Raw genomic sequence first — 57671 nt, 5'->3', positions numbered from 1 at the left:
CACGTCCCAGCCCTCCCCCGACCGGCCGGAACGCAGGTCGCGGAAGACGGTGACCAGGGCGTCCAGCACCGCGTCGTCCACCGTGTACGCCGCGCCGGCGCGCTGCACGGCGGCGGTGGCCTGCCGGCGGACCAGGTCGGTCTCGGTGTCCGCGTCCGAGATCGGGTGGACGGTCTCGAAGTTGAACCGGCGCTTGAGCGCGGAGGACATCTCCGACACGCCCCGGTCCCGCAGGTTGGCGGTGGCGATCACGGTGAACCCGGGCACCGCGCGGATCAGGCCGTCCTCGGTGCCGGCCAGCTCCGGCACGTTCATCCGCCGGTCGGACAGGATGGACACCAGCGCGTCCTGCACCTCGGGCAGGCAGCGGGTGACCTCCTCGATCCGGACCACCCGGCCGGTGCGCATCGCGGTCAGCACCGGCGAGTCGACCAGCGCCTGCGGGGTCGGGCCCTGGGCGAGCAGCAGCGCGTAGTTCCAGCCGTACCGGAAGGCGTCCTCGGTGGTGCCGGCGGTGCCCTGCACGGTCAATGCGCTGGTGCCGCAGACGGCGGCGGCCAGCAGCTCGGAGAGCATCGACTTGGCGGTGCCCGGCTCGCCGACCAGCAGCAGGCCCCGCTCGCCGGCCAGGGTGACCACGCACCGCTCGACCAGGCTCCGCTCACCGACGAACTTCGCCGGGATGGTCATGCTGGCCGGTAGCTCGGCGCCGTCCGGGCCGGTACGCCGGTCGGCGGGCAGCTTCAATGCCTCGCCGTCGCTGCCCTGGATGAAGGTGACCACGGCGCGCGGGGTCAGCGCCCAGCCCGGCGGCCGGGCCCCGGCGTCGTACGCGGCCAGGAAGGCCAGCTCGTCGGCGTACCGCTGTTCGGCGGAGAGAACCTGGGCGGCGCTCTCGGGTGCCGCGGTGGGGCGGACGTGTTCCGTCACGGTCACGAATGTTCCTCGATCTCTCTGGGTTCGGATGGGGTGTTCGGGACAGGGTCAGCGGCGGGTGGACGGGGTGCCGAAGCCCGGCCGGTCGCCGTCGCGGAGGCGTTGCCAGGCCCGCCGGTAGAGGTCGGCGGACGGTTCGAACGGCACGGTCACACCGAGCCCGGCGGTGCCGTCGGGGGCCAGGTCGAACAGGGCCACCTTCCAGCCCTCGATCGGCGCCTGTCCGCTGCCGCGCTCCAGCCAGCGGCCGGGCAGGAACAGCGATCGGCCGGCCCGGGACCGGCTGGCCTCGACGACCAGCTCGGTGCCGGCGAGTTGGGCGCGGGCCGCCTTCAGCCGGGCCGGCCGCCAGCAGGTCCACTTCGCCGTGTTGCGGTCGGTCGGGTCCGGCATGGCCAGCAGCATCAGGTACACCGCCGCCGCGTCGGCGCCCAGGCCGTGCTCGCCGGCCACCTCGGCGACCAGGTCGGGCACCGACCGGGTCGGGTCCTGCGGCCACCAGGCCCCGTCCGCCGCCGGCGCGCCGTCGGCCGGCTCCCCCGGATCGCCCAGCAGCGCCGCGAACCGCGGGTCGCGGACCAGGCGCAGCGCCACCTCCATCGAGTACGGCTTGGCCGCGTCCTCTCGCAGCGCCGGCAGGTACGGGTCGCTCCCGTCGGCGTCGAGCAGGTCCGGCCGCAGCGCGGGCGACGGTTGACTGTCGTGGGTGGACAGGACGATGGCGCCGTACCGTTCCCAGCCCGGGCCGGTCTCCGACGGGGTGCCCGCCACCTGCCGGAAGTCGGGCAGGGAGACGTACTGGTGGAGGTCGAGCAGCAGGTCGGGGTTGGTCAGCCGGTCTCGGATCGCGGCCAGCGCGGCCGGCAGCGCGGCCCGCGACGGGTCGCCGGCCGGCGTGTGGTGGGCGACCCAGGCCGCCACGGCGACCGTCGAGCGCAGCACCTCGCCGGTGAAGCCCACGGCCCGGCCGTCGACCTGCCGGGCCCGGTCGCCCTTGATCTCGAAGGCCAGGTCGGTGCCCAGCTCGGCCGAACGGGCCGGGTCGAACATCGCCGGCAACGCCTTCGCGGGTCCCCAGCCGGTGCGGACCGTGCGCACCGCCTCGGCGAGCAGCTGTTCGGGCACCGCCACCCGGCGGCCCACGGCGGCGTTCCAGGCCGCCGCGGCGGCGGCCACGTCCGGACCGTCGGTCCACAGCCGGGCCGGGTCGTCCGGCAGCAGCGCCGAGACGACGGCCCGCCGGACGTCCGGCCTGGCCTCGTTCAGCATTCCGAAGGCCAGCTTGACCTCACCGGCCTGCTTGACCCCGAGCGCCTTGCGCAGCTCGGCCGGCACGGTGTTCGCCGAGTCCGCGTACGGCAGGCCGGCCAGCACCAGCTTCGCGGCGGTGGGGGTGACGCCGGTCAGCTCGGCGAACCGCTCGGCCGCCTCCGGCCGCCAGGACAGCGGGCCGCGCGCGGCCCATTCGGTGAGGAAGGCGGCCAACCAGCCGGCCGGCCGTTCGTCACCGACCGGTGCCGAGGACTCCACCGTGTACGGCTCGGGCACGTCGAACAGGCCGGCCGGGTCGTGGTGCAGCGCGTCAAGGAAGTAGCCGGTGGCCGTGCCGCTGGAGGGGAGGACGGCGATGAACGCCCCGTCGGGCAGCGGCAGGATGCCCGGCCTGGGGTAGCGGCGCGTGCCGTCGGGGTTGTTGAGGTCGCCGTCCAGCAGGTGCAGCCTGAACCGACGCCACCGGGCCGGTTCGGCAGCCACGCCCAGGTCGAGCCGGTCCAGCTCGGTGAGCAGGGCGCGCAGCGTGTCCCGGTGTTCGTCCGGGGTGACCGCCGCGACGGCCCGGTAGGCGACGGCCGCGACACCGCCGAGCAGGCGCCACCAGTCCATGGCGTTCGGCAGCGACGGTCCGTCGAGGTGCAGCCGCACGGCGGGCTCGCTCCCGGCGACGGCGGACCGCTGGGTGGCGAACGCCTGGAACTGGGTGAAGGCGTGGGCCGAGGTGGCGGTGCCGTAGGCCGAGCCACGCAGACCGTCCAGCGCCATGCTGAGCTGCTCGTCGGTGGGTCCGCTCGCGGTGGCCGCCGGCGTCACCACCTTCGGGGCCGACAACGACTTCGTGAGCCGCTCGGTCAACGCGTCCAGGTCGGTACGCACCCGCGCGGCCAGCCGCAGCACCCCGGCCACCCCGGCCACCACCGCGTCGTGGCTGATCTCCGGCAGCGTCGAGCGGACCAGCTCGACCAGCGCGTCCTGGTCGGCGTCGCCTGTGGTCGACGGGCCGGGGGCGGAGGTGCCGGCCGGTGCGCCGGCCGTCGACGCCGGCACGGCGACGGGCAGGCCGGTGACGGCCTGCGTGGCCACGGTCAGCCCGGATCGGGTCGCCGCACGGGCAGCGGCCCGCGCGGCCTGTTCGGCCAGGGCGGCGCGGCGCTCGTCGAGGGCGACCTTGAACAACCCGGCCGCGGTGTCCCGGTCCATCCGGCGCAGGGCGGTGGAGCCGGCCGGGTCCCGGGGCAGCATGTTGCCGAGGAACTCCGTTGCCGGCAGCGGGACCGCAGCAGGGGTGTGTTCCCGGCTGGACGGTGGTCCGGCGGCGGCCGTCACCACCCCGTCCGGGTCGACCATGACGAAGCCCCTGAGCACGGCCCGTGGCCGGTCGTCGCCGGGCAGCACCAGCGCCGCGACCGGCTCCTGTCCGGGTGCCACCGTGACGGTGCGGCCGGCCAGGTCCTCGCCACGTACCGAGCCGTCGGGCAGGGTGACCACCCGCCAGCCGAGCAGACCGTCCACCGGGGCGGCGGCCGGCGTGGCCCGGTCGGACAGCGCCGGCCGCAGCCAGCTGACCGACTCCCGGAGCCGGCTTCCGGCGACCGGGAGGTCGGCCAGGAACCGGGGCAGGCTGCGCCGGCCGTGCGTGTTGCCGGCCGGGTCGTACTCGTGCCAGCCGTGGTTGCCATGGTCCTCGCTGTAGCGGTGGACCCAGTGGGAGGTGCCGTCGGTGATGACCGGCAAGGCCGGCGGGACAGCGGTGTCACCGGCGTGCAGCACGCCGCCGCCGGTGGTCCGCCCGCCGCCGGCCAGCGGCAGGGTGATCTCGTTCCCGCGCGGCTGGCTGCCCTGGCGATGGCCGTGGATGGGCTGCGGCTCGCCGGGCGACGAGTGCCAGTAGCCGCGCAGGTCGTAGCCGAGCGCCTTGGAACGCCAGTAGACCAGCAGCTGGCCGTCGACGTAGTGGTAGCCGGGCTGGCCCCACATGTCGCTGGCCGGGATACGCAGGTCGTGGCGGAGCACGATGCCCTCGGCGCCGAGCACGCGCACGGCGGTCGGCCCGCCGAGGATCAGGTACGGCCAGGCTTCCTGCCGGATCAGCTCGACCCGGTGGTCGCCGCCCGTCACCTCCTGCCAGGCCAGCTCCCAGTCCGGCCAGCCCAGCTCGTCGATGAGCCCGCCGCGCAGGCTCCGGGTGACGCGCTCGGCGAGGTCGACGCCGAGGATCTGCCCGAGGTCGACGCCCTGACCGGGGTCACCGGGCCGGCCGAGGTCGTCGAAGACCAGGCGCAGCGCCTCGACCGGAATCCTGCCCAGCCAGTCCACCGACTCCGCCAGGTACGGCAGTCCGGCGGCGAACCGGTCGCGGATGCGCGCCTCCAGCCACTCGGTCAGCATCGGCCGGACGCCCGGCGTCTCGGCCATCCGGCGCAGGGCCTGCGGCTGGTCGTCGAGCCGGTCGAGGCCCCGGCGCAGGGCCCTGGTGAACCGGTCGTCGCCGGCCACGGCGCGCAGCTCCCGCTCCCCCTCTGCCTTGACCCAGAACGCCAGGTCCAGGGTGTCGCGCTCCTTCGGCACGGCCACCGGCAGGTCGAGGGTGAGCAGCAGGTCGAGCAGGTCCAGGTCGCCGTCGGCGTCCAGGGTCTCGCCGCCGCCGGTCAGTTCAACGCGCAGCCGGTCGGCCATCCGCTCGACGATCGGGTACAGCTCCGGCAGGCGGCGGCGGTGGTGGCCGGAGTTGGCCCGGCTCAGGAAGCGACGCAGCCAGCCGACGGAGCCGTCCTGCGGGCGGGCCGGGTCCGGCACGCCCGGGTCGGACAGTCCGGCGAGCGCACCGGTGTCGGCCAACAGGGACAGCCACTGGACCAGATTGTCCCGGTCGGTGGGCATCAGGTCGAGGAGGCTGCCGCGGATCGCCGGGTCGCGGCCGGCCAGCGCCGCCACGGCCGGCAGGTGCGCCTTCCACCAGCCGGCCGGCGCCTCGGCGGCCACCGGCAGCCGGAGCAGCTCGGTCAGGTAGGCCGCCGCGCGGTCGGCGACGGCGGCCGCCCCTGCCTCGCCGGCGGCCTTGGTGGCGGCCCGGACCAGCCGGTTCACCGCGTTGGCCGACTGGGTGGACGGCACCACCCCGGCGGCCGCGGCCCGCAGCGCCAGCCGGCAGAACCGGTCCAGCGCCTCGCCGGCCGGCAACTGGGCGGACAGCTCCTTCGCGTAGCCGGCCAAGGCGGTCGCCGAGACCACCTTGGCCGCCGCGAACTCGACGTAGACCTCGTCCAGCCGGGTCAGATCGACCGGCAGGCCGTGCTGCGCCTCCGCCTTGCGCGCCTTGTTGAACAGCTGCGTCGCGTAGGTGTCCTGCCCGGCGGCCAGGAACACCCGCGCCGCCTGCTCGAAGAACGTCGGCAGGAAGTGCGGCAGGGTACGGGCGAACCGGTCGGCGACGCTCAGGTGCCCGTCCAGGGCGGCCTTCGGCCGCGATCGCACCTGCTTGGCCAGCTTCTGCAGCTCCGGCACCACCGCCAAGGCGTGCCGGCCGTCCGCCGGGTGGTGTACCAACACCCACTCGGGGAAGGCCAACGGGCGGCGCGGGCCCAGCCCGACGACGGCCGGCTCGGCAGCCGGCGCCAGACCGAGGAACCCGACGGCGATGTCCTCGCCCTCGCCCAGGGCAGCGTCGACGAGACGGACCACCGGCCGGTCGTCGAGGACCGGGTGCCGGTAGGTGCGGGCGGTGAGCGGCACCGCCCGCTCACCGGCCCCGGCGGTGTCGGTCGGCAGCACGGCACCGGCGGCCAACAGGCTCTCGGCCGAATCGTCGCCCGACCTGGTCGTCATCGCGGTCACGCCTTCTTCCCCGTTCCCGTCACGGCGCCGGAGAGGGCCGTCGCCATCCGCATTCCTTCCGACCAGGCCGCCGGCCCGACCTCGGTCAACCGCAGCGTCGGTCCATCCACGACCGACCAGGAGAGGGTGCCCAGGGTCGCCTCCGAGTCCCAGTAGTCCTCGTCGAACCACATGGCGGCCTCGACCGTCCGGCCGGCCTCCCAGATCCGGCACTTGACCTGCGAGCCGGAGACCCGGAAGCCGAGCGTGGCGGCCCGGGCGGCGAGCCGGTTGGGCACGGTTGCGCCGCGGAAGTCGGTGATCGTGGTGTCCCGGTCCTTCAGGGCGGCGGGCCGGCCCCAGGTGCCCCGGTGCAGTTGCTCGACCCGCTGGGTGACGTCCAGTTCGTCGGCGAACTGGCGCAGCTCGGCCAGGTCGGGCAGGCGCACCGGGTGGGGCAGCGTGGCGTTGGCCGGCGTGAGCCGGACGGTCTCCCCGTCGAGGTTCACCACGCGCAGGTCACCGGTGTCGGTGACGTCCCGCAGGAAACCCGGCTCGGCCGGGTCGTCTCCGAGCACCACGAGGTCGCGCAGCGCGTCCCGCCACGTCGGGTCCGGCCAGACCCGGGCCAGCAGCCCGGTCGGCACGGGCAGCGACGACACCACCCACGTCTCGACCCGGGACAGGCATTCGGCGGTGTGCCGGTCCAGCCACTGGGCGAGCTGGCGCAACCGGTCCACCTCGGGGTCGTCCCGCAACACCTTCGGCAGCGTCTTCAGTGGACGGCCGGTGGCCCGCGGGCCGGTGGATCGGGCCGCCACCTTTCCGTCCACGAGGGAGACCTCGTACGAGTCTCCCGCCGGTAGCCAGCCCATCAGGAACACCCTCCGCAATGGCGAATCAGCCAGATTTCGTGAGGAATCGGCCACGATCATCAACGCAGGGCACGCTAACAGCCGCGACCGACACGAGCGGAACCCATCGGTCGCGGCACCGGGGTCAGGGGCGTCTGAGGAAAGCGGCCGGACCTGCGGTTCCCGCAGGTCCGGCCGGTCCGCATGCGACGGGGGCGGTCAGGCGCGATCCGGCGGAGCGGCGAGATGGTGATCTAGGTCACATCGGACGACCGGTTCCGGGCATGCATCGGCGACCGGATGAGCGCGGCCACCGCGAGACGGCCGGTTCAGGCGCACCGGGGCGGTTGGTCGTCGCGTCCCGGGTCAGGCTCGTCGGCGAGCTCGCGCCGCCCGCTCGCCGGGGCGTCCGGCGGCTCGTCCGTCGCCACGTCCGGCGCGGCGCCGAGCAGGGCCGCCACTTCGTCGTCGGGCAGCAGGCTCAGCCCGCTGACCAGCGGGCCCAGATCGTCGCAATCGCGCCGGCAGGTGGGACAGGAGGCGAGGTGTCGCTCGAACTCCGCTTCCTCCGGGCCGTCCAGGGCGCCGAGCAGATAGAGGGTGGCGGACGGATGGCCGGCGTCGCCCGGTCCGGAACCTGTCATCGGTCAGCCCTCATGCGGCACGCTCCCACCTTCCGTGGCGTCACGCACGACACGCCGCGCGTCACGGCACGGCCAAGTCTGACATCCTCTGTTACCTCAAGGGAGAGGTTCCCTGAGTCGCCCCCGGGTTTCCGCCGCCCTGCCGGCGACCTAGCCGCCCTGGGCGTTGTGCTTCGCGACCAGGCTCGGGAGTTCGTCCAGCGAATCGATGCGGAACAGGCACCGATCAGACACGGCGGGGATGTCGAGGATGTGGCCCCACGGACCGCGCCGGATCAGGCAGGTCTTCATACCGGCCGCCATGGCCGGGCGTACATCATTGTCGGGCCGGTCGCCGACGTACAGGATCGAAGACGCATCGCCGTCGACCTCGCGGATGATCCGCTCGAAAAAGGCCGGTGACGGCTTCGCCACGCCCCAACCGTCCGACGTGCCGATCACGTCCACGGAAAGGTCGAGAGCGCGGAGGATCGCCTCGGCGTGAGCTGGCTGGTTGCCGGCCAGGCCCACGAACAGGCCCTGGTCCTTCAACGCGGTCAGGCACGGTCGCGCATCGGGGTAGAGATCCTCCTCGCCGAACGACTCCGGCTTGCCGGCAGCTGCTCGGAGCTCGAGCTCGGCCGCGAGATCGATCCCGGGCCGGAAGACCTCGAAGGTCTCCCGATAGTCCAGACCCCGGGCGATCACCGCACCGAAGACCGCCGACAACGTGTGCCGTGGAACGCCGAGCCAGTCCGCCCAGGTCTCGAACTCGCGGGACTCGTCGAGAATCGTCCCGCCGACATCGAAAAAGATCGCGTCGATCACTTGCGTCCCTGCTTCCCTGCGTACGTCGGAGTCGTCGAAGTACCGCTGGCCCGTCGGGAGCCGGAGGGCCGCGATCCCGCCTACCGGTGGATGGTAGGCGGGATCACCGGAACCTCGCTCACGATCAACACGGGGCACGTGACACCCCGGACGGTTCAGTCCTGGGTACCGGTGTGCCAGAGGGATCGTCCGTTGATGGAGATGGTCACGTTGCCGTCGGCCTGCAGGACGAGGATCGCCCCGTCGTGGCCCTCCGTGCTGGTGCTCCAGACCCAGCTTCCCGCTCCGTTGTAGAGCGCCAGGTTACCGTCGCCCTGAAAGACCAGCTTCGCGCCGCCCTTACCGGCGGTGCCGGCCCGCCACACCGTCCGCCCCTGGTCGATCAGGGCGACCTCACCGTCGGTACGCAACGTCAACCGGAGCCGATTGGTCGACCACGCCTGCCCCCGGGTGAGCACGGCGGTCCCGTGCACCACCCGGGTCTGCCAGTTGGGCTTCGGGGCCGGCGCCGGGCGGGCCCGCGTCGCGGCCGTACGTGGCTTGGCCGTACCCGTCCCGGCCGTGTCCGTCCCGGTGGCACGCTTCGGCGTGGTACGCGGCGGGGCGGCCGACTGCCGCGGCCCGCTCGGCGGGCGGCCGGCGGTGGGTCCGGCCACGGGAGCCGCCACGGCGGGGCGGCCACCCAGGCGTGGGTCGCGGGCGTAGTACTCGGCGTACCGCCGAACCAGGTCGACGTGGGTACGCAGTCCGGCCGACGCGGGCACGCCACCAGCCTGCTTCACCGCTCCTGGTCCCCAGACGAAGGCCGCGACCGCCAGCGGGTACGGGTCGGCGGCCAGCCCGGACAGCTCGCTCGTCAACGCGCACATGGTCCGGCCGACAGCGGGGATCGCGGCAGCCGGGTCCCACGGGGACGTGGTGGCGGGGTGGGGCGCGTACGAGGTCCACACCTGCGGGGTAAATCCGGCGATGCCCTGGGCGCCGCCGGTGCCCAACCGGTTGGCGTTGAAGGCCGAGGCGGCCATCAGCTGCGCGGCGATCCTGGCCGGCGGCATCGCGGCGCAGGCCCGCCCGGCGGACAGCACCAGCGGCAGGTAGTCGTCCGGCACCGGCGCCGGGGCAGCGGAGACGGCGGCGGACCCGGTCGGCGGCGACGACGGCGAGGCGACGGCGAACTCGGGACGCCCCGCGTACCAGGCGGCAAGCCGGGCCACCGTGTCCACATAGCCGGTCGCCGCTGCCGGAACGCCACGGGCGGTCCGAACCTCCGCCACCCCCGACTGGAACGCCCCGAGCGCCAGCCGCCACGGGTCCCCGCCGACGCCGGCCCGCCGGACCTGCCCGACGAGGTCGCACATCGCGTGGGCGAGGGCGACGATGTTCGCCTTCGGATCGGCCCGGCGCGCCGTGGCAGCCGGCTTCCACCGTTCCCACTGCTCGGCGGTGAGTCCTGCGGTGCCCGTGCCCCCGGTGGCCGAGCGGACGTCCGCGCCGAACCCCGACGCCGCCATGACCTGACCGGCCAGCCGATCCGGTGTCAACGCCGGACAGGACAGGGCGGCCGCCTGGACGGCCGGCAGTTGGTCGGTCGGCACCGGACGCCCGACGAGCTCCCTGTTGCCGGCGATGGCGGTGCCGAACCCCGCAGTGGTCACCACTCCGAGCAGGGCGACCAGTGCCAGGCCCGCCGCCGCCGTGACCCACCGGGGAAACGAGGCGATGCGGACGGCCAGGGACGGAACCTTCGCGGCCCGCGCCGAACCGTTGCGCCAGCCGGTATGGCGGATCACCACCGCGAGTGCCGCCACGACCAACAGCACGGTCAGCAGCACCGCGACCAGCCGCGACAGGTGCGGCGCGGCCGACCCGGACGCCGGTGCGGCCTCGCTCTCCTCGGCCAGTTGCAGGGTGACCGCCGCCCGCGGATTGATCATGCCGTGTCCCCGGACCGGGTCGGGTGGCCCGGCCGCCCCGTCGGCGGTGGCCTCGATCCGGTGCCGGACCTGTGCGGCATCGAGGTGCGGGAAGGCCGACCGGATGAGGACCGCGAGCCCGGCGACGGCGGCGACGGCGTACTGGCTGCCGCTGCTGGAACGGACGGCTGGGTCCCCGGCCCCGAGGCTGGGCACGTCGATCCCGGGCGCGACGACGTCGACCTGTCCGGGTCGGTACTGGTCGACGGGCTGTCCCTCGGGGCCCACGCCACCGACCCACAGCACGCCCGTCGAGGCGGGCGGCGCGGGTCGCGGCGAGACGTCCGAGGACGGCTCGCTGACCGCCGCGGCCACGACCAGGACGTCGTGCTCCCGCGCCTGGACCAGCGCGCGGGCCACGGCCGGGTCGGTGACGTCCACGTACGACCCGAGGGCGACGACCCGGGCCCCGGCGGAGACCGCGACCTCGATCGCGACGGCCCCGTCGGCGGGCGTGGACGACGGCACACCGGCCACCACCCGGATCGGCAGGACCGTCGCTGCCGGCGCCATCCCGGCCACTTCGCCGTCGGCGACCGGCCCTGAGCCGTCGGTCCGGCTCCGCGCGGCGAGGATGCTCGCCATGGCCGTGCCGGAGCCCAGGCAGTCGATGTCCCCGTGACCGGTGCCGGCGGGGATGTCCGCTCCCGGGGTCACCCGGCCGGCCAGTTCCGCGAGCCCGCCGTCCACACCGGAGTCCACCACCGCGGCCAGCACCCCCTCGCCCTGGCTGCGCTCCCACGCCTGGTCGACCGCGAGCCGTCGGCGGGCCCAGTCCGACCGCGGCCTGGCCGGCTGGGTCGTCGAGCAACCGTCCCGGGGCGGGGCGGCGGAGCGGGACGGCTGCGCGGGTTCCCCACCGGCCGGCGGGACGGCCTCGGTACGCACTGAGGTGACCGGCTGCGGGCCGGCCGATGCCGGCGAGAGCGGAGCCGGGCTGGGCAGCACGCCGTACCGCACCCCGTCGCCGACCGCATCCCAGGGCAGGACCAGCAGCCAGCCGGGCCGTAGCGTCTGGTCGTTGCCCAGGGCCGCGCCGTCAGGCTGTCGCCGGCCGGCGTTGAGGTGGCGGATATCGGTGGCCCGGCCCGGCGCGCCGAGGAACCATCCGGCGATCTCGTCGAGGTTCTCCGGCCGGTCCTGGTGGGTGCTCCCCACCACGTAGTACTTCACGAACTCCCCGGCCGGTGTCTGGCCGGCGGGCTCCGCCCGGGCGGGCTCGGCGGCAGCCACCAGGGGGCCGGCACCAAGGGCCAGGCACAGCGCCAAGGCCACCCACCCGCGAACGTCGACCGTCACCTGTTGCCTCCATCGATCGGATCGGACTGGGCGGACACCGCCAACGACCAGCGGGCCGGGATCACCGCGCCGATCAGCACCGGCACGACAGGGCGGTCCGGGCGGCGGGCCAACTGCCGGGCCGCCATCAGGTCCGGCCCACGAAGACCGCCGCTGATCAGGATGCCCGGCTCGGCCGGCGCGTCGGCCGGCCCGGGGAACGCGGGCAGCCGGCGACAGCCGGGCAACGCGTCGGGTCCCAACACGTCACCGACCACGGTCAGCCCGTGTCTACCGCCCCGGACCTGCCAGGCCAGCCGGATCGCCTGGCGGCGGCAGGCGTCGGGGGAACCGGTGATGGTGAGGACGTCCCGCACCTGGGCCAGGTCGATCCAGAACCGCCGCCGCCCCTGCCAGCCGAGCAGAATGGGGATGCCGCCGACCGGGGCCGGCTCGTCCGGGTCCAGCCAGCGGCCCGGCGGCGTACCGGAGCCGGCCGTCACCTCCGGCATCCGGAAGTCCAGCACCTCACCGGGCACGGGTGGTTCGGGCTTGAGGCGGATCGTCATCCCGGCCCGGACACCCCGGGGTCGGTCCGCGACGGGCCCGGGCCGGCCCGGGTCGCCGCTCCCGCTCGCCGGCCGGTCGGTGTCCGGCCCGGCCGCCCGCCCGACGGAAGGCTCGCCGTCCCGGTTGACGGCCGGCAGCGGTACGACGGCCTCCTCGATGGCGGAAGGGTCGGGAGTCACCTCCGGCCCGCCCGTGCCGTCGTCCCCCGCCGGAGCATCCACGCCCGCCGGTGCCTCCGGAGCAGCCGCCGCCGGGCCGGGTGCCTGCGCGTCGGCTTGTCGAGCCTGCGGACCGCGGGCGAGCCGAAGGACACGCAGGGTGGCACCGGCCGGGACATACCGCCGCACGGTCATCGCCAGCAGGCCCAGCACGACGACCGCCACGGCGATCATCAGGTAGCCCGGTGCCGCCCCGGCCGGCGGGCGGGGATCCGGCGAAGCGGCGGCTGCCGGCGCTGAACCGGCCCGGCCACCGGCGGACGGTTCCGGCAACGGCCCGGTGTGGACCCCGGGTCCGCTCGCGTCGGTCGGCAGGCGCAGGATCCATCCGGGACTCAGCTGGGTCGGGTCGGTCAACCGCCCCCCGTCGGGCTGAGGCCGGCCCTGGTTGAGCGCGAAGATCTCCCGGAAGCGGTTGCCGTCGCCGAGCGTCTCGGCGGCGATCCGGAACAGGTACTCCCGCTGGCCGTCCTGCTCGCGGCCGACGATGTAGTACCGGTCGGCCGGCGCCGCGCCGCTCGGGTTCGCGACGGCGTCGGAGGCCGGCCGCGAGGTGACACGGGCGGGTGCGTCGTGCCGCGGGCCGGCCGCGGCCGGCGCCGCAACGGTGATCGCCGAGGTGAGGAGAATCCCCCACACCCAGCCGGCAAGCCGGGCCGCCGTCCGAACCATCCGCGTTCTCCCTCGTGTGACACCGCGCCGAACGACTCCCACGGAGCCGGACGGTGCCGTCGTGTTCACTACGAACGGGCGCGCCGCTGGTTCAGTCACTTCCCACAGTCGCGGGCGGCGATCGGGCCGAGCGTCGCCCTTGTCTCCTCGCCCCAGCCGGAAAGCACCGACCGTCCATTCCGGTGTCAACGCCTGGCCGCGCTGCCCCGGGAACGGGCCCGAGGACCGCGTGAACGGGGTAACGGCCCGGCCCGGGACGGCGTGCACGAAAGTGCCGAAGCCCCGCCGCACCCTGTCGTCCGCTCCCGACCCGGGCTGACACTCGTCCCGCCGTACCCCCTGGGAAGGAGACTCCGTTGACCAGAGCCCTACCACACAGATCATCCGGAGGTCAGCCGGCCGGCCGCCGGATCGCCCGCATCGCCGCCGCCGGACTCGGCCTCCTGCTGCTTCCCCTGATCGGCGTCCGGCCGGCCGACGCGGCTCCGATCGCCGCCGACCACCACCGGACCACAGGAGTGCCCGCGAGCCGGACGCTGGCGCCGACCGGACCGCTCCAGCGGCTCGGCACGACCACGTTGCACCTCGTCGATCACGGCCGCCCGGACCCCTGGGTACCGGCCGCCGGCGACCGCCAGCTGATGGTCTCGTTGTTCTACCCGGCGAGCGCGGCACCGGGGCCGGGCTCGCCCTACGTCTCCACCACCCTGGCTCCCGCCGTGCGGGAGTGGGGAGTCCCCGGCGTGCCGGAGGCGAAGCGCGCCGCGGTACGCCCGGAGCGGCTGCGCGGCCACGCCGTCGTCGACGCGCCGGCGTCCCTGGTGGCCGGCGGGCGTCCGCTGGTGATCCTGTCGCCGGGGTTCGAGCTGAGCCGCACCTCGTTGACGATGCTGGCGGAGGAACTGGCCAGCCGCGGTTACCTGGCAGCGGTCGTCGACCACCCGTACGAGGCTCCGGTGGAGCTGCCGGACGGTCGGGTGACAGCCTGCGCCATCTGCGGCACCCGGGACCCCGCGGTCGGTCTCGCCATCGTCCGCAGCCGCACGGCGGACCTGCGGTTCGTCCTTGATGTCCTGAGCCGCCGGTCGATGTCCTGGCTCGTCGACGCCAGCCGGGTCGCGGTGGCCGGCCACTCGATCGGTGGCGCGAGCGCGGTGGAGGTCGCGCGGACCGACGGCCGTTTCGACGCGGCCGTCAACCTCGACGGGATGTTCTTCGCCGAGCTGCCCAACCAGCATCCCGACGTACCGGTCCTGCTGGTCAGCCAGGGCGTGCCGACGGCCGGCCCGCAGGCGTTCTGGCCGGAGGCGTGGGCCGCGCTGGCCGGGCCACGTCGCTGGCTGGACGTCACCGGCGCGGGCCACTACACGTTCGCCGACACCGTCTGGCTGCTCGACCGGTTCGGCGTGCGCAGCGCGGTCACGCCCGACGTCGCCGGGCTCTTCTACGGGACCATGGCCGGCACGCGGGGGGTCGAGATCACCAGGGCGTACGTCGTGGCGTTCCTGGACCGGCACCTGCGCGGGAAGCCGGGCGATCTGCTCGACGCGCCCAGTCGCGCGTATCCCGAGGTGACCTTCGTCGGCTAGTTGCCGGAGGGCCCGGGCGGCGTCGGCGGTGACGCCGCCCGGGACCGGCTAACCGTTGAACCGGGCCGCGCCACGCTCGTCGGTGGTCACGTAACCGGAGGCGATGTGGCCGAGACTACGCTCAGCCACGGTGAGCGCGTTGTTGAACTCGTTGAGCCCCGCGTTCCACTCCGCTTGCGCCGCCCCGTAGCCGTCGATCGCCGCACCGTTGTTGGCGGCCGAGTAGTTGCGGGCGGCCGCCTCGAGCGCGTGCAGGGACTGGACGAGCGAGTTGTAGATCTGCCGCAGGCCGGTGCCGACGTCTCCCATGCCGCCGATGTCGGCCATGTAGTTGGTCATGCCATGCTCCTCTCGGCGTACCGGTTGCTCACCGGACGGCCCAGTTGCCGCCGAACGCCTGCTGCACCTGTTGGGCGTTGCTCCCGGCGTCGTCCTCCGCGACCTGCGTGTCGCTCCTGAACGCCTGCATGTCGTCGGCGAGCGACTGGAGCGCCGCGTTGATCCGGTTGAGGGCCCGGTCGGCCGCCTGCATGCCGGCCTGGTAGACCGGCGACGCGCTGTCGCTACGCCAGTGGGAGTTCAGCTCGGCACTGAGGTTGTTGAGGTTGCTCCGCGCCGTCGCCTGGTCCTGGACGGTGTCGGAGAACTGGTTGACCAGCGCGGCGGTGCTGGCCTCGTCGATAATTAGTGGTCTGGGCATCCCTTCGTCCCTTCCCGGCTGATCCGGGTCGCCGTTCGCGGAGGCGGTCTCCGCACCCTCCACAACGTCCGTGGCGTCGCGGAGTTCACCGCGGGCGACCGCTTCCGGGCCCGCCCAGGCCGATGACCAGTGCACCCATGTGCGAACGGGGCCGGCGGTCTGCCGTACCGGACAAGGTTTGCCCTCTGGGACGACGAGCGTGACCTACCGGCGCTACGGCACCGTGCTCCAGGCCCACGTCAACACACTGCGGTACCGGATCGGCCGGATCGAGCAGCTGACCGGTCGGCGTCTCGCTCACCTCGACGACCGGGTAGACCTGCGCCTGGCACTGATGACGGACGGCCCGGCCGAACGGCCGTGACGACGGCGGCGCCTCCGCCACGGCGTGCGGCCCGGTCGTCGAGGCCGAGGGCGCTGCGCAGGTAACGCAGCGCGTTGTGCGTCCGGGACTTGACCGTGCCCTCGGGGATGCCGAGGATCTCGGCGGCCTCCCGGGTCGAACGCTGCCGCACGTACACCTCCTCCAGCACCCGCCGGTGGTCGACGCTGAGCTGACACAGCGCGCCACGCACGGCATGGACTGAGACGAACCGTTCGATCGCGTCGTCGGTGTCGGGGATCAACGTCAAGTCGATCGCGCCGACCTCGCGCGGGCGGATCCGCCGCGCCCGGGTGGCGTCGATCGCGATCCGGCGGGCAACGATGAACAGCCACGGCCGCACCTCGTCGACGTCCGGGCTGAGCCGGTCGAGGTGCCGCCACGCCCGCAGCATCGCCTCCTGGAGGAGGTCCTCGGCGAGCTGTGCCTCGCCGAGGGTGAGGCGCAACAGGAAGGCGCGCACCGCCGGCGCGTGCGCCTCATAGATCGCCGCCATCCGTTCGCTCGCGCTGGGCGGCCTCGCCATCGCGTCGTTCGGCATTTCCACGGGAGCTACCTCCGTCATGGTGTTCCCCGTTCCGCTCCGACCGTGAGCCAGGACATCGAGGTCCCCTTCTCTCGTCATCCAGCGCCGTGCTCTCTCCATCACAGTCGGTCAGCCGCGGTAGGACCATGCAGAACCACAGGCAGAACTACGCCGGCGGATCCGCCGTCCCGGCCCGTTCCGCGGCTGAACCAGTTCCCGTGTAACGCCGTTGGACAGGGGTGCGGACCGGCTCGGTTCGGGTGTCAAAGGAGGTCGCGATGCTGCCCACTCCGTCGGTGCTTCCCGTTCTCGCCGCGCTCACCGTCACCGTCGGGGTCGGTCCGGCCGACGCGGCGCTCGCGGCGGCTCGGGCCGCGGCGCGCGCTCCGGCCGACCTTCCCGACCTGGCAGTACCCGCGAACGGGTGCGTCGGGGCGTCCCCCACGGTCGCCGCCGAGCCGTCGTGGGCGTTCCAGCGGCTCGCCCCGCCGGTCGTCTGGACGTTGACCCGCGGTGACAGCGTCGTGGTCGCGGTGCTCGACACCGGGGTGAGCGCGACGGCGCCCGCGCTGGCCGGTGCCGTCCGGCCCGGTGTCGACGTGGTGCGGGGCGGTCGGGCGGACCTGGACTGCCGTGGCCGCGGCACCGCCCTCGCGGGGCTGGTCGCCGCCCGTCCGCAGCGGGGCAGCGCGATGGTCGGGATCGCGCCGGGCGCGACGATCCTGCCCGTGCGCATCGTGGACGAGCAGGGACGGGTGCCCGACGGGGCGCTGGCGGCCGGGTTGCGCGCCGCGACGCAGGCCGGGGCGAAGGTGATCCTCGTCGGAACCGGCACCACGCATCCGGACGCCGCGCTGCGCGCCGCGGTCCGCGAGGCGGTCGCCGCCGACGTGGTGGTGGTCGCGCCGGTCGCCGGCGAAGCGTCCGACCGGTCGACGAAGGCCGGCGACGTGTGGTACCCGGCCGCGTTTCCCGAGGTGATCGCGGTGGGTGGCAGCGGACCCGACGGCACGGTGTCTGGCTCGCCGCCGGCGGAGGCGGGAGTGGACGTCGCCGCGCCCAGCGAAGGCGTGGTGAGCATCGGCCCCGTCGGCCGGGGGCACTTCCGGGTCGGTGGCACCGCGGTCGCCGCGGCGCAGGTCGCCGCGGTCACCGCGCTCGTACGCGGCTACCGGCGCGACGATCATGTCGGCGCGGTGACCGACCGGATAGTGCGCACGGCGGAACCGCCCGTCGACCCGGCGCTGGCGCGGTTTGTCGGCGCCGGGATGGTCGACGTGCGCGAGGCGGTCGCGGCGACCGTCGTCGGGACCGCCGTGCTGGACCCGTTGCCCGCCGACGCGGAGACGCCACCCGCGGCACCGCCGCGCTCGCCGGCCGCCTCGATCGCCGTCGGCGCGAGCGCCATCGGGCTCGCCGCCGCCGCGCTGGCTGCCGCGATCCTGGCCACGATCCGCAGCGGCCGGCGCCGGGGGTGGCAGCGGTGAAGCGCCGCCGCCGTACCGCTGGCGTGCGGCCTCGATCCGGTGCGGCCGCAACCCGGTGCGGCCTCGACCCGAGGGCGGTGTCCGGACGGTGGCGCGATGCGGTGGGAACAGGGCTCAGGGCGCCCTGAGCAGCGGCCCGGTCGGCAGCAGCTCCAGCAGGGACCGTGGTACGGAGGTCGCCTGGTCGGCCGACTGGCCGAGCCGGCGAGCGGCCTCGGCGTCGGCGACCGGGAACTTCACCCCGTTGTCGGCGACCAGGTAGAGGTTCGTCGACTGGGCCTGCCCCTGGTCGGCCGCCCGCACCAGGCCCCCGACACCCGGCGCCACGACCACGGCGGAGGCCGTGGCGGTGCTACGGGTCACGCCGCCGCCCACAAAGGTCGCGGCGCTCGCGGTCAGGCGGGGCGCGGGCCCGACGGTGAGCTCGCCGGTGCCGCCCCCCTGCCGGACACACCACGCGGTCCCGGCCGGGCTGTCGGCGAGCGCCGGAGACTCCTCGGGCAGCCCTTCGGCGACGACCCTGGACGCCGAGCGCGCCACCTGCCCGAGCGCGGCCGGGCTGAGCCGGGCCGGCTCGACCGGGCCACCGCGGTAGAGGTCGGCGGTCCGCGGGTCGCCCGCGACGATCGCCTCGGCCACCGGCGACAGCTGGCTCAGGCCGTCGCGCAGCAGGATGAAGGTGCGGGCCGGTCCCGACCCGGCCGGCGCGGTGAACAGCTCACCGATCCGCGCCACCCGGCCGTCGATCGTCGGGCCCGGTTCACCGTGCCCGGGGATCGCGGCGGGAGCGATGTCGGGTCCGGGCGGCAACAGGTCGGCCCAGCGGGTCTCCACCGTGAGCGTCGGGGCGTCGTAGCCGAGCACCCGGGCCATGCGGTCGTCGGCGAACCTGAACCTGCGCCCCTGCCAGACGAGGAACAACGGGCCGTCCGCGACACGGACGACAATGGCGCGCGGCAACGGTGCCGGCGGCTCGCCCGCCTCCCGCGTCACGGCCAGTGTCGTGGCGGTGGAGACGTTGCCCGCCTGGTCGTTCGCGGTCTGCGCGCACGCGCTCCAGACGGCGCCGACGACGGCGCCGGAGGCCGGGAGCGCGTCCGGCGCGCCGACCACCCCGATCGCCGGCCCGTGCGGCACCCCGACCAGTGACCGGCTCGACACCGACACGATCGACGGGCGCTGCTGGAACAGCAGCAGCGCAGAGGCGAAGTTGAGCACCGGCCGGAGCTGCCCGTCGAGAAGCACGTACCTGCTTCCGGTCTCCTTCTCCGTGATCAGCACGCCGGGTGCGCGCCAGGACGTCGCGCCACCGGGCCGGATCAGCCCGTACACGCCGAACCCGCCGGCGACGAGCGCCGCGACGAGCAGGCTCACGATCGCCCCGACGACGGTACGCCGGTGCGGGTTCTCGGGGGTGTCCGGCTCCCCGGACACCAGAGCGCAGGCCAACCGACCCAACACGAAACTGTGCGCCTGCACCTGGTCGCGACGGGACCGCATGTCAACCACCCAGCCCGCGCGCGACGGCGTACACGCCCATGACCTGCAGCAGCACGGGCACCAGCGCCACCGTGGACAACAGCTGCAGGAGGTCCCCGGCCCGTCCCCAGTACGGCGACGGCCGCCGCTCCCCCAGTGCTCGGGCCACCAGGAACAGCACCAGCACGGCGCCCGGGGCCAAGCCGAGCCCGGCGCCCAGCCGGACCCACGACGACGCGCCGGCAAGTCCGGCGACCGCCACGGCGGCCAGCCCGAGTACCGCGGGCAGGCCGACCGCCAGCCGGTGCCAGGCGCTCGTCATCGGCCGGATCATCAGCAGCCGCGCGACGGCGACGAGGACGACGAGCAGAACGGCCGCCCAACCGCCGTGCGCGGCGAGCACGACCAGGGCGACCGCGGTGGCCGCCCCGCCGCCGGCGTACAACGCCGTCATACCGCGGTCCGCGCCGGCGCCCCGCGCCAGCAACGGCGCGCTGGGCTCCGGGTCGATGTCCTCCTGGAGATGCTCGGGCTTCGTCGGCAGGGGCGCCAGCCGGATCCGCGCCAGCCGCGCCGCGGCGAGCGGCACGGAGACGACCAGCAGCGTGGCGACGACCGCGACGACGCCCGCCGACTGCGCGCCGGAGAGCCCGGCCACCGTCAACCCACCGCCGAGCGCCCCGAAGGCGGCCGCCGCCGCCACGGCGACGAAGGCCGCGCGCCGATGGCCGGCGAGGTAGCCGGCCAGCACCGCGGCGATGGCCGCCGCGGTGCTGCCGGCCAGGGTCTGCGCCCCGCCCAGCACAGGTGCCGCCGGCGTGGACATCAGGTCCGGAACGGTCAGCCCGGCGAGCGCCGCGGCTGCCGTCGCGGTCGCCGCGCTCAACACCCCGAACCGGCGGTCGCCGAGGCCACGGGCGTACGCGAACGCCCCGACCAGGCTCAGCAGACCCAGCACGGCGGCGACCAGCGACCGGTCCGCCGCGGGGCCGGGCAGCGCGAGCACGACGAGGCTGACCGCCGCCGCCACGGCCGCGGCGGTGACCGCGGCGACCGGAACCATCTCCGGCCGCCAGAGACCGGACCGCTCGGACACCGCCGTCGCCACCCCGTCGATCACGTCGTCGAAGTGGACCGGCGGGATCTGGTCCGCCTGCGGCCGCAGGAACACCGTCTCCCCGTCGCGCAACGCGAGCGATCCGACGCTCGCCTGCTCGTCGAAGGGCGCCTCACCGAGGCGCTGGAGGATCCAGCCGCCGTGGGCCAGGCCGGCGTCGGCGAGTTCCTCGCCCAGATGGTGCAGCAGCGCCGGCAACAGGTCAGCCACGACCACATCCGCCGGCACTGCGATGTCGATCCGCCGTCGCGGACCGGCCACCACCAGCCGGGTCATCGTCACCGAGGTCGTCGTCACGCTCTCCACAACGTCGGCTCCCGCCGCTGGTTCACCGTCACCAGGCGGTGGTGAACCCGCACCCGGATGCTGTCGTAGAGGGGGAGTGCGAACCTGTCCTGTTCGCGCGGGAGGAGCTGGGTGATGCTGCTCGTGCCGAGGCGGGAGCCGAACCCGCACGACCTGTTGCTGCGGCTGGCCGGCCGGCTCCCCGACGAGGTGACCACGGAGTGTCGCCGGTGGCTCAGCCAGGGGCTCGACGCCGACGTGGCGCAGGCTGTGCTGTTCGCCCTGCTGGCCGCCGAGATTCCGATCGGTTCCGACGACGTGGAGTGGCTTCGCGAGCTGCTCGTGTCCACCGGACACGACCCGACCGCGGTGGACCCGATCCGCGGCGACCCGTCGCCGTTGCGCTACGGCGCGGCTCCCATCGGCCCCGCCGTCCTCGCGCCCGACCCGGCAGCCGTTCCGTACACGCTGGACCTGACCCGGGACCATCCGGACGCGTTCGGCCTCGACCCGATCGACGTCTCCGCCGTCGCCGTGGTCCGCGCCGCGTCGGCGCGCGCCCTGTGGCGGAGCTGGCGGTACCCGCCGCCGGGCCGGGCCGAGCCGCCGGCGCGACGGGTCTACCTGGTGCTGGCGCCGCACCGCGCGCCGGCCGACCTCGCGGCACTCGCCGCCGCCACACAGGACGCGCTGATCGCCGCCGGTGAGCGGGATCCCCAGGTCGAGGTCTTCCCCGACGTCGACGATCTGCCGCCCTACCAGCGCCACGCGCTCGAGTTCGCCGCGCTGCTGTGGGCCTCGGATCCGACACCACCGGTCCGGATCGCCTCCGGCGAGGACGGGCCGGACCCGTACGTCGGGCCCCGGCTGGACGGTCCCGAACGCGACCTCGTGCTGTCCTACCTGGACTCGGGCCATCCGCTGCTGATCCACCATACCGGGGACGAGGACGCCGTCGAGGCGGCCCTCCCGCGATCAGGCCGGCGGGTGACCGTGTACCGGACCGACGGGGCGTGGATCTGGACCGACCTGGTGGCCGGCGACCTGCGGCGGCACGGCGTACCGCCGCAGGAGGCGCTCGTCGCGCACATCCGCCGCCGCGAGCACCGCCCGGCCGACCTCGACTACGTCGCGGTCCACCGGGCCCTGTCGCGTCTCTACCTGCACGACCTGGCGTCCTGAGCGCCGCCCGTCAGGCCACCGGCGACAACGGCCGGACGTCCTCGACGGTCAGCGTCCGCATCTGGTCGACACTGGGCGTGGAGACCGCGCGGAGCCGACCGGCCTGGCGGGTGGCGGCCTCGTCGAACACCCTGCGCGCATACCGGGCGTTACCGAACGAGCGCCCCTTCGGGACCGTCTCGAAGTGCTCCCGCAACGCGGCCAGGGTGTCGCCGGGGCAGTCGTACCCGCTGGCGGAGGCGAAACCGACGAAGATGTCGACCAGCTCGTCGGGGCTGTAGTTCGCGAAGTGGATACGCCGGGTGAACCGGGACCCGAGGCCGGTGTTGGCCGCGAGGAAGTTCTCCATCTCCACCTCGTAGCCGGCGGCGATGACGACCACCTCGTCGCGGTGGTCCTCCATCAGCTTCACCAGCGTGTCGATCGCCTCCCGGCCGAAGTCCTGGCGCGCGTCCGGTGGCGCCAGCGTGTACGCCTCGTCGATGAACAGCACACCGCCGCGGGCCTTCTCGAACGCCTCCGTGGTGCGGTGCGCGGTGTGCCCGATGTACTCCCCGACCAGGTCGGCCCGCGACACCTCGACGAGTTGCCCGCCGGGCAGCACGCCGAGGGCCGCGAGGAGCTGCCCGTACAGCCGGGCCATCGTGGTCTTGCCGGTTCCCGGTGGCCCGGAGAACACCAGGTGCCGGGAGACCGGCGGCGCCGGCAGGCCTGCGCGGAGCCGGGTCCGCACCGTGGCCAGCAGGTCGATGACGTCGGCGACCTCGCGCTTCGCCTCGCCGAGGCCGACCATCTGCCGCAGCTTGTCGAGCAGGCCGTCGACCTCGGCCCGCTGGTCGGTCTCCGCGACCGGGCTCGCCGGCTCGCCGAGGTCCGCGGGAAGCAGCCGCGCCAGATCCACCCCGGAGAACCGGCTGTCGCTGGAGAGCCGGAACGCCTGCCTGCCGATCATCTCCTCGAACACCTTGCGGGCCACCCGCGCGTTGCCGAACGACTCGGTACGCGGCATCCCGTCGAACATCCGCGACAGCGCGAGGCGGGTGTCGTACTCCAGCGCGTAGTGGTGGGTGCGGCACAGCCGCTCCACGATGCTGACCAGCTCCTGGGTGCTGTAGCTGTCGAACTCGACGGTCTTGGCGAAGCGGGAGGCGAGGCCCGGATTGGAGTCGAGGAAGGCGCGCATCTGCGCCGAGTAGCCGGCGACGATCACCACGAGATCGTCACGGTGGTCCTCCATCAGCTTGACCAGGGTGTCGATCGCCTCCCGACCGAAGTCGTTGCCCGAGCCACCGTCCGGCGGTGACAGCGTGTACGCCTCGTCGATGAACAGCACACCGCCGAGCGCCTCGGTGAACGCCTCGCGCGTCTTCACCGCGGTGCCGCCGATGTGCTCCGCGACCAGCTCGGCCCGCGACACCTCGACCAGCTTGCCGGCGGGCAGCACCCCCAACGCCCCGAGAAGCTGGCCGTACAGCCGGGCCACGGTGGTCTTGCCGGTGCCGGGTGGGCCGGCGAAGACCATGTGCCGCGACATCGGCGGGGTGGGCAGTCCGGCGGCCGCCCGCCGTTGACTCACCCGGTGCAGACCCACCAGCGTCGCGACCTCACGCTTGACCGTCGCGAGGCCCACCAGGCCGTCGAGCTCCGCCAGCAGCGGTGCGACCGGGTCGGCGTCGTCGGCGGTGGTGGCGGTGCGCGCATCGGCGGACGCGCCGCCGGGTACGGCCGGAGAGCCTGGGGCCATCGGGAGAGCGGGGATCGGGGCGGCGGCGTCGGGCTCGGGCCGACGCGACGGAGTACGGCCGCTTCCGTTGCGGGACAGGCTCGTGCCGGTCGTCGCGACAGGGTTCGCCGGATCGGCCCGGACGCCCTCGCCGGCGTTGTCGACGATCTCGCACTCTGTCACGGCACCGGTCGAGCCAGGATCGAAGCGTGCCCCGTCACCGCCGGAGCCACTGATCCGGCAGCGGGTGAGGGTCAGCGTGCCGCCGTCGGCCACCCGGGCCCCGTCCGCCCGCGCGCCGCGCAGTTCGCACGACGAGGCGGACGCGGTCGCCGCCCCGCCGACGAGGAGGTTGACCCCGGCCCCGGCCAGCGTCACACCGTCGAGTTCCAGCCGCCCACCTGCGTCGGCCGCGACCGCCGCCAGCCGTCCGCCGTGGACCTCGCCCTGGGTCAGGCGAGCGAGCGCCTGTTCGGTCACCCGGACGCCGGCTTCGGTCGGTCCGCTGATCGTGACGCCGTTCGCGGTGAGTTCCGCGTCTCCGTCGACCGCCAGCCCGATCAACCCGCCGTCGATCCGCGTACCGGTCAGCGCGGCCCGGGTCGTGTCGCGCGCGAGGAGACCGGCATGGTCCCCGCCGGACACCGTGCCGCCCCGAACCGTGACCGCCGCGGAGCCGGTCACCGCCAGCGCGGCCGCCGCACCGGCGAGCACCCCGCACTCCACCAGCTCCACGCGGGCCGCGTCGACCGCCAGGAGCGCGTGACCACCGCTGTCGGCGAACTGGCAGTCGCGCAGCGTGGCGTCGGCTCGGCCGGCGAGCAGCACAGCGTGCGAGCCGGTCCCGCGAATCTGCGTCTCCTCGACGGTCGGGCCGGCGTCACTGACCACGAGTCCGACCCCGGCGGTGTCGCGCACCACCGTGCGCACCACGGCTGTCCGGCCGCCCTCCTCGACCGCGATGCCAGGCCCGTGGACGGCACTGATCTCGCAGCCCTCGACCCGCCCACGACCACCGCGGGTGGACAGCACGGCGGCGCCCCGCACCTCGGTCAGGGCGCAACCGCGGATGGTCGGGTCGGCCTCGTCGACGACGACGATCCCCGCGGTCAGGATGTCGCTGATCGCCGTGCGCTCCACGAGGCCGCCACCGGTGCCCTCGAACAGGAGGCCCGCGCCGTGGGCGTTACCCACCCGGCCGGACCGCATCGCCAGTTCACCGCCGGCGACGTGGACCGCCACGACGCCGCCGCCCTCGACCGCGCACTCGCGCATCTCCAGCCGGCCGGCCCGCACCTGGACGGCGGGCAGGGACTGGCCACCGCCCCGCAACGCCAACTCGCGCAGCACCGGGTCACCGCCGACGACCAGCACCGCCGGGCCGTCGCCGCCGTCCACGACGACCGAACCCGCGCCCTCCTCGGCGAGCACGGTCACCGCGGCGTCGAGGGTCAACTGCTCACGGTAGGTTCCCGCCTGCACGATGACCGTGCCGCCGGCGCCCACCCGCGCGACCGCCTCGCCGATCGTGGCGGGCCCGTCGGCTTCGGTCTGGGACACCGAGATCACGTTCAGGTTCAAGGCCTACCACCTTCGACAGAGGCCGGCGCGCGGCGGATGGCGGCCGCCGCCGGTGGCGAATCCAGGTGCGGTGCCGGAAACGGCACACCGTTCGGGTCGAGCCCGGGCGCGAAGTCGACGACCGCCGCCGGCGATCCACCCGGCGCCGCGGCGAGGGCCGCGCGGAGCCGGGCAACCATCTGCTTGCCGGTGGCGCCGACGGATGCCCGGCCGACCGATGCCAGGTCCTGCAGCAGTACCCGGGGCCGTCCGGGCTCGTCGGTCGGATCCACGGCCAGCACCGCGAAGCGGGAGCCGGGCGGGAAGAGGGCGCTGCCACCGTCCGGCGCGCCGAGCAGCCCCAACCGGCGCGCGCTCGCCGACCAGATCGCGTACTGCACGCCCGTGCCGCCGCCGGGCGTGAGCCGGGCGTCCAGGAACGCCGGCTCGGCGATCTCCTCCCCCGGCCGGTACGCGGCGAACACGTCCAGGTCGTCCGCGCCGCTGACGACGAAGACCGGTCCGAGCGCGACGGGCAGCCGCCGCAGTCCGTACGCGGCGCACCGGGCCAGCAGCGCGGTCCCGTCGGCCGACGCCTCCCGCTCCGGTCCGCGCAGGTGGGCGTTCGTCGTGGCACGCGCGTTTGCGAAGTACGCCCGCAGCGCCACGAGTCCGGTGACCGTACCGTTGTCGCCACCGCCCGCGCGGAGCCCGGGTTGCTCGGCGAGCAGCCGGGACACGGAGCGGGCGAACGAGTCGTAGCGGCCGTTCAGCCCCCGCCGCAGCTCCGCGCGGTCCTCCGCCGCCGGTGCGGCCGGCGGCCCGACCAGTCGAAGGCCGGCGGGGACGACCGGCACCGGGAAGTCGTGCGCGGCCGGCTCCCCGACGTGCGGCGCGACCGGCGACCTGTCGAGGTCCGGTTCGCCCCCGTCCGGCTCGATCGGCGCCCCGGCGGGAGGATCGACCGGCGCCCCGATCGGGGAATCGGCCGGCGCCCCGATCGGGGAACCTGCCGGAGTCTCGGCCGGCAGCTCGGCGGGCGGCTGCGGATGCGGCTCGACCGTGGGTTCGGCCGGCGGATCGGTCACGGCCGTACGACTCGCCGAGGTGGCGGCCACCCGCGAACCGGGGGCCGGTGCGGCGGTCACGGCCACGTGGGCTGCCGTGGGCAGGCTCACGACCGGCGATGACGTGGTCCGTGGACCTGCCAGGAGGTCGAGCAGTTCGGGGTCGATCGGGGTGGGTGTACGCACGGTCGGGGCGGGGAAAGCCGGCTGCGGCCGGCCGTCCTGGTCGGCGGGAGGTCCGTCGTGGTCGGCGGGGACCAGGTACCGCGGCCGCCCGGTCGGCAGCACCGGCCCGATCTCCTCGCGGGGGCCGCCGCCGGCGGGCCACCACCCGAAGCCCTGATCGCAGAGGACCAGCCCGGTCGCCGTCGCCTGGACCGGGCCCGCGGCGCCGAGCACCGGCGCGGCGAGCGCCCGGGCCATGCCGGAACAGAGCAGTGCTCCACTGGCGGCGGGTGGGATCGACCCGCGCGGCACCAGGAGAACCGGGTCGTCGACCTGCGTGCTGCGGACGCCGGCGACCAGCTCGGCGAGCCGCGCCGCGCCGACCAGGCGTCCCGCGATCCGCGGTCCGGCGGCCGACACCGGCAGCTCGACCACGAAGACACCGGCCACCGGCGTGGTGAACAGCGACGGCCGGTCGGCGGCGAACGACCATCCGGCCGGCGTCTCGATTCCGGGCGGCGCCGGTTCCGGGTCGGGCGACGCCCCGGCCGCCTCGCCGGCGGCCGGCGCCGCGACCACGGGCTCCGGCACCACCACGTCGACACCCGCCCGGTCGAACGTGGGCGGTGCCGCACCCGCGACGTCCTCGGTCGCTCCCTCAACGCTACCGGGGACCGCCTCGGTCGGTCCCTCAACGCTGCCGGAGACGCCCTCGGTCGGTCCCTCGACACGACCGGCGACGGCGTCGGCCAACTGTTCGGCGGGAGCGGTGACCGGCTCGGCCCGCTCCTGGACGCGGCCGGTGACCGGCTCGTGCAATGGCATGAGGGCGATCTGCTCCCCCAGCGCCGTGCTGAGCCGGTCGCCGCCGTGATCGACGGTGACACCCTCGGCGTACCGGCCGAACGGGACGACCCGGAGGCCGCCCTCCGCACCCCCGAGCCACTCGCTGAGCGCGTCGGGCAGCACGTCGAACAGCTCCGGGCGCGCGGTGAGCCCGGGGGCGAGGAGCACGGTGATGCGTTCCTGGCCGTCCTCCGCCACCAGGGCCGCGAGCGCCCGGCCGTCGACGGTCTCCTCGGCGGACGTACGCAGCAGCAGGGCGTCGCCGATCGGCTCACCGATGATCTCCAGCGGCGGCATCACGCCTCCTGGAGGTGTTGGCGGAGCCGGCAGAGGGCGCGATGCGTGGTGACGGCGTCGACCTCCGGGACGATGCCGTCAAGATCGTCCACCCGGCGCAACAGCCCGCGCTCCGGCACCACACCGTGCTCGCTCAGGTAGTACTCGACCGCCTCGGACCACACCCACTCGCCATCGGTGCGGTAGCCGGTCGGGACGACCGCGCCACGGGCGGGATCGCACCGGTCGGTCGTCAGCTCGTCGGACCGGATCAGGGGTGACCCGTCCCGCAGGTAACCGACGACGACCTCCCGTGCCGTGCCGCCGAGCCGCTCCGCGTCGCCGCGGTCGACCCGCGTGGCCTCGACCACGTGCACCGGTCGCGCCGGCACGGCCGCCCAGACCAGCGCGCCGACGGCGAGGACGGCACGGTGGTAGGTGGGGAGCGTCTCGGGGTCGGCGAACACGTCCACCACCGGCACCGGGTCCTCGACCTCCGCCAGCGCCTCCTGAAGCCGCACCTGGACGGTCGGCAGGACCGCGTCGGTCGCGGGGTCGGCCTGCGCCAGGTAGAGGCGCCGCGGCGGCGGCCACGGCGTCGCCACCGCGGGTACCCGCCACGCCCGCCACACGCCCAGCGCCTCGGCGGCTGCCGCGGCCACCCCTACAGCACGGTCGACGTCGTCGAGGCCCGAGGGGTCGGCCGCGGTCAGGTCCGACCCGTACGGCACCGGTTGCGGCCAGGGCGGAAGCGCCGTCGGGTGCGCCGGGGACACCACGAAGGCGTGCGGCGGCGGCGACGCCGGACCGGCGGTGGCCGCCCCGTGCGCCGCGGACTCTCCGCCCGCGCTCCGGATGGTCTCGGCCAGGAGGTTCAGGTCCTCCGGTGGGATACGCAGCCGGCCCGCGAAGACGGCGAAGTCGATGATCCTCGCGACGTCGACCGTGCGGCCGTCCACCAGCAGCCGGCGGGCCCGGAGCAGCAGGTCGTCCGGGACCTGGCCGGCGAGCCGGGCCAGCAGGTGATGGTACGGCCCGGCAGGCGCCGAGGCCGGCACGACACCGCCCATGGGTACGCCTCCTTACCCCTGCGGCGGCCGGACGGCCCCGGCCGCCGCCTAGTGCGTGTTGGTGAACGAGGTGAGCGCGTTCTGCGCGTCCTGCGTCCCGCTCTCCTCGGCCTGCGCGGCCGCCTGCGCGAACCACCCGACGTTGTGACCGTCGGACTCGGTCAGGCCCGGAAGCGACTCGGCGACACCGTGGATCGCCTCGAGCGCGCCCTCGACCAACTTCAGGGCGTACTGGTCGAGTTCGCTCTCCGGGTTGGGCACCACGTCCTGTGCGGTCGGGGCGAGGCGCACCTGCTCCTCGATCTCCTCCGCGTGCTCCCGGAACTCCTTGAACGCCTCGCCCTGCATGTACGTGGTGTCGACGCCTACTACCGGCTCAGGCATGGTCCTTCTCCCCTGCGTCCGGGCCGGCCGCGCGGAGCTCGTCGATGGCGCGGAGCGCGTCGGCGAACATCTTGTCGCCGTCGAACGAGCCGCCGAGGATCTCGGTGAGCGGCAACTGCGCCGGCATGAGCCGCTCGAAGTGGGCGATGCCGGCGTCGACCGCCTGCCGGCGCGCCGCGGTGATGGTCTCCAGCAGGAGCGAGCCGAGCTCGGCGCCCGGCATCGTCCGGTACGCGCCGGTCAGGAACTTGATCTCGGTCAGGTTGCCCTGGCCGTCAACGGTCACCTGGAACGCCCGTCGCTTCGCGGTGACCGTGAAGGTCCCCGTCGCGATGTCCCGGCTCGCCTCGGCGAACGCCTCGCGCTGCCGGTTGAAGTCGGCGTACATCTCGTCGACTTTGGCCTGTGCCTGGTCTGCCATGTCCTTCCTCCGTCTCTTCGGTGGCCGCTATGGCCGGGTGCCGCGGGGCGAGTGTGGTCAACGGCCGCGCTCGACGGCCCGGTCCGCGGTGTCGCGTGCTGGCCGCCCGGACTCGGTGGCCGGCTTGGTGGTCCCGGTCGTCGTGACCGCCGGTTCCCAGGTGACCTGCGTCTCGAGGTCCGCCTCGGTGCCGTCACGCCCGAGCACGGCGGGCACGCAGTCCGGGTCGGTGCCCCAGACCTCCTCCTCCTCGGCCAGCCAGGTGGTGCGTTCGCGCTCCTTCTCCTGACCGCCCTGCTGGCCTCCCATGCCCCCGCCCATCGGCGGCATGAACGGCATCCCACCCATCGGGTTCGCGCCGGCGGCGGTGGCCTGGTTCCCGGCACCGGCCAGCGCGCCGCCCGCCGCGGTCAGCCCGCCGATGTCGGTGCCCGTGCCGGTGCCCAGCGCGGCACCCGCCAAACCGGTCGCGCCGACCCCACCGGCCGCGCCCGCCCCCGCCGCGCCGCCGGCACCCGGGGGGCCACCGAGCCCGGCCAGGTCCATGCCCGACGCGCTCGTGCTGGGCAGATCCAGCCCGCCGGCGGCCGGCCCGAGGCCGGCGAGGTCCGGTCCCGACGACGCCGGCCCGTTCAGGCCGAACGGGTCGGTGAGATGGGACGTGCCGACAGCCGACCGCCCGATATCGCTGCCGGGTCGCAGCGTGCCACCGGAGAGGTCCCCGATGCTCTGGCCGCCTGTCAGGCCCGACAGCGAGGGGTTGTCGAGGTCGGGAATGCCGGTCGACAGGAAGCCACTCCGGTCGGCACCGGCCGGGAGCCCGGAGATCCTGTCCCCACCGGTCGCAACCCCGGAGACATTCTCGCCGCCGTCCGCAAGCCCGGAGATGTTGCCATCGGTCGCGAGCCCGGAGAAGTTGCCGGCAGGGGTCACGAGCCCGGAGACCTGGTCGGCCGGGGTCGCGAGCCCGGACATGTTGTCGGCGGTCGCGAGCCCCGAGATGTTGTCGACACCGGCCGGGAGCCCCGAGATCCGATCGGCGCTGGAGGACAGCCCGGAGCCGGTCGGCGGCCCGCCGATCACGCCGGAGAGCCGATCGCCCGCGTCGAGGCCGGTCAGGTCGGTGAGGCCAGCGTTCGCCCCGTCTGTCTCGACCGGGCCGAGCGGCCCCGCACCGGACGAGCGCGTACTCGACGGTCCGGTACTCGGGAGAGCCAGCCCGCTCACGCCGATCGGTCCACCGGTCGCCGGCAGCCCGTCAATGGTGTCCGAGCCGGTGTTCGCCCCGCTCGGCCCGGACGTGTCGAAGGCGTTGGGAAGCGTGTCGCTCTGCGGGAATCCGGTCGCGGCGAAGGAGGCGTCGGTCGTCGGCAGGCCCGACGATGGTCCAGCCCCGGTGTCCGGGAGGCCTCCGTCGGGCAGGGCCAGGCCGGTCTGGACTTCGGGCCCGATACCCGAGTCCTGATCACCGGTCAGGTCCGGCCCATCGATCTGCCCCGAACCGGTCAGGTCAGAACCGGACAGGCTGGAACCGTCGAGATCGGAACCGGACAGGTTGGAGCCCGACAGGTTCGAGCCGGACGCGTCGGGACCGGGCAGGTTGGAGCCGGGCAGGTCCGTACCGCCGGAGGTCGTGGGGCCGTCGATTCCGCTCTGCGTGTCGGGGCCGCCCTCGAAGTCCGGGCCGCCGAGGTCCGGGCCGCCGAGGTCCGGACCGCCGATGTCGGGACCGCCGATGTCCGGGCCCGTGATGCCCGGCGCGGCGGCCGGATAGTCGTAGAGGGTGATCGGGTTGGCCAGTGCGGTGTACGCCGCGTTGAGTGCCTCGTCCATCGCCGGGAAGCTGTTCTGCACCGGGATGTCGAGGTTCAGCACGACGTTGTTGGCCCACATGATGCGCATCGCCTGGTCCAACTGGACGACCCCCGCCGGGCTCGCCATGTCGACGATGCCCTGCGTCGTCGTCTGTCCCGCGCCGAAGTCCAGGTTGATCTGGAACGGCCAGGGCGCAGAAATCTTGTACGGATTGGCGAAGCCGGCTGTCCGGTCCCAGTCATCGACCTGTGCCTCCAGCTGACGCAGCACGCTGTTGATGATGTCCGTAGGCGTCGGTAGCTGGTTGAACCGCTGCCAGGCCGTGACGACCGCCTGTTTGAATGCGGTGACCTGTTCGCCACCGGCGTGCAACTGCCTGGCCCATTCGGCCGGGCTGGTGAGCTGCTCGCGGAACTTGTCGAGCTGGTACTGGACCCGTTGGAGCTGATGGCGGTACGCCGCCGCGGCCGACCCCTCGAACCCGGACCCGCTGGTGTTGATGTCGCTGATCGGCGGTATCAGGCGGTCGGCCGACGCCGACAGCCAGGCGGCCACGTTGCCGAACGAGTTCGCCGCGGCGTGGAAGGTCTGCTCGTCGAGCACCTTGTTCATGCCGCCGATCGACTCGGTGAAGTTCTGCACCCAGCTCTCGTTGTGGATGTCGTACGGCGACTTCCCGCCGTCTCCGGCGATGTAGTAGTCGACGAAGATCTCGATGAGCTGGAAGGCGGTGCCGCCGTGCGGCCAGATCGCCTTCCGGTAGAGCGTGAACCGCCCGTCGCCGGTCCCCGAGGGCACCGGGTCGTTCCACGGATCGTCGGAGCGACCCGTGTTGAGCTCGACGCTACCCAGCCGCAACCAGGGGCGGCCGGCGATGGCGTTACGGTCCACCGCCTGGGCCCCGATGACCTGCTGCAGTAACGTCTCCCAGCGTGGCGGCTGCGGCTGTGTCATCGGGGTCTCCTGTTCCGATGCGGGTGTGTGTCAGGCAGTGGGCAGGTACGGGGCGAACTCGGCCGCGGTCAGGGCGTTGAGGTCCTCGGTGTCGTCGCTCTCCCGCAGGAAGACCTGCGTGTTCGAGACGAACAGACCGAAGAACGTCCCCTCGTTGTTGAGCTGGTCCGACAGCGCCTTGGCCTGCGCGTTCGCACGGACGGCCAGCCCCGTGCCCACCGGATAGGCGTCGGTCCCGGCGAGCAGCCGCACGTTGTCCATCAGCTGCACGGGCTGGTCGTTCGGCCCGGTGCCGGAGGGGTTCAGGCCGTTGCGTGCCGAAGGCACCTCGTTGCGCAGCGTGGTCAGCAGGTTGTTGACGTTGTTGATGTACGCCTCGTTCACGACGACGGGCATCCGCGTCTCCTCTCGACACCCTCCACAACGTCGGCGGGTGCGGACGGTTCACTCCAGTGCGCCGGCACCCGAGCCGGACGGGCCAGGAGCCGGCCCCATCTCCTCATCCGAGTCGTCGTCGGCGTTCGGCAACACCTCGAGCCACGCCCGGACCCTGCGGCGCCCGACGGGACCGCGCCCCGACTGGTGGACCGTCGACGGGACCTCGATCGCACTCCGCCTCTCGGCTGGCAGCGCGTCGAACCGGTCGTTCAGCGCGGCCACGACCGCCTCGGCCCGGGCCTGCCCGGCCCTGGCATCTGCGTCGACGTGCACGACGTACCGGTGGTGGGCGATGGTGTGGGGGGTGACGTGGGCGGAGACCGCGTCGGCGAACGCGAGCAGCGGCTCCCGCTGCTCATCCGGGACCAACACGGTGCGGGCCGAGAAGTCGATCGACACCTCGGGCCGCACGACCTCGACCCGTAGCCCTACCCGGCGCGACGACGCGAGATCGCCCGCCCGACCGGCCGCGTCCGCGGCGACCAGGGCCGGCCGCACCTCGATGCGTTGCCGCCTGTCTTCGGGCAACACGTCGAAGAACCCGGTCAGTATCGATGCGACCGCCTCCGTCCGGAGGGGGGACGCACCCCCGACGTGGACGACGTACCGGCTGCCGGCGCTCGCCGCCTCCGCCGTGCTGTCAGCGAAGAGCCGCAACGACTGCCGCTCCCGCTCGGCGACGGCGAACACCATCGGCTCGAACTCGACCGACATCGGCTGCGGCACCGGCACCGACTCCGCCGAGGCCTGTGACGACTGGTCGTCGTCCGCGGGAGCCTGGGATCCGCCGTCCGGATCCGGGGACGACGCCGGTTCCATGTCCTCCGGCTCCGCCAGGATCCCCTGCCACTCCTCCTCGTCCGACGACAGCTCGACATCGGGATCTGCCGGTATCCCGTGCCATGTCCCCGCCTCCAGCCACTGCTGCATGTCCTCCGGCGTCACCGGCACTCCCGGCCACGACGCGGAGTCCGCGTCCGAGTCCGCATCCGTCTCCGAGTCGGAGTCCATCTCCGCGTCCGAGTCCAGATCCGCGTCCGAGTCCGAGTCCGCGTCCATCTCCACGTCCGAGGGCAACCCCGGCCACGACTCCGACTCCGACCCCAGCTCCATGTCCTCCGCCCCAACGACGTCCGGAGCCGCCTCCTCCGTACCCGGCACAGCCGGAACCATCTCCACGTCCGCCGGCTCGGGTTCGACCGGCGGTGCCGCCAGCCGCGCTTCCGGGAGGGCGGAGCCGAGGGGTGCGGTCGCCGGCGAGGGGTGGGCCTGGGGTGGTACGCGGACCGCCGTCAGGCCCTGATCCGCCATGGCCGCCACCGGGATGCCGCCCATCCGCAGTTCCCAGAAGTCGACCAGGTAGTGCTGCGGCTCGCCGTCGTCGGACGGCACCGCGCGGACCACGACCTCCGGAGCCCCGATCTCGGGTATGCCGATGACGCGCTGGCTCTCCTCGGTGGCCGGCCTCAACACGCCGATCTCGATTCCGGCCAGCCACTCGTCCAGGTTCTCCACCACCGGCGGGACCTCGAACCACCACATGGACCGGCGGTCCGGCACCTCCTCGCCGTCCGCGTCCATACCGAGGTAGTAGTCGCGCAGGGCGTAAGCCGCCGCCCACGGAAGTTGCAGGCCCCCGTCGACCGCGGCTTCCTGTACCACCGCCAGCGGGTCCATCGGGCCGGGACCGATCCGCGTCTGGAACTCCGCCCCGGTCACCGGCAGCAGCCGGAATCCACCGGGGATCGGCTCCGCCCAGAACCGCTGGTCCAGGTTGGTACCGGCGGCGGCGGCCAGCACCTGCCCGACCCGGCCCTCCCCGAGGTCGACCCGGATCAGCGACCACCCGTCCGGAAGCGTGACCGTCGCCTCGCCAAGGCCGGGCGGGACGAGAACTCCGGGTCGCAGCCATCGGCTGAGCGCGAGGTCCAACGGTTCGCCGCCCGACAGCGGGACGCTGACCCGAGCGACCTGGTTGTTCTCGACCGTGACCCCGTCGCCCTGGATCGTCTCCGCGTCCTCGAACAACCAGTCGGCGAGGTCTGCGATGCTGTCCACCTCCACACCGGAGGAGGTCCACGCGGCCTGTTCCAGCCGGGAGAACAGACTCATGGGCCGGTCGGTGGTGAGCGGCGGCGGCTGGGTGAACGGTGCGTGCTCGGGCGGCCGGGTCGGCATGAGCATCACCACCGGTGGGCCGTCCGAGCGTACGACGCTGACCAGCGGCGCGGTCTGCCGCAGCGCGGCCACGTCCACGACGCCGACCGGCTCGTTACCGGTCGGGAACCACCGGACGAACTCCGGCGGCACGTCCGCCCGGAGCGCGTCCAGACTCCGATGCGCGATCCACACCTCGTGCTCCAGCCAGCCACTGACCTGGCGGTACGCCCAGCGCTCGAGCGACCCGCCAATCGGCCCGGTGCTCAGCAGGCCGATCCGCACCAACGGGGTGGAGAACGGCACACCGTAGGTGCCGAGACGCCAGACGAGCCCGGGGTTGCGCACCGGTTGACCGACCATGCGCAGCAACTCCGTCGCCGGCACGCCCTCAAGGTCGGTGCCGTCGGTTCCGCCGGTGACGGCCCGTAGGACGAGCCGTACGCTCTCCCGTGTCATCGGCGCCGACAGCGGCCTCGGCAGCTGCGGGCCGATGGCGTGCACCGTTCCGTCCAGGACGTAGACGACCGTCGCCAGCTCCGCCAGCGCGCCATAGAACGGGGGCACCGTCCCGGTCGCCGGAAGGGGAAAGATCACCACCGGCGGTCCGTAGTCGGGATCCTCGGCGGGCAGTAGCTGCCGGTAGGCGTCGGCGTCGAGCATCGTTCCGTCGATGGGCGAGGCGATCCGGTCGCCGGTCTCCGCCAGCGCGCCGAGCTCGGCCACGATGTGGTGCGCGCGGCTGACCGGCAGCATCACGTCCAGCTGTTGGTGGAGACCGGGGCTCGCCGGTACCGCCACGTATCCGGCGGCGTAGCGGTTGACCAGCGGTCCCCGCCGACCGTTGCGCCCCTGCCCCGGCAGCCGGACCTCCTCGACAAGTTGGATCCGGGTCTCCGGGAAACGCCCGGCGGCCGGCAGGATGATCTCGCGAGCCGGCACCCCGTCGGGCCACAGGTGGGCCGGGAACTCGACGACGGTCGTGTCCGCCTCGTCCCCGACCCGGAACGCGGTGCCCACCCGCGCATGCAGCCGGGCCGTGAGGAGGCCGAGATACTGCGAGGACTGCGCACGCAGCGGAACCGCGATGCGGTCGATGGACTGCCCACCGAGGTTCTCCGCCCACGCGTGCGCGAGACCCGGTGGCCACGCCGCCGGATAGCCGTGCAGCCTGCGACGGGTCAGGTGTCCGGCCCGCGCCGGATCCATCTGGTCGATGCGCTCCAGCCGGACGTGGCCGTCATGGGTGCGGGGTACGTAGCCGTCCGCGACCAGCCGCGACCAGTCGATCCGGACCAGTCGGCTCGGGAGCATCGTGGCGTACGGCGCGGGGACCGCCAACGCCGCGTCGCCTGACGACGGCGGCGGCTCCTCCGTGCTCGCCGGCAGCTCGGCGTTGCCGAGTGGCCGGTCCGGCGTCAGGCCGTCCGGCATCCGTGCCCACAGGACGTCCTGCCGTTCGCCGGTCGGGCCGGCCGGCCGGGATTCGGCGTACGGCGTCACGCCGGCATACGGCGGTGGCACGGCGGCGGCGTCGGGCGCCGGCTCGGCTGTGGAGATCACGATCAGCCGGTCCGTGACCGGGTGGATCTCGGGCCGGGCGGCACGCAGCGCCGCGAGGTCGACCACGGTGCCGAGTCGGGCGACCATCCGCTGCCCACGGTGGTCGTACGCTGTCACCTCGGCGGGCTGGGTGAACCGCCACGGGAGGAACGCCCCCACCGACGGCCCGGCGGCCCGGATCGCTGGCCGGCCGAGCAGGGCCACGTCGCCGCCCTCGATCCACTCCGCGATCCCGTCCGCCGACGGCAGCGCGACCTCGATCATGCCGTAGTCCGGGTCACGCGAGTCCGCCGATTGCCGACGCCACAGCGCCGGATCGGCCGGATCGGCCGGCAGACCCGCAGCCAGGTCCGCGGTGTCGAGCAGGCCGTCGATCTGCGGCAGTCCGGTGGCCATGTCCAACCCGGCCGCCAGGTCTCTGACCAGCTGGATGACCGGCAGCGACGCACCCGGCGCGGACGGCGCCACCGCGGTGCCAACCGTCCAGCCGCGGCTCGGATCCAGATAGACGACCGCCACGTCCTGGGCGACGATCCGTGCCAGTGTCGCCGCGGTGAACGACTCGTCGACCCGGCGCAGCACGAGCACCGGTCGGTCGCGGTCCGGCTCGGGCAGGTAGTCCCGTAGGTACGTCGCCCAGTCGACCACCCGATCGTCACTGGCATGGATGGTGTCACCGGTCGCGACCCCGAACTCCACGACCGTGCGGGCCAGGGCCTGAGGCGGAATCCGCAGGCCGATCTCGTCGATCTCCGCCGCCAACGTCGGCGCCGCCGCCCACCGGTTCCGGTAACGGTTGACCCACAACTGCTGGTTGGTCGCTCGCGGATAGCTGACCACCTGGTGCCCGTCGGCATGCGTCCCAATCCGCTCCCACACGGGGGTCGGCAACGCCACGAATCGCCGGGACGGCCGGTCCCCGTCGGGCGGCAACTCCCCCGACACCGGCCCCGGGTACGGGTGCCGGCCCTCGCCATCGCCTCGCCCGCCCCGCTCCCAGCGCAGCCAACCGTGGGCCGGCAGTCGGACGGCGATCCCGCCCGACCCGACCGGGGCGGAGGCGAAGACCGAGCCGAACCGGACGGCCGCACGGACCTGCCGAATCGTGTCGACCGGATCCGCCGGCTGCGAAACCGCGACGGTCACCTCGATCGACGGGTACCACACCGCGGACTCCGAGACTTGCGCCTCCCCGCGCTGCGTACCGGCACCGGGGCGGTGCCCGTCCACCGCGGGCGGCCGGTCGTCGGCGTACGCCGGGAGATCGCCGGCCGTACCGACCGCCCACTCGGCCAGCACCACGTCGTCCACCCTGGACGGCAGACCGGCAACCCGGCGACGCAGTTCCAGCATCATGTCGATCCCGGGCTGCCCGACCCGTCGTGCCAGTTCCAGGGCGACGCGGCGGTCCGCCACCGGCAGGGCATACGCCCGCTGGCGTACCGGGATTGGATATCCCTGCAACATCACGTGCCGCGCCCGGACGAGGCCGGTCGCGGCGAGGACCCAGCGGTTGTGCAGGGACCCGACGACCACTCCCGGGATCCCGGCCGCCGGCAACACCGTGTGCGTCGGGGCGTTCAACGTCCCCCGCGCGACGTTCACCACCAGCTCGTTGGCCAGCGTTTCCGCGAACTCGTCCACGACCTCGGGTGGCGCGTTGACGAGCAACTCCAGCACCGGCACCGCACCGCCGGGCGGCCGCCAGCCCACGATCGCGTGGGCGAGATCCCGGACGTCCGGGCCGGTCGCCAGGCTGCCGGGCGGCCCCAGCGCACTGATCCGCACCAGGCCGGCGACATCCCGCGCGAGGTGCAGGACCACGGTCAGGACACCGGGCACCCCGCTGGGGCGGACCGTCTGGCCCAGCCACTCCATCTGATCCGGGTCGATGTGCCGCCGATCGGGAACCACCATGGACACCCCGTGGTCCAACTGACGCAGTCGCGCCCCCACCAGGCCAAAGGCCGCTCCCCCGGTCGGCACCACGGCGGGCGGAAGGAACGCCCGCGTCGGTGGACGCGCCGCCGCCACCCGCGCGTCGTAGTGGTCACCGAACCGCCTGAGCTCGATGGTCGGCCGATGGTGGCTCGGGAGGTCGCTCGAGCCTTCCTCCACGACCCGGTTCGCCGGCAACGTCGCCCGGAGCTGGTTCTCCGCGTAGACGGCGAGGTTGACGTTCAGCGCCTGCGCCAGCAACGGCGCGAACGTGTCCCCGGTCGGGTCCTGCCAGGACCTGCGCCAGGTACGCACCGCGTCGAGCACCTGCGCGCGGCTTGTTCCCGTCATCAGCAGATTCGCCTCATTGGTCAGGGCGCGGTCACTCGCCAGCAGGTCCTCGACCCGGCGGCGCACCACCTCCACCGCCCGGTCGACCAGACCCGCCTGGAACGACGATGGCGACGCCTGCGGGCGCGACGCGATGTCGGCGCGGACCCGCTCCGGGTCGGCCAACCACTCGGCGACCTCGGCATCCGCGTCACCCAGCGTGCCCGTCCACACGAGGGTGTCCCGCACCTGGAGCGGATCCGCCGCGATGACGGCGTACAACAGGCAGAGCCCGTCGGCAGGAACCCGGACGATGCGAGGCTCCGCCGGAGGCTGGTTCGTCCCCGTCTGGTCGGCCGCTCCCCCGCCGCCCGTGCCTCCCCCGCCGCCGCCGGAAGACGGCAGCATGCCCGGACCGAGGGACGGCGAGGGTTGCAGCAGCGCCGCGACCGTACGGCCGACCGTGGTTCCAACCGGCTCACCGGTGGCGAAGGGCAGCGTGCCGTAGCGGGAGCGGCGCCGCGCCACGCGCGGCGCCGGGTCACGCTCGGCGGTCAGGTTGTTCGCGGACGGGGTCCGAACCTCGACAAGCGCCAACCGGCCGTCCGGGCCGAACGGGAGCAGCAGCGGACCGCGCAGTTGCAGTGGCAGCCCGTCCACCTCGTCGAGGGCCACCGGGTCGACCCGGAACGGCTCGTCCTCGGACTGGGTCTCCAGCACGGCCAGTTTCCCACGGTGGTCACGGATCACGATCGAGACGTGGGCGGGTTCGTTCGGCGGCTGGACCCAGGCCACCGTGGCGGCGTCGGCGGGAAGGGCGTCGAGCGCCCCGATGTCGTTGGGCTGGAAGCGGCCCCCGAGCCGGTTGGCCAGGCGGCTCAGCTGGCTCTCGTCCGCGTCGGTGACGAAGCGCGGACGGGTCACCGCGGCGACGACCCGGTAGACACGCTCCACGCAGTCGGGGTCACCGGTCCACGGCTCCAGTCGCCCGGCGGCGTCGCTGAGCACCGACAGCGTCGTACGTCCGGGCCCGGCAGGCCGGGTCGACCGCGGTCCGGCGACGAGGTGGCGGGACCCGCGCGGCAGATCCTGGTCCTCCGGCGAATCCGCCGGCCGCCCGGCGTGCGGATCCGGCGGCTCCACGGCGTGCGGAAGGACCGTGTAGCGGTCGCGGTCGGCCGCCTGGCGGATGGCCGGGTCGACGGTGGCCGCCGGGTCCGGGGCGGGCCCGAGCGGTGACCGCGGCGGGGCGTCGGCGACCCGTTCGCCCCAGACGACGACCTCCGTGGGTGGCAACGGCAGATTGTGCTGGCCGGAAACCGGACGGAGTCCGACGTTGGCCAGCGCTCGCCGGAGATCCCACGCGCCGAGGCTCGTCGGGGCATCGGTCGACACGAACCCGCGCCACGACGAGCTGCCGTCGTGGGTGGGGAAGGGAACGCCAGTGCCACCTCGGGCGGCGGGACGGTAGCGCGCGCTGAGGACGTGCCCGTCGGGCATGGTGTGCACCAGGTCCGGCGACGCGATCACGAGCCGGTCGGCCAGCCTTGCGATCGCGGCCGCGGGCGCCTCCCCACCGGGCCCGGGCCGGCCCAGATAGGACCCGACCAGAACCAGGTGCGCCGGCCTGCTCGCCGGAAGGACGGCGGACAGCACGTCGCGGTGGAACTCGGTCGCGGTCAACCTCCCGCCGGGCACGGCGAAGAGCACGCCGTGCTTGGCGTCGGAGACGGTCGCGACGTGGACGACGTAGACCTCGTGGACACCGTCGCCCATGGCCCGCCGTGCGAAGTCGCCAATCCGGCCCCGGCCGGGCCGATGCGCCGGGTCCACCTCCATCCGGGGAAACGACATGACGGCGTGCAGCTCGGCGGTGCGCAGCGACGGCGACGTGTTCGGCGCGACGACCGCGGGCGACGGCAGGTACCGACCGGCGATGCTGCCGAGGCCGAACACCGGGGTGAGCCCGTACGCGAGCACGGCCTCCGGCCACATGCCCAACTCGACGGCGGCCGGCATCCAGAACCGGAGGGTCGCCTCGCCGTGCCCGTACGCCAGGCGCCCCCGGCGGTTGTGCGCGTCGGCCCGTACGGTGACGGCCGCGCCCACGTGGAAGCGCTGAATCGGCAGGTGGCGGACGCTCGCGGTGGTCGGCCACATGGACTTGAGCACGGCGCTGCTGCTGTAGCTCGTGGACTGCGACTGGTTGCCGGAGGGGCTGACGGTGACCGGGCCCGCCGCGACGGACAGGCCGAGGCCCGCGCTCAGCCCGGCGGAGCCGCCCCGGGACGCGCTGTGCTCGGTGAAGCCGTAGCTGGACCATTCCAGCCAGCCCGACACGTCGTCCACGAACCTCGGCGCGCGCAGCTCCACCTGGACGTTCAGGCCACCGTAGGTGTCGGTGAGCGGGCCACCGTCGGCGACCAGCGTCGGCGAGTCCAGGCCGTGTTCGCCGATCAGGAACTCGAGCTGCCGGAGCAGCATCGGGTACGAGAACATCTGGCGCACCGCGTTGCGGCTCAACGTGCCGCGCTCGGCCAGGTGGCGTACCAGGCTGTCGTGCCCGGCCAGCCCGTCGACCACCTGGTCGGCCAGGCTACGGGCGGCCTGGCTGTCCACTCCGAGCACGAGTGCCCGACGGCTCAGCAGATCCTGGCTGGTCAGCGGCAGCCGCGTACCAGGGAGGGCCTGCCCGTCGGCCAACTGGACGACCGCGCGGGGCGGGGACGCCGTTCTCGACGCGCGGGCGAGCCCCTCCGGGACGACAACGGTCTCGTTCATGATCATCCGTGCCGGCGTGCCCGCCGGGGTACGCGCACGGAGGTGGCGCATCACCACGCCGGCCGCCCCCAGGGTGACCAGGTTGAGGGTGCGGGACGGGTGCGTGGTCCGCACCGCCTGCGCGGTGATCGCCACCTGGCCTTCGTACTGTCCGCCCGGCCCCCCGATGAAGAAGGTGTCGCGTGCCGCGTCGGTCGTCGTCAGCGCGTCGCCCCGGTTCCGGCTGCGCGTCAGCCGCCACCACGTGGAACCCCGATGGTCGCCGTCGCCCGCCTCCGCTCCACCGCCGGCCTGATGGCTCTCGGACACCGCGTCCCGCACGGTTCGCGAGTTCAGCCGGAACGAGTAGCGGACGGCGTTGACCTCGGGAATCCCGCGAACCAGCTGGTATCCCGTCTGGTCCGGGTCGCGCTCGGCGCGGAGCACGATCTCCACCCGGTCGTGGACCAACACGCGGGAGCGGGTGCTCTGGAGCACGAGCCCGGTGCTGAGCAACGTGTCCAAGGTCGAGACGGCCGACCGGGGGTTCAGCAGGGCCGCGAGCCGGGCCGGCAGCGTGCCCGCCCCGGCGACCTGCCAGTTGCGGTCGAGGAAGTCCGCGGCGTCGGCGTCGAGGGCGTTCTCGACGAGGCGCCGCATCGAGGTGGGGGCCGGCGGGTAGGTCGCGGTGGCGACGGGGGCGAGCCGCCGCGTCGGCGCCAGCGCGGGAATCTCGTTGATCTGGTTGGGCAGCCCGGCGACGGTGGCCGGCGCGGCCTTGGTCGTGGCCCGGCGCAGGTACCGGATGCCGTCCTCGACCAGCAGGGTGTCGGAGGCGGGGCGGTCGCCGCGCCGGACCAGCGGCCCGAGCAGCGGAGCCCGGCGGAACAGGTTCTTGCGGCGCGAGAGGATGTTCACCTCCCACACGACGTCCGCGACCCGCTCGTCGAAGTCGGCCGCCTCCTGGATCAGGCCGCCCGACTGGCCGGAGAGCCCCGCCCCGGTCGCCACCGTCCTGGACCGGGCGACCGATGCGTTGCCCCGCCCCGCGCCCGTCACGTCACCCGGGGCCGGGCTGATCCCGGCCTCGCCGGCGTAGCTCGCCGTGGTGGTCCGCGCGTTCGACCCGCCCACGCTGCTGCCGCCCTCCGCGACCGCCATCCGCAGGAACCGCACGGTCTGGCCGGAACGGCGACCGTTGACCGGGACGGCGCGGACCTCGACCTGTACGTGTCGGTCCCTGATCCAGCCGCGCTTGACCAGGGCTGCGGTCAGCGGTACGTCGGGCCGTAGCTGCGCGCCGGTGAGCGCGGTGGCGTCGGTGACCCGCCGCGACAGGTCCTCCGCGTCGGCGTCGGAGAGGCCGACGTCGCCGAGCAGCTCGGCGATCCTCGTCCTGACCTGCGCGGTGCCGACCAGGTCGGTCAGGACGTCGTCGGGATCGAGGGCCGAGAGTCCACCGTCCGCGGTGATCTCGGCGTTCGGGTCACGCCGGGCCGCGGCGGTCGTCACCGTGTCGGGCGGCGCGGTCGGGTCGGTCACCACGGTGACGGCCGGCGCATCCCCGTCGGTGGCCGCGATGACCGCCGGCGCGTCCGCGCCGGTCGGCGCGAGGCGTCCGCTGCGGTCGAGGTCGGCCTTCGTCGGTCGCCGGGTGGGCGCGAGGCCCTCGGGCAGGACCAGCGACACGCCTCCGTCGATCGTCCGGGGCACCACGGTGCGGGGTTGGAGCTTGGGGACCGGCCCGCCGGCCAGCCGGCTCCAGGCGGTCGCGAACCAGCCCTTGACCCGCTGCCACCAGCTCCGGCGGACCGACGCCTCGACCCTGACCTCGTACGTCGCGGGGTACGTGAACACCTCGGCGGGCCCGTAGTAGAGCATCGCGTCGAGCTGGAATCCCGAGACGCCGACCGAGGTCGCGTCGGCGATCTCCTCGGAGCGGCCGAGCTGGACACCGAGCGGGGCGAACGGGCCACCCGACGGCCCGAGTCGGACGTTGAGCCCGACGTTGACCCCCAGCGTGCTGGCGAGCCGGTCCTCGCCGGACGTTCCGGCGAACCCGGCCGGCATGAGCTCCAACCGGGTCGCCGGCTCGTGCCGCGGTGCCGCCGTCGACGGCTTGCGCACCCCCACCACCTGGACCGTGATCCGTTCCTGTCCCCCGTTGACGGGCACGACCTGCGTGTACCGGATGCCACCCGGCCGGAACACACCCGAGGCACCGTTGAGGAGCGCCTCGGCCCCGAACGTGGCGGACAGGGTGCGGGCCAGTTCCGCCCGGCGGACCGCTCCGTCGGGTACGCCGTACACGCCTCTCTCAGCCTCGGCGAGCAACCTGACCACGGTGTCGAGGACGTGCTCGCTGCCGGGCATCCGTTCGATAGCGGTGAAGCCGTTGGACTGGCCCGAGTCGAGGTGGGCGGGCGCGAACCGCGACGGCGTCACGGCGGTCGAAACGGCGCGCCACGTCACCCGCGGGTCACCGTCCTCCAAGTCGGGGCCCGCTTCCTCAGGTGAGTCCGAACTGGGCTCGCTGTCCGACACGTCGCTGCCCAACGGTCCCGTCGGCGGCACACCGCCCCGCTCGCGACGGGGTGCGCGCTGGCGTCGGCGCTCGGCGTCGAGTTCCTCCAGCATCTTCGCCACCGGGTCCACCGGCTGCTCCATCGCCTCGCGGAGCGCGGCGATGAACTCGGCCCGGCGGGAGATCGGCACCCGGATGTTGACGAGGATCGGGCGGCTGACGGCGGTCTGCGGCGCCACGCCGGGCAGGTCGGTGGCGACGGCCGCCGTCGCGGTCAGCACGGCCTGGAATCGGACGCTGCGGTCGGCGAACGACAGGCCGCGAATCTCGCCGCCGCCCACCGCCGGCCGCACCGCCCGTGACGCGGAGTGCCCGGCGGACCCGGCCACGCGCAGGCCGACCATGCCGAGACCGAGGTCGGCCCCGATGCTGCCGTGGACGTCGACAGCCAGGCCCCCGCTGTCCGCTCGCTCGTCGTGGTCGGCGACGAAGCGCTGGCTCTCCTCGCGAAGCCCGATGGGAGCGTCGTCGAACTCCTGGACGGAGCGCAGCCGTGCGGTCAGCGTGACGTGCGCGCGGTGTTCACCCTGCCGGATCGGCGGGGACACCGCGCCGGCGGCGATGACGTCGCGGTACATGCGCAGGAAGGCCGGCTCGCTGACCCACCAGTTCAGCTCCCGGGCAGCCGCCGGCCCCAGCTCGGCGCCCGCGTCCCGCAACGCCTCGTGCACCGCGTCGCGCAACATCGACAGGCCGGCGGCGGACTCGGGCAGATGGAACACGCGGTTGAGCGCCTCGTGCATGCCGGCCAGCCGGGGATCCTCGAGGTGTGCGCGCGACGCGTCGATCGGGAAGACCGACGCGTCGAACAGACCGATCCGGGCCGTTCCCGGCTGCGGCGCGGGTGGCGCGACGCCGAGATCGTCGCCGCGGCCGGGTGCCAGCTCCCGCGGCAGCTCGACACGTACGACCCGGCGACGGACCGACGGCGTGCCCGCCGGCAGCCCGTCGACGGAGACCCGCACGGTCAGCACGGCCCCGCCGAAGTCGAAGTAGACCGGCGCTCCGCTGACCTCGATGAACCGCTTCGTCGCCGAGACGACGTCGAAGCCCTGCGTCTGGCTGTTCGAGCTGGTGCCGCCGAGGCTGATGCCGAGCCCCGCGGAGAGGATCGGCAGCGTCTCAGGGACCGGCCCGTCGATGCCGACTCCGAGGCCCCGGGAGTTCGATACGCCGCGCCGGCCCATCGCCTGGTTCTCGTGGTCGGCGTTGACGAGCACGTGCCAGCGCTCGCCCGGCCGGGCCCGCTCGGCCTCGCTGAGCCGCACGTAGCTGGCCCGTTCGAGGTCACCGAGGTCGAGCGCGACGGTGACCGTCACCGCGCGGTCGCCGATGCGCAGGTCGAACGGCAGGCCACCGTCCAGCATCGACTGGTTCAGCAGGCGGATGTCGTACCGCGAGGCCGCCTCGATCACCGCTTGCCGCACCGCGGTGCGCAGCGCGACTGCGTCGCCGTCGACGGTGCCGGCCGGCACGTCGCCCGGGAGGGCGCCGGCGACGAGTACGGCGAGCGACTCAGCGTCGGTCAGGCGCGCGTCGTCGCTCCACAGCAGGCGCCCGTGGTGGCCGAGTGCGTACGACCGCGCCCCGCTGACCGGGTCGACGACGTGGAAGCCCGGCGGCAGCCGGCGGGGGCGGTCGGCCCGGTTGCGGGCCAGCGCGCGCTGGTGGCGGATGCGCAGCTGCGCGGCCTGGACGGCCTCGTCGCGCACCTGCTCGCGGGGCATGCCCCGGCCCTGCACATCGGCCCAGGTGACCTGGTTCCGGGCCGCCGCATCCGCGAACACCGACGCCTGCGCGTCCGGCTCGTCGCTCCAGGGCACCCGCCCGCGCAACGTGTCGAGTTGGGCCCAGACGGGGAGCGCCGCGAACGCACGCAGATCGCCGTCGGCGTCGCGCAGGTAGATGCCGAGGATGTCGGCGAACACGGTGTAGGTCGCCGGCACGCCAGCGAGTGCCCGCGTGAGGTCGACCGGCGCGGCCGTGATCTGCCCGGTCCGCAGGTCCATCCGTTGCCCCGCCTCCGGGTGGATCAGCTGCGTGTCGACCTGGAGCCAACCGCCGGGGGCGAGCGTCAACCCGGTCGGGGTCCGCAGCCAGCCGGTGGACGAGATCTGGTAGTTGCCTGCGGGGGGCCGACCGGCGGTCGGCGCGATCGTGTAGTGCTGCACCTCGCCGTCGGCCGGTCCACCGGCCGCGATCCGGTTCAGCTCCGCGCGCCAGTCCAGCGTCCACGGCGGACGGACTTCGGCGTCGGCGGACTCGGCCGCGGCCAGCCACTCCCAACCCTCCCGCTCGAGCGCCGCCCGTTCGGCGCGGCCCTCCGCGTCGGCCACCAGTCGGTCGGCGTTCGAGGGAACGTCGGACAGTTCGGTCGCCAGGCGCCTGGCCCACGCCTGGTTACCCGCCTCGTCGGCCTGCCTGCCGTGGCGGCCGAGGACATCCGCGACGACGGCGGCGACCTGCACGGCGGCGGCGACCCTGGCGATCCGGTCGTAGAGGCTGCCGAGTTCCTGCGGGTCCGTCGGCAGGTCCACGGAGAGCGGGTCGTCGGTGGCATCGGACCGGGTCTGCAACGCCGGTTGGTGCACGGCCTCGAACTGCTCCCACACCGCGGCGGCGTACTCGATCTCGAACGCGAGCTGGGCGAGGCGCATGTCGGGTGCCCGACCCAGCCGCTGCAGGCCCGACTCGACCAGCAGCCGCTGGTTCCACGCCTGCGGCGCGTGCAGCCGCTGCTGGCCCGCCGGCACCCAGGAGAGGTGGTCGGTCACCTGCCGCCAGTACGCGAGCATCGCGCGGTCGTGGCGCACGGCGGCCTCCTGCGGGCGGCGCAGCCACGGCACGGCTCCGCGCAGCCGGGCGGCGAGGCCGGTCGGGGCGGAGAGTGACCAGCCGCGGGCCCGCTCGTACATCGACTCGTAGTTGGTGCGCCGGATCTCCGCGAGGTCGGCCCGGTCGAGGTGTACGGCGAGGGACTCCAGTCGGACGATCCGTTCGGCGTCGTCCGCCCGCTCCTGGCGCAGCCGGAAGAGGGCGTTGTTGACCACGTCCGCCACCCGCCGGTCAACGTATTCCGCCAGCCACCGCTGGGCGACGGCGTCCCCGTGCCACTCGAACTGCGGCGCGGAGTAGACCTCCCGGCTCGCCAGCGCCTGCCGGTCACGCAGGTTCTCGATCGCGGTCCGGAAGCTCCGCGGGAGCTCCGGCGCGTCAGCGGGCAACTCGGGGAAGTCGTCGGCGGTGAGCCCGAACTCCAGCGCGATGTCGGCGAAGGTGAGCTCGTTCTCGCTCAGCCAGGCGACGTACGACTCCCAGCTCTCGCGGTGCAGTGCCACCCACCGCACCAGCGAGGTGTCCCGCAGCTCGCCCAGGCCGCCGATTCCGGGCGGGATACGTTCGGGCAGCATGTTGTCCCGCATCGCACTGGTCATCTGGAGCATCGCGTGGACCATGACGGCCACCGGCTCCCGGCGACCGTCGCTCAGGTCGACCTCGTAGCGGATGATCTCGTAGTAGCGATGGGTGGCTCGGGACGCGTCCCACGAGCGCTGGGTCGGGAACTGGAGTTCGAAGGCCACCTCGCCGTAGTCGTCGGCCCCCCGCAGCTTGACCGCGAAGCCGTAGAAGGTGTTGCCCGCTCGCCAGTGGTTACGGCGGCTCTCCGGCAGGATCTGGAACCCGCGCCCCTGCAGCCGCTCCAGTACGGCGTTGAGCGCGGGCACGTACCCCGCGTCCTCGGGGAGCTGGAGCGAGAACCGCAGGAGGTCCCGGACGGGCGTCTCCCGGCTCGCCGCCTTGCGCCGCAGCGACGCCAACGACTTGACCTGGTGCTCCGTGCCGACGAGACGCAGCGACGTCCCCAGGCTCCGCCCGACGTCCGCGGCGACCGCCTCGAGAGCCTGCCGCACGACCTCCGCGTCCGCGGTCGCTCGTCGGTGCAGGGTGGCCAGGCGCTCGTCGCCGGGCTGCGGCGAGTCGGTCTCCGACCGGGGCCGGGTCACTCCCTCCCCGGGCAGCACGACCGGCATGCGTAGCTGGCCGAACTGCCCGGTCGGCAGCAGGCTGGGCTGCTGCGCCGCCCGGGCCATCGCGAGGTGGCCGAAGGTCGACAGTTCGTGTCCCGGCGCCGGCCGGGGCGGCCACTGGCCGGCGGACCAGGGACCCGTCTCCGGCAGCGGATCGGCCGCGTCGTGGACGGTGACCGGGATCCGGGCCAGCCCGGCGCTGCGCGCCGCGTACAGTCGCGCGTTGCTGAGCGTGACGTGGTTGCCATCGCCCCACTGCACCACGTCCAGCGGTGGCCCGCTCCACCCCTGCTCGCGCATGGCGCGGATCAGTTCCCCGGTGTTGGTGCCGTCCCGGGACACCGGGCCGACGCTGCGGGACGAGAACCGGATGGTCCGCGGGTCCAGGGTGCCCTGGTGGTCCGTCCGGCCCCGGCCGGCGAGCATCATCTCGAAACCGGGCGCGGCGGCCGGGGGCGACCCGAGATCGGTTCCGGTCGCCACCCGGTACGTCCCCGACACCGTCTCGTCGCCGGTGGCCGAGGCGACCACGGGGCGGGCCGCCAGGTCCTCGTCGTCCGCCTCCACCGGGAGGATCCGGATCTCGGGTGGCGGCGGCTGCGCACGAAACCGCGCCATGGTGAGGGCGTTGGTCGGGGCATCTGCCCGGAACAGCTCCTGCGGCAGCAACTCGCCGGTCAGCAGCAGGCCCTCGGGTACGTCGAAGGTGAGGGTCTCGCCGGGTCGGTGCAGGACCACCTGAACGTCGAAGCGGTAGAGCGCGTGTTCGGTCTGGCGTTCCACGTTGCGCTCGTCGGTCTCGACGTTGTCGGAGACGACACCGCGTTGGGTGCCCCAGCCCATCGCGGGATCCAGGTGCAGGCCGATCTTGCCGAGCCGGCCGGTGGATCCCCCGGCGTCCGGCTCGACCGACAGACCATGGTGGTCCCTGCGGGTGATGTTCAGCGAGGGAGTGGTGTGCTGCTGCTGGTATCGCCGGCTCTTGAGCCGGAACGTGAGCCGCTCCCGCTGGTATTGCTCGACCCGCACCAGGTTGATGCCGATCCTGACGTCGACGCCGGGCACCTGGTGGTCGTGCCGGAGGAGCGCGTCGATCTGCGCCCGCAGCGTCGACTCGCTGAGTTCCGCCCACAGCCGCGGGTCGTAGAACGTCGCCACCTGGCCTCGCCACTGATCCCAGCCGTCGGTGTCGTCGGCGCTGGTGGGCGCCGGCACGGCACCGGGCAACAACCAGCCACCGTTCCCGGCCCGGCCGGGCCGGTGGGCCCACGGGATCCGGAAGGACCAGAGCCAGTCCGCGATCGCCTGCGCGGCCGGGAACGCGACCGGGTAGATGCTCGGCAGTCCGAGGACGACGGCGTTGAGGCGACGGGCGGGCGCCGGGTCGTCCGTGGACCATCGCGGCAGCGCCGGCGGTCGGCGGTGCCGCGGCGCCGAGCCGATCCAGCCCGCGGCGGGAGCGTCGTCGCCGGTGTCGAGGGCCACCGTTCCGCCATCCCGGCTCGGCCCCGTCAACGCGTCCGTGCGGTTGCCCCACCCCGCGAGGACAGCATTGGGGACCAGCCGGCGGACAGCGCCGAGGATCGCCCCGTCATGGGCCTGCCAGGTCCATTGCTGCCGCCCGGCGTCGACGGCCGACGTGGCGTCGCCGTCGCTCAGCCGCCGCCACGCCTGCTGCGCCAGCTCCACCGGCGCGGCCAGCGCCCGCTCGACGGCCGACGGCACCACGGCGACCCAGATGTCGACGACGAACTGCGCCTCGTTGGTGATCTCCTCCGCACCCGAGACGGCCATCCGGTAGATCTCTTTGCGGCTCGATCGCTCACCGGCGGTGACGGTTCGCGTCCGCTCGTAGGAGTACGAGCCGCTGGCCATGCCGCTGGCTCCGTGCCCGGGCGCCTGGCGCCCCGCCGCGTACGCCTCGACACCGCCCGCGAGCAGGCGGGAACTCTCCACCTGTTCGGATTGGTAGCCCTCGCCGCGCAGGGTGAGCCTGACCTCGTCCCGGGCCATCCGGTGCTGCACCGGCCGGTGCACGCCGCGGACCCGGATGTACACCTCCCGTCGCCGGAACAGCGGACTGGAGACCGAGAACCGGTGACCGATGCCCGAGCCGAAGAGCTCGTACGCCTGCTGCTGCAGGCCGGCCGAGGAGAACACGTCGTGCAGGGACTGGGCCAGCAGGCTCGGCCGCGCGGACGCGCCGGCATGCAGGATGCCCTGCTGCTCCAGTTGTCGGGTGATGTACCGGAGCACCTCGGGGGCGTCCAGGGCCTCGACGTGGCTGAGGCCGCGCGCGAGGTGTTCGTCGACCACCACCGGCGCGTCGCGTGGTACCGGCGTGAGGTGCACGCGGGGGGCGTCCGGCAGGTCCAGGTCGGCGGCGAGCCGGTCGGGGATGGTCACGTCGAGCGCCTCGTCGATGACCACCGCGCCGCGCCGCCGCTCGGGGGGCTGGCGGCCACTCCAGCTCAGCAACTCGACGTCGAAGCGAACCCGCCCGAAGCGGAAGGTAGGGTTGGCGCCGAAGGGCGTCGCCCCCGGCCCGTAGGTGGCGCGGGTGATGTCGCTGCTGCCATGATCCTCCGCGGTGGCCGACGATCGTCCCAACCCCGCGCCCAGCTTGAGGCCACCACCGAGCCGCGCCGGGTCGGCGACGTGCGACGGCGCCTCGCGGTCGAGCAGGGCGTACGCCGAGCCACCGGCGGTCACCTGCGCGCTCCAGCCACCGCCCACATTGGTGCCCACCCGGCTGGCGCCCTGGAGGTAGTGCTCCACCTCGACGTCCCGGCCGTCGTGGATCCGGACCGGGTCGTACGCCCGCAGCCGGATCCGCGCGGCGACCGACCGGCCGTCGGCGGTGCCGAGCGGGATCACCCATCCGGCCTCCGAGGCCATCGCGGCGAACGAGGCACCGAGCTCGACCGTCGACTCGAGCGCCCGCAGGGGTTGCGGCCAGTTCATCGGCTCGGCGAACCAGGCCGGTGACCTGTTGGTGAGGTGCGCGTACAACCGGGCGGCGAGGGCGAACGGCTCGGGGATGTCGAGGAAGCGCGCGAACACGCCGGCGCCGTTGAGCGCGGGGAAGTCCACCTCGCCCGGGGGTGGTGGCTCCTGGACAGGGTCCACCCAGGTCGCCGCCCCGGCCTTGAGGACCCGTTCCTCCGACGGCGCCTCCCCTGGCACGTACTGGACCGGGACGGCGATCTCCTCGCCCGCGGGCACCAGCCAACGGTCGACCTCGAGCCGGTCGTCGGTCCCCGGCTGCCCGATCGCCACCACGATCGCGGTGGCCTGGTGCAGCACCCGCACCGTGCCGTCGGTCTCGGTCCGGGCGTACGACTTGAGCACCCGGGTCTGCTGCGCCCCCTCGGTATCCTCCCAGCCGAGCGTGAGCGCGAGCGGCGCCTGCAGCCGCAGCAGCCCGGCCAGGCGCAGGCCGAGCGCGCCGGTGACGGTACCGCCGAGGGAGGTCGTCTGATCGGTCGAGGTGGCCTGGGTCAGGCCCCGCAGCGCGCGCTGGTTGACCCGCATCCGGTAGCCGCGCTCGCCCAGCAATTCCATGGGAACGGCCGTGACGCTGATGCGGTACCGGTGTCCGCCGACGGTGATCTGTTCGTGGATTCCCTGCCGGAGCCGGTCCGCCGCGGCCACCAGGCCGGGGACGCCGAAGCGGGTGATGATCCGCCGCCGGACCTGGCCCCAGTCGAGGGCGCCCGGAGCCGGCGAGAAGTGCCGCTGCCGCTCGTACTCCCGCAGGGCCGCCTCGATGACCGGGGCGACCCGCTCGGCCCCGGGCAGGCCGATCGTCACGCCCGGCCCCTGGCCGCTGCGGGCCACGAGCGCGAGCGGCAGCCGGCTCCCGGCCTCGCGGTCGTGCCAGGTCAGCCGGGCCTGCGGCGCGTCCGCCCGGCGTAGGCCCAGGTCCCGATCAAGGTCGACGGCGGTCACCGCCAGGGCCCGCAACTGCCCGGCGGTCAGTGGTGCCGACGCGGACACCACCGGCGGGTTCGTGCCGGGCTGACCGGAGCGCCACCGTTGTTCGAACGCCGACGTCTCGTCGGCCGGGACGCTCCACTCCGCGTCAACCTCCACGGACGCTTCCAACGGTCGCCGGGCCCGACCCGTGTTGACCTGGATCGTCACGTCCATCACCGCGGTGTAGCGGGCGTGGCTGGTGCTCCGGTTCAGGATCGTGTGGCTCGCGCCCTCGGCGTCCCGCCCGTGTTCGCCGACGTACTCCCGGGCGGCGAAGAGGTTTCCGCCGGCCATCCCGCGCAGGCCGATCGCCCCGGCGTCCGTGTAGCCGATGTTCAGCACCGACGCGCCGGTGGTGACACCGGCGGTGGAGGTGCCACCGCGACCGATCGAGCTGCTGCTGATCAGCCCGATGTCGTCCCGGACCTCCCAGTCGGAGGTGCCGAAGCGGTACAGCTCGCGCAGTCCCGTCCGGATCGATACGAGCACCTCCTGCGAGAAGAGACCGCCGAGGACGATCGTCTCGGCCATGTCCTCGCCCGCGGACAGGAATCGGCTCCGGTTGCGCATGGTCCGCTCGTTCAACAGCTGCCGCACGGTGGTCTCGGCGACCTGTGCGGCCTCGTCGGCCGGCAGGTGGGGGGCCAGCAGCCGGTGCAGCGCGGCCACGGCCGGCGCCAGGTTGATCGCGACGAGATGGTCGCCGGTGGGACGCGCCCGCCGGTCGCCGGCCACCGGCGCCACCGTGGCCGGCAGCGGCTGCGGACTCCGGGAATCCGGCCAGGCCGCCTGGTCGACCAGGCCGGCGGGAAAGCGCAGCATCAGTGACCCACCGGGCGCGGGCGAGGTCACGGCACGCTGGTGGCCGCCGACGTAGATCTCGAACCGCAGGCCCGCGACGAACCGCTCGGTCCGCTGGACGAAGAGTTTCCGGCCGCTGATGACCCGATCTTCACTCGCGCTGCTGCGGATCATGCCGCTGTCGACGATCGGAGCCGGCAGACCGGGTACGACGTACTGCGCGGCGCCGGCGGCGACGCGGATGTAGGCACTGATCTCGCCGGCCAGACTCCACTCGCGCACGCGTTCGGCTTCGCGTCCGACCATCGACGAGGCGAAGGAGACACCGAACCGGCGTACGTTGGGCAGGTTGAGGGGGACGTCGTACCAGACCTCCGGCTGCCCTGCGACGGCTGCCGGGCCGCCCTGGTAGCGATGTGGCATGTCGACGCGGGGGCGGATCCACACCACCAGCCCCGCCACCGTGCCGGTCCAGCCGTACTGGAGCCGGTGGTCCCACTCCTGGTCGTCCTCGGTGGCTGACAGCAGGGTGGTGAGCTGTCCCCGGACGGCCTCCCGCACCGACCGGTCGACGGCAGGATCGGCGTGGAGCGACGGCAGGGTGCCGGCCAGCTCGCGGGCCGCGTGCTGCGGTCGCGGCCAGAGCGCGACCTCGACCGAGACCTCGCCCAGCGCACCGACATCCAGGTAGCCGGGATAGGGCGACAGCCGCGGGATGTGTGGCCCATCGACCTGTTCGGGATCGACGCCGGTCCCGAGACGGCGCACCGGCTCCCATTCCGGTCGTAGCAGGTCGAAGACGGGATCGTCGGAGCTGAGCCGGGCGTACAGCGGGGTGTCCGTGACGGCGAAGCCACCGTCCTCGGCCACGACGAGCGTGACGACCGGGCCACCGACGGTCGCCAGGAGGCTGTCGCCACCGATCAGCCGCACGCCGAGCCCGGTCGCCCGGACAACCAGGTCGAGCAGCGCGGTGACGCCGTCGCGTGGCGCATCGGAGCGTAGCTCCCCGAGCAGCTCCAGGCTCCGGTTCCCCCGGGCCTCGAACCGGCGTCGGCCACTCTCCTCGGTCGAGAACTCGAGGTCGAGGGCGGTGAGGGCGGCCCGGACGCGGCCCGCCACCGTCTGGTTTCCGGCCCGACTCATGACCCAGTCGCGTAACCCGTCGTGCAAGGCGACGGTCAACTGGTGCGGGTCGTCCGGCCGATCATCATCCGGGTGGTTCTCGGCGAGCCAGGTCCTCAGGTGCGCCGGTGCCCGGTGGACGAGCGCCGACAGCAGCGCGTGCGGCCCGGAGTGCACGGTGGTCTGCCGACCCACCACCTGGTATGGCAGCGGATGACTGAGGGCCCAGACCAGCAGCGACTCGACGGCCCGTTCATCATGCCGATTCGCCGCGACCGCGTCCCACAGTTCGGCGAGTTCGTGCCAGAGCGCCGAGCCCGGCGCCGGGAGCGGCGGCGGATCGCCCGTGCCCTCCGCATCGGCTGTGGCGACGAGGAGGCTCCGCCAGTGCATCTGGCGCAGCGCGCGCATGTCGTCGCGGAGTCCCGCCGCCAGGGCGCTGCCGGTCGGCCGGCTGCCACCGGGCGACTCGGGCTCCCTGCTGTTCTGCAGCGCCCAGGCCAGCTCCGGGGTGCTGGCCCAGCGAACCGCGCGCCACACCAGGTCCGGGCGCATCAGGAGGAGGTCCCGCAGTGCCGCGTCCCCGTCCGGCACCCCGTCCGACGGCGAGGTCGGCAACGCGGCGGCGATCGGATACCAGCCGTCGCCCACCCGGTGGCTGACCGGCTCCGACCGGTCGTTGGTCCAGGCCAGCAGGCGGATCTCGGCCGGTAGGACGAGGACCGGTCGAACCACGGAGCCGGTGGGTGGTTCGTCGGCTGCGGTGAGCGTGGCACCGCCGGCATGCACCGTCCGCGGCCCGGAATCGACCGGTACGTAATGCAGCTGAGCGTCGGTCGGCTCGTCGACCACCACCGCGGTCAGGGCGAAGCGGACCTGCACCGAATGCCGGGTCGACCCGTACGCCCCCTTGCGCAGTCGCCGTGGCCCCTGGCGGGCGAACTCGAACGTGGGCAGCAGGGTCGTGTCCTCCACCCGGCCGCTGGCGAGGAACGCGGCCGGCTGGTCCTGGAAGGCCTGCCAGGCGCGCGCGCCGGCCGGGACGACCAGGCCAAGGCCCTGCACCACGTCGTCGAATGCCTGACGCAACGGACGGGCCAGCACGTCCGTCTCGATCTCGCTCTGGTTGAACAGCAGGAAGTCCGTGTCGCTCCACGGGCGGTCGGCGGCCACGGCCATGAACGCGCGCACGAACGGGGCCGGCAGGGACTGGCGTCGTCCCGGTGCGGAGGGACCGGCCTCGTCGTCACCGTTCGCGTCCTCCGGTGCCGGCGCCCCGGCATCCCGCTCGTCGGCGTACCGCTGCCTGGCACCCTGCTCGTCGGCGTTCCGTTCTCCGAGGTCCCGCGCCTCTGCGTCCCGCTCTCCGGCATCCGGGGTCGCCGGTGCGGGCGCCGTAACGGTCTCGTCGGCTGGATCAAGGCCGGCCCCGGGGACCGGCGTCGGTGGGGCGCCGGTCGCCGAAGGGAGCGCACCGGCCCGACGCACGCCGGCCGGGTCGAGGAGCGCGTCGACCACCCGCGACGCAGTCGCGGCGGGAACGTCCGCAGCGGGTCGGCCCGCGGCGCCGAAGAAGGCGACCCGGGTGCCCGGCAGGGAGAGCAACCGACCCCATGCGTCGTCCGCCCGGGCGACCGCGTCGAACAGCCCCGGCGCCTGCGTGTCCACCCAGCGCGGCTCCACGGTCGCGGCCCGGTCGTCGCCGACCGCCCAGAAGACGTGCCCCGCCCGGTTGGGGGGTCGCACCACCACCAGTGCGGCCGAGCCGGGGCGGGCCGCCACCCAGTCGACCACCCCACGTGCCCCGGTCACCGGCCCGAAAGCGCCACCCAGCATCGCCACCAGCCGGTCCGGATCGCTGGAGTCGAGCACGTCGTCGGCGCGCACGCCGGTGCCCGAATGCCCGTAGCGGGCGACGAACGCGCCCAGCGCACGGGTCACACAGTCCGTCGGTGAGGCGACCCGAGCATCGGGGCTCTCCTCGACCGCCCCGACCCACGACGCCAGCCGCTCGATCCCGGGCGCCGCGACGTCCGGCGCGGAGGCCAGCCGAAACGCCGCCGTCGCCGCGTCGACCGCCGGCGCGGCCGGCGGCGGCACCGTCGGGCGCTCGGTGGCGGTCAGTTCCACCGTCGCCACGATCGGGCGAGCTGCCCGCCGGTCGGTCCGGCCGACGCGTCGCGGGCCGTCGGGGTAGCGTCGCCGGGCCCCCGCAGCCACCTCGCGGCGCAGCTCCGCGCGGCCGATCTGGTCCGCGTCGGCCTGGCTGTAGTGGGCGAGCAGCCGGGACAGGTCGGCGTCGAGACGCCGGGCGTCGCGCTTGGCGCGGTACCGCTGTCGCGCGCGTTCCCGCCTGCCGGTCCGGGCACCGGCGCGGGCCGTGAGCGGCGTCGCCTGCGGGGTGATCCGCACGGTGAGCGGGGCAAGGCCGGCCTCGGCCCGCCGGCGGGCCTCGTCCACCGTGTGCGCGGCGAAGCGGGGCAGGTCGTCCCGTTCGGCGGCGGGCCGACCGGGGCCGAGGTCCGGCGGGACCTGGTCCGCGACCGCGAGCACCGGGTGGGCCGGCTCGAAGTTCCGCACCAGATCCGGCCGGAACACCCAGGTCGGCGAGCCGTCCCGGCCGGCGTACTCGCGTAGGACATCGACGACCGGGTCGCGCCGTGCGACATCCCCGACGATCGGGGCCGCGTCGTACGTCGCGGCGACCCGATCCAGGACGTCCCGCGCGAACGCCGAACCGGCCGGCGCCGCGACGGGACCGGCACCCGGTGGAACGGTCAGCGCGGTACGCACCCGGTCCCGTGGGGTGTCACCGGCCGGCGCGACCGCCGGGTCGATGCTCTGCTGGGCGGGGCTGAGGTAGGGCACCGCGCCCGGTCCGGTCCCAAGGGGCACCGGTTCGGCCGGAAGCGACGCCACCGCCGCGGGCAGATCGACATCCACGACCAGGCCGCCGTGCTGGTGCAGTGCCTCCCACCTGGCGGCCTGCGCGACCACGTCGGCCGGGGCGCCGGTACGTGCGAGTTGCCCGGTGATGCTCTGGTGGCTGTTGTCGGGATTGAGGGCGGTGAGGGTATCCACCCGGGCGCCGGTGTCCGCGAACGCGGCTGCGGTCGCGGGGTCCGTCCACACCTGGAGGTGCCATCCCTGCTCGGTGACGTGGTCCGCCCATGCCTGGACGTTCGCGAGGACTTCGGGGCCGGGCGCGGACGTCGACGGCCAGATCATGTGTACGACCTTCGGCACCGGGGCCACCGTGGTCGGGTCCGGTCCGGGATCGCCGATCACCAGTGGCGCCCAGTCGTTGCCGCTGGTGTTGAGGAAGTTGACGATCCGTTCGGCGGTCGGGGTGGGGAAGGGTGCCGGTGCCGGTCGCGCCGCCAGTGCGTCGGCCCGGTCCGCGGTTGTCGGCACGACCGTGGCGATGTGCCCGCTGCCGGCGGCTGCGGTGCCGATCACGGTTTGCGCGCCGTCGGCAGCGCTGCCAACCACGACGTGCCCGCCGTCGGTGGTGGTGGTGGCGGTGGCGGTGGTGTGCGTGCCGTCGGCGCTGGCGGCCGCGAGGTGTCCACTCTCGGCGGCCGGGTGGGCGGCGGCGGTGCGCGCGCTGTCGACGTTGTCGGCGGCGGTGCGCGTGCTGTCGGTGGTGGTGGCGGTGTGGGTGCTGTCGGTGGTGCTGGCCGGGCTGTGCGTGCTGGCGGTGTCGGTGTCGGTGTCGGTCCGGGCGTGCCCGCTGTCGGTGGCCGTGGCGTGGGCGGTGTCGCTGGCGTTGCGCGTGTTGTCGGCGGCGTTGTCGCTGGCGTTGTGCGTGTTGTCGGCGGCGGTGTCGCTGGCGTTGTGTGTGTCGTGGCTGGTGGTCGGGTGCGTGTCGGTGGTGGACGTCGTGTGGTCGGTGGAGCCC

At 74.1% G+C, this 57671-nt stretch carries 24 protein-coding genes and 1 pseudogene (1 of these 25 running past the window's edge); 5 read left to right on the top strand and 20 right to left on the bottom strand.

Annotated elements, in window-relative coordinates; translation table 11 throughout:
• From ACIRG9_RS27975 to ACIRG9_RS27945, 7 genes are all read right to left on the bottom strand, one after another.
• Window positions 1-936, bottom strand: the 5' portion of a protein-coding gene (locus ACIRG9_RS27975; RefSeq protein WP_402862184.1) for an AAA family ATPase. It extends 255 nt beyond the left edge of the window; only the first 936 of its 1191 coding nucleotides appear in the window; it begins with the start codon at window positions 934-936; the stop codon falls past the left edge of the window.
• Window positions 937-984: 48 nt separating this feature from the next.
• Window positions 985-6036, bottom strand: a complete 5052-nt coding sequence (locus tag ACIRG9_RS27970; RefSeq protein WP_402862181.1) for a hypothetical protein — start codon at window positions 6034-6036, stop codon at window positions 985-987.
• Between the two features lie 5 nt (window positions 6037-6041).
• Window positions 6042-6899, bottom strand: a complete 858-nt coding sequence (locus ACIRG9_RS27965) for a DUF4132 domain-containing protein (RefSeq protein WP_402862178.1) — start codon at window positions 6897-6899, stop codon at window positions 6042-6044.
• A gap of 308 nt (window positions 6900-7207) precedes the next feature.
• Window positions 7208-7522, bottom strand: coding sequence for an anti-sigma factor family protein (locus ACIRG9_RS27960; RefSeq protein WP_402862175.1), 315 nt, complete (start codon window positions 7520-7522; stop codon window positions 7208-7210).
• Window positions 7523-7672: 150 nt separating this feature from the next.
• Window positions 7673-8329: an HAD family hydrolase gene (locus ACIRG9_RS27955; protein ID WP_402862172.1), complete on the bottom strand. Its 657-nt coding sequence runs from the start codon at window positions 8327-8329 to the stop codon at window positions 7673-7675.
• Window positions 8330-8484: 155 nt separating this feature from the next.
• The gene (locus ACIRG9_RS27950) at window positions 8485-11601 is read right to left on the bottom strand and encodes a S8 family serine peptidase (protein ID WP_402862169.1); all 3117 of its coding nucleotides are present in this window, start codon (window positions 11599-11601) and stop codon (window positions 8485-8487) included.
• Window positions 11598-13040, bottom strand: a complete 1443-nt coding sequence (locus tag ACIRG9_RS27945; RefSeq protein WP_402862166.1) for a hypothetical protein — start codon at window positions 13038-13040, stop codon at window positions 11598-11600. Before ACIRG9_RS27945 ends, ACIRG9_RS27950 begins: the two co-directional genes overlap by 4 nt.
• A gap of 356 nt (window positions 13041-13396) precedes the next feature.
• Here ACIRG9_RS27945 and ACIRG9_RS27940 point away from each other — a divergent pair, with 356 nt between their 5' ends.
• Complete coding sequence (locus ACIRG9_RS27940) at window positions 13397-14629, top strand: alpha/beta hydrolase family protein (protein WP_402862163.1); 1233 nt, start codon at window positions 13397-13399, stop codon at window positions 14627-14629.
• A gap of 48 nt (window positions 14630-14677) precedes the next feature.
• Here ACIRG9_RS27940 and ACIRG9_RS27935 read toward each other — a convergent pair whose 3' ends face one another.
• Entirely contained in the window at window positions 14678-14968 is a 291-nt protein-coding gene (locus ACIRG9_RS27935) for a WXG100 family type VII secretion target (protein ID WP_402862160.1), read from the bottom strand.
• Window positions 14969-14996: 28 nt separating this feature from the next.
• A complete protein-coding gene (locus ACIRG9_RS27930; protein ID WP_402862157.1) occupies window positions 14997-15329 on the bottom strand; it encodes a hypothetical protein in 333 nt (110 codons plus the stop codon).
• 70 nt (window positions 15330-15399) lie between these two features.
• On the opposite strand from ACIRG9_RS27930, the pseudogene ACIRG9_RS27925 reads away from it, so the two are divergent.
• Window positions 15400-15609: pseudogene (locus tag ACIRG9_RS27925) on the top strand (hypothetical protein); the annotation flags it as partial.
• Here the strand turns inward: ACIRG9_RS27925 and ACIRG9_RS27920 are convergent.
• Window positions 15569-16207 (bottom strand): sigma-70 family RNA polymerase sigma factor, encoded by a 639-nt coding sequence (locus tag ACIRG9_RS27920; RefSeq protein ID WP_402862322.1) that lies wholly within the window; start codon window positions 16205-16207, stop codon window positions 15569-15571. The pseudogene ACIRG9_RS27925 and the gene ACIRG9_RS27920 overlap by 41 nt on opposite strands.
• Before the next feature lie 308 nt (window positions 16208-16515).
• Here ACIRG9_RS27920 and ACIRG9_RS27915 point away from each other — a divergent pair, with 308 nt between their 5' ends.
• On the top strand, window positions 16516-17724 hold the full coding sequence (locus tag ACIRG9_RS27915) for a S8 family serine peptidase (RefSeq protein ID WP_402862154.1): 1209 nt from the start codon (window positions 16516-16518) through the stop codon (window positions 17722-17724).
• Between the two features lie 114 nt (window positions 17725-17838).
• On the opposite strand, the gene eccB is transcribed toward ACIRG9_RS27915, so the two are convergent.
• Window positions 17839-19224: a type VII secretion protein EccB gene (gene eccB / locus ACIRG9_RS27910; RefSeq protein ID WP_402862151.1), complete on the bottom strand. Its 1386-nt coding sequence runs from the start codon at window positions 19222-19224 to the stop codon at window positions 17839-17841.
• A 1-nt stretch (window position 19225) separates the two neighbouring features.
• Complete coding sequence (eccD, locus tag ACIRG9_RS27905; RefSeq protein WP_402862148.1) at window positions 19226-20617, bottom strand: type VII secretion integral membrane protein EccD; 1392 nt, start codon at window positions 20615-20617, stop codon at window positions 19226-19228.
• A 123-nt stretch (window positions 20618-20740) separates the two neighbouring features.
• Here eccD and ACIRG9_RS27900 point away from each other — a divergent pair, with 123 nt between their 5' ends.
• Window positions 20741-21787, top strand: coding sequence for a hypothetical protein (locus ACIRG9_RS27900; RefSeq protein ID WP_402862145.1), 1047 nt, complete (start codon window positions 20741-20743; stop codon window positions 21785-21787).
• A 10-nt stretch (window positions 21788-21797) separates the two neighbouring features.
• Here ACIRG9_RS27900 and ACIRG9_RS27895 read toward each other — a convergent pair whose 3' ends face one another.
• The 8 genes from ACIRG9_RS27895 to ACIRG9_RS27860 are packed head-to-tail and all read right to left on the bottom strand — an operon-like array spanning window position 21798 to window position 57229.
• Window positions 21798-25091 (bottom strand): AAA family ATPase, encoded by a 3294-nt coding sequence (locus ACIRG9_RS27895; RefSeq protein ID WP_402862142.1) that lies wholly within the window; start codon window positions 25089-25091, stop codon window positions 21798-21800.
• Entirely contained in the window at window positions 25088-27445 is a 2358-nt protein-coding gene (locus ACIRG9_RS27890; RefSeq protein ID WP_402862139.1) for a hypothetical protein, read from the bottom strand. The genes ACIRG9_RS27895 and ACIRG9_RS27890 overlap by 4 nt, the downstream gene beginning before the upstream one ends.
• Window positions 27445-28494 (bottom strand): hypothetical protein, encoded by a 1050-nt coding sequence (locus ACIRG9_RS27885; RefSeq protein ID WP_402862136.1) that lies wholly within the window; start codon window positions 28492-28494, stop codon window positions 27445-27447. The genes ACIRG9_RS27890 and ACIRG9_RS27885 overlap by 1 nt, the downstream gene beginning before the upstream one ends.
• A gap of 48 nt (window positions 28495-28542) precedes the next feature.
• On the bottom strand, window positions 28543-28878 hold the full coding sequence (locus ACIRG9_RS27880; RefSeq protein WP_402862133.1) for a hypothetical protein: 336 nt from the start codon (window positions 28876-28878) through the stop codon (window positions 28543-28545).
• Window positions 28871-29299, bottom strand: a complete 429-nt coding sequence (locus tag ACIRG9_RS27875) for a YbaB/EbfC family nucleoid-associated protein (protein ID WP_402862130.1) — start codon at window positions 29297-29299, stop codon at window positions 28871-28873. Before ACIRG9_RS27875 ends, ACIRG9_RS27880 begins: the two co-directional genes overlap by 8 nt.
• 57 nt (window positions 29300-29356) lie before the next feature.
• Window positions 29357-32068: a pentapeptide repeat-containing protein gene (locus ACIRG9_RS27870; RefSeq protein WP_402862127.1), complete on the bottom strand. Its 2712-nt coding sequence runs from the start codon at window positions 32066-32068 to the stop codon at window positions 29357-29359.
• Window positions 32069-32098: 30 nt separating this feature from the next.
• Window positions 32099-32464 carry a hypothetical protein gene (locus tag ACIRG9_RS27865; protein WP_402862124.1) on the bottom strand — a complete coding sequence of 122 codons (366 nt, stop codon included), beginning with the start codon at window positions 32462-32464 and terminating at the stop codon, window positions 32099-32101.
• Window positions 32465-32512: 48 nt separating this feature from the next.
• Window positions 32513-57229, bottom strand: a complete 24717-nt coding sequence (locus ACIRG9_RS27860; protein WP_402862121.1) for a hypothetical protein — start codon at window positions 57227-57229, stop codon at window positions 32513-32515.
• On the opposite strand from ACIRG9_RS27860, the gene ACIRG9_RS27855 reads away from it, so the two are divergent.
• Window positions 57219-57671: hypothetical protein (locus ACIRG9_RS27855; RefSeq protein ID WP_402862118.1), on the top strand; the 453-nt coding region annotated here is incomplete at its 3' end. The two genes, ACIRG9_RS27860 and ACIRG9_RS27855, sit on opposite strands and share 11 nt — an antisense overlap.

Origin of the sequence: Micromonospora sp. NPDC093277 (assembly GCF_044765245.1) — a bacterium.
In the GTDB taxonomy this organism is placed as follows: Bacteria; Actinomycetota; Actinomycetes; order Mycobacteriales; family Micromonosporaceae; genus Micromonospora.
This window is presented reverse-complemented; position numbering and strand designations above follow the sequence as displayed.

Bases quoted from the DNA above. Each gene is read 5' to 3' on its own strand.
- ACIRG9_RS27970 (WP_402862181.1), bottom strand. From the start codon at position 6,036: ATGACGACCAGGTCGGGCGACGATTCGGCCGAGAGCCTGTTGGCCGCC.
- ACIRG9_RS27965 (WP_402862178.1), bottom strand. From the start codon at position 6,899: ATGGGCTGGCTACCGGCGGGAGACTCGTACGAGGTCTCCCTCGTGGAC.
- ACIRG9_RS27960 (WP_402862175.1), bottom strand. From the start codon at position 7,522: ATGACAGGTTCCGGACCGGGCGACGCCGGCCATCCGTCCGCCACCCTC.
- ACIRG9_RS27945 (WP_402862166.1), bottom strand. From the start codon at position 13,040: ATGGTTCGGACGGCGGCCCGGCTTGCCGGCTGGGTGTGGGGGATTCTC.
- ACIRG9_RS27935 (WP_402862160.1), bottom strand. From the start codon at position 14,968: ATGACCAACTACATGGCCGACATCGGCGGCATGGGAGACGTCGGCACC.
- ACIRG9_RS27930 (WP_402862157.1), bottom strand. From the start codon at position 15,329: ATGCCCAGACCACTAATTATCGACGAGGCCAGCACCGCCGCGCTGGTC.
- ACIRG9_RS27920 (WP_402862322.1), bottom strand. From the start codon at position 16,207: ATGGCGGCGATCTATGAGGCGCACGCGCCGGCGGTGCGCGCCTTCCTG.
- ACIRG9_RS27915 (WP_402862154.1), top strand. From the start codon at position 16,516: ATGCTGCCCACTCCGTCGGTGCTTCCCGTTCTCGCCGCGCTCACCGTC.
- eccB (WP_402862151.1), bottom strand. From the start codon at position 19,224: ATGCGGTCCCGTCGCGACCAGGTGCAGGCGCACAGTTTCGTGTTGGGT.
- ACIRG9_RS27900 (WP_402862145.1), top strand. From the start codon at position 20,741: ATGCTGCTCGTGCCGAGGCGGGAGCCGAACCCGCACGACCTGTTGCTG.
- ACIRG9_RS27890 (WP_402862139.1), bottom strand. From the start codon at position 27,445: ATGCCGCCGCTGGAGATCATCGGTGAGCCGATCGGCGACGCCCTGCTG.
- ACIRG9_RS27885 (WP_402862136.1), bottom strand. From the start codon at position 28,494: ATGGGCGGTGTCGTGCCGGCCTCGGCGCCTGCCGGGCCGTACCATCAC.
- ACIRG9_RS27880 (WP_402862133.1), bottom strand. From the start codon at position 28,878: ATGCCTGAGCCGGTAGTAGGCGTCGACACCACGTACATGCAGGGCGAG.
- ACIRG9_RS27875 (WP_402862130.1), bottom strand. From the start codon at position 29,299: ATGGCAGACCAGGCACAGGCCAAAGTCGACGAGATGTACGCCGACTTC.
- ACIRG9_RS27870 (WP_402862127.1), bottom strand. From the start codon at position 32,068: ATGACACAGCCGCAGCCGCCACGCTGGGAGACGTTACTGCAGCAGGTC.
- ACIRG9_RS27865 (WP_402862124.1), bottom strand. From the start codon at position 32,464: ATGCCCGTCGTCGTGAACGAGGCGTACATCAACAACGTCAACAACCTG.